Origin of the sequence: Xanthomarina sp. GH4-25, assembly GCF_045363175.1 — a bacterium.
GTDB lineage: Bacteria > Bacteroidota > Bacteroidia > Flavobacteriales > Flavobacteriaceae > Xanthomarina.
Genome location: NZ_JBJFLO010000006.1, coordinates 114,558 through 172,228, shown reverse-complemented (window position 1 = coordinate 172,228; position 57,671 = coordinate 114,558). Strand labels below are relative to the sequence as shown.

At 32.4% G+C, this 57,671-nt stretch carries 53 protein-coding genes and 1 tRNA gene (2 of these 54 cut by a window edge); 23 read left to right on the top strand and 31 right to left on the bottom strand.

Going from position 1 to position 57,671, the window contains the following annotated elements; genetic code table 11:
- On the bottom strand, positions 1–50 hold the 5' end (the start) of the coding sequence (locus ACI5KZ_RS10450) for an acetyl-CoA hydrolase/transferase family protein (RefSeq protein WP_109308588.1). The gene continues 1,222 nt to the left of window position 1, outside the view; the window shows 50 of its 1,272 coding nt (coding positions 1–50); its start codon is at positions 48–50; its stop codon lies off the left edge, out of view.
- 121 nt (positions 51–171) lie between these two features.
- On the opposite strand from ACI5KZ_RS10450, the gene map reads away from it, so the two are divergent.
- Together map and ACI5KZ_RS10440 are read left to right on the top strand one after the other, a co-directional pair.
- Positions 172–990 carry a type I methionyl aminopeptidase gene (map, locus tag ACI5KZ_RS10445; protein WP_109308587.1) on the top strand — a complete coding sequence of 273 codons (819 nt, stop codon included), beginning with the start codon at positions 172–174 and terminating at the stop codon, positions 988–990.
- A gap of 2 nt (positions 991–992) precedes the next feature.
- On the top strand, positions 993–1,757 hold the full coding sequence (locus ACI5KZ_RS10440) for a class I SAM-dependent methyltransferase (RefSeq protein ID WP_406847603.1): 765 nt from the start codon (positions 993–995) through the stop codon (positions 1,755–1,757).
- A 90-nt stretch (positions 1,758–1,847) separates the two neighbouring features.
- On the opposite strand, the gene ACI5KZ_RS10435 is transcribed toward ACI5KZ_RS10440, so the two are convergent.
- Both ACI5KZ_RS10435 and ACI5KZ_RS10430 read right to left on the bottom strand, forming a co-directional pair.
- Entirely contained in the window at positions 1,848–2,825 is a 978-nt protein-coding gene (locus ACI5KZ_RS10435) for an FAD:protein FMN transferase (RefSeq protein WP_406847602.1), read from the bottom strand.
- A complete protein-coding gene (locus ACI5KZ_RS10430) occupies positions 2,825–3,202 on the bottom strand; it encodes a Na(+)-translocating NADH-quinone reductase subunit F (protein WP_406847601.1) in 378 nt (125 codons plus the stop codon). Before ACI5KZ_RS10430 ends, ACI5KZ_RS10435 begins: the two co-directional genes overlap by 1 nt.
- 350 nt (positions 3,203–3,552) lie before the next feature.
- Here ACI5KZ_RS10430 and ACI5KZ_RS10425 point away from each other — a divergent pair, with 350 nt between their 5' ends.
- The 6 genes from ACI5KZ_RS10425 to ACI5KZ_RS10400 all read left to right on the top strand — a co-directional run bounded on the left by ACI5KZ_RS10425 (position 3,553) and on the right by ACI5KZ_RS10400 (position 9,505).
- Positions 3,553–3,744 carry a hypothetical protein gene (locus ACI5KZ_RS10425; RefSeq protein ID WP_109308578.1) on the top strand — a complete coding sequence of 64 codons (192 nt, stop codon included), beginning with the start codon at positions 3,553–3,555 and terminating at the stop codon, positions 3,742–3,744.
- A gap of 198 nt (positions 3,745–3,942) precedes the next feature.
- Positions 3,943–4,692 (top strand): DUF6090 family protein, encoded by a 750-nt coding sequence (locus ACI5KZ_RS10420; RefSeq protein ID WP_406847600.1) that lies wholly within the window; start codon positions 3,943–3,945, stop codon positions 4,690–4,692.
- 8 nt (positions 4,693–4,700) lie between these two features.
- A complete protein-coding gene (locus tag ACI5KZ_RS10415) occupies positions 4,701–5,825 on the top strand; it encodes a DUF6090 family protein (protein WP_406847599.1) in 1,125 nt (374 codons plus the stop codon).
- A 64-nt stretch (positions 5,826–5,889) separates the two neighbouring features.
- The gene (locus ACI5KZ_RS10410; RefSeq protein ID WP_406847598.1) at positions 5,890–6,912 is read left to right on the top strand and encodes a DUF6090 family protein; all 1,023 of its coding nucleotides are present in this window, start codon (positions 5,890–5,892) and stop codon (positions 6,910–6,912) included.
- 119 nt (positions 6,913–7,031) lie between these two features.
- Positions 7,032–8,729 (top strand): gamma-glutamyltransferase, encoded by a 1,698-nt coding sequence (gene ggt / locus ACI5KZ_RS10405; protein WP_406847597.1) that lies wholly within the window; start codon positions 7,032–7,034, stop codon positions 8,727–8,729.
- 59 nt (positions 8,730–8,788) lie between these two features.
- Positions 8,789–9,505 (top strand): DUF6090 family protein, encoded by a 717-nt coding sequence (locus tag ACI5KZ_RS10400; RefSeq protein WP_406847596.1) that lies wholly within the window; start codon positions 8,789–8,791, stop codon positions 9,503–9,505.
- A gap of 269 nt (positions 9,506–9,774) precedes the next feature.
- Here the strand turns inward: ACI5KZ_RS10400 and nqrF are convergent, their stop codons facing one another.
- The 6 genes from nqrF to ACI5KZ_RS10370 all read right to left on the bottom strand — a co-directional run bounded on the left by nqrF (position 9,775) and on the right by ACI5KZ_RS10370 (position 15,928).
- Positions 9,775–11,082, bottom strand: coding sequence for an NADH:ubiquinone reductase (Na(+)-transporting) subunit F (gene nqrF, locus ACI5KZ_RS10395; RefSeq protein ID WP_109308737.1), 1,308 nt, complete (start codon positions 11,080–11,082; stop codon positions 9,775–9,777).
- Between the two features lie 4 nt (positions 11,083–11,086).
- Positions 11,087–11,815 (bottom strand): NADH:ubiquinone reductase (Na(+)-transporting) subunit E, encoded by a 729-nt coding sequence (gene nqrE, locus ACI5KZ_RS10390; RefSeq protein ID WP_109308572.1) that lies wholly within the window; start codon positions 11,813–11,815, stop codon positions 11,087–11,089.
- Positions 11,816–11,889: 74 nt separating this feature from the next.
- The gene (locus ACI5KZ_RS10385) at positions 11,890–12,534 is read right to left on the bottom strand and encodes an NADH:ubiquinone reductase (Na(+)-transporting) subunit D (RefSeq protein ID WP_109308571.1); all 645 of its coding nucleotides are present in this window, start codon (positions 12,532–12,534) and stop codon (positions 11,890–11,892) included.
- A 3-nt stretch (positions 12,535–12,537) separates the two neighbouring features.
- The gene (locus ACI5KZ_RS10380; RefSeq protein ID WP_406847595.1) at positions 12,538–13,284 is read right to left on the bottom strand and encodes a Na(+)-translocating NADH-quinone reductase subunit C; all 747 of its coding nucleotides are present in this window, start codon (positions 13,282–13,284) and stop codon (positions 12,538–12,540) included.
- A gap of 2 nt (positions 13,285–13,286) precedes the next feature.
- Positions 13,287–14,486: an NADH:ubiquinone reductase (Na(+)-transporting) subunit B gene (locus tag ACI5KZ_RS10375; RefSeq protein ID WP_109308569.1), complete on the bottom strand. Its 1,200-nt coding sequence runs from the start codon at positions 14,484–14,486 to the stop codon at positions 13,287–13,289.
- Between the two features lie 86 nt (positions 14,487–14,572).
- Positions 14,573–15,928, bottom strand: coding sequence for a Na(+)-translocating NADH-quinone reductase subunit A (locus ACI5KZ_RS10370; RefSeq protein WP_406847594.1), 1,356 nt, complete (start codon positions 15,926–15,928; stop codon positions 14,573–14,575).
- Positions 15,929–16,122: 194 nt separating this feature from the next.
- Here ACI5KZ_RS10370 and ACI5KZ_RS10365 point away from each other — a divergent pair, with 194 nt between their 5' ends.
- Both ACI5KZ_RS10365 and apaG read left to right on the top strand, forming a co-directional pair.
- The gene (locus ACI5KZ_RS10365) at positions 16,123–17,373 is read left to right on the top strand and encodes a DUF5103 domain-containing protein (RefSeq protein ID WP_109308567.1); all 1,251 of its coding nucleotides are present in this window, start codon (positions 16,123–16,125) and stop codon (positions 17,371–17,373) included.
- Positions 17,374–17,470: 97 nt separating this feature from the next.
- A complete protein-coding gene (gene apaG / locus ACI5KZ_RS10360) occupies positions 17,471–17,857 on the top strand; it encodes a Co2+/Mg2+ efflux protein ApaG (RefSeq protein WP_109308566.1) in 387 nt (128 codons plus the stop codon).
- Positions 17,858–17,860: 3 nt separating this feature from the next.
- Here the strand turns inward: apaG and ACI5KZ_RS10355 are convergent, their stop codons facing one another.
- Complete coding sequence (locus ACI5KZ_RS10355; RefSeq protein WP_109308565.1) at positions 17,861–18,856, bottom strand: DUF6695 family protein; 996 nt, start codon at positions 18,854–18,856, stop codon at positions 17,861–17,863.
- On the bottom strand, positions 18,849–19,574 hold the full coding sequence (locus ACI5KZ_RS10350; RefSeq protein ID WP_406847593.1) for an NRDE family protein: 726 nt from the start codon (positions 19,572–19,574) through the stop codon (positions 18,849–18,851). The genes ACI5KZ_RS10355 and ACI5KZ_RS10350 overlap by 8 nt, the downstream gene beginning before the upstream one ends.
- Positions 19,575–19,720: 146 nt before the next feature.
- Between ACI5KZ_RS10350 and pruA the strand changes: the two genes are divergently transcribed.
- Entirely contained in the window at positions 19,721–21,346 is a 1,626-nt protein-coding gene (gene pruA / locus ACI5KZ_RS10345; protein ID WP_109308564.1) for an L-glutamate gamma-semialdehyde dehydrogenase, read from the top strand.
- A 155-nt stretch (positions 21,347–21,501) separates the two neighbouring features.
- Complete coding sequence (locus ACI5KZ_RS10340; protein ID WP_406847592.1) at positions 21,502–23,967, top strand: T9SS type A sorting domain-containing protein; 2,466 nt, start codon at positions 21,502–21,504, stop codon at positions 23,965–23,967.
- Positions 23,968–24,041: 74 nt separating this feature from the next.
- On the opposite strand, the gene rsmG is transcribed toward ACI5KZ_RS10340, so the two are convergent.
- The gene (gene rsmG, locus ACI5KZ_RS10335; RefSeq protein WP_406847591.1) at positions 24,042–24,671 is read right to left on the bottom strand and encodes a 16S rRNA (guanine(527)-N(7))-methyltransferase RsmG; all 630 of its coding nucleotides are present in this window, start codon (positions 24,669–24,671) and stop codon (positions 24,042–24,044) included.
- 236 nt (positions 24,672–24,907) lie between these two features.
- On the opposite strand from rsmG, the gene ACI5KZ_RS10330 reads away from it, so the two are divergent.
- Positions 24,908–26,002 (top strand): fatty acid desaturase family protein, encoded by a 1,095-nt coding sequence (locus ACI5KZ_RS10330; protein ID WP_406847590.1) that lies wholly within the window; start codon positions 24,908–24,910, stop codon positions 26,000–26,002.
- Between the two features lie 31 nt (positions 26,003–26,033).
- Entirely contained in the window at positions 26,034–27,221 is a 1,188-nt protein-coding gene (locus ACI5KZ_RS10325; RefSeq protein WP_406847589.1) for a pyridoxal phosphate-dependent aminotransferase, read from the top strand.
- A 55-nt stretch (positions 27,222–27,276) separates the two neighbouring features.
- Here the strand turns inward: ACI5KZ_RS10325 and ACI5KZ_RS10320 are convergent, their stop codons facing one another.
- From ACI5KZ_RS10320 to trkA, 3 genes are all read right to left on the bottom strand, one after another.
- A complete protein-coding gene (locus ACI5KZ_RS10320) occupies positions 27,277–27,540 on the bottom strand; it encodes a hypothetical protein (RefSeq protein ID WP_109308560.1) in 264 nt (87 codons plus the stop codon).
- Between the two features lie 193 nt (positions 27,541–27,733).
- Entirely contained in the window at positions 27,734–29,227 is a 1,494-nt protein-coding gene (locus ACI5KZ_RS10315; protein ID WP_109308559.1) for a TrkH family potassium uptake protein, read from the bottom strand.
- 9 nt (positions 29,228–29,236) lie between these two features.
- On the bottom strand, positions 29,237–30,586 hold the full coding sequence (gene trkA / locus ACI5KZ_RS10310; RefSeq protein WP_109308558.1) for a Trk system potassium transporter TrkA: 1,350 nt from the start codon (positions 30,584–30,586) through the stop codon (positions 29,237–29,239).
- 236 nt (positions 30,587–30,822) lie between these two features.
- Here trkA and ubiE point away from each other — a divergent pair, with 236 nt between their 5' ends.
- Both ubiE and ACI5KZ_RS10300 read left to right on the top strand, forming a co-directional pair.
- The gene (ubiE, locus tag ACI5KZ_RS10305; RefSeq protein WP_406847588.1) at positions 30,823–31,551 is read left to right on the top strand and encodes a bifunctional demethylmenaquinone methyltransferase/2-methoxy-6-polyprenyl-1,4-benzoquinol methylase UbiE; all 729 of its coding nucleotides are present in this window, start codon (positions 30,823–30,825) and stop codon (positions 31,549–31,551) included.
- A 1-nt stretch (position 31,552) separates the two neighbouring features.
- Positions 31,553–32,266 (top strand): porin family protein, encoded by a 714-nt coding sequence (locus ACI5KZ_RS10300; RefSeq protein ID WP_109308556.1) that lies wholly within the window; start codon positions 31,553–31,555, stop codon positions 32,264–32,266.
- A 37-nt stretch (positions 32,267–32,303) separates the two neighbouring features.
- Here ACI5KZ_RS10300 and ACI5KZ_RS10295 read toward each other — a convergent pair whose 3' ends face one another.
- Entirely contained in the window at positions 32,304–33,023 is a 720-nt protein-coding gene (locus ACI5KZ_RS10295; RefSeq protein WP_109308555.1) for an RNA methyltransferase, read from the bottom strand.
- 133 nt (positions 33,024–33,156) lie between these two features.
- On the opposite strand from ACI5KZ_RS10295, the gene ACI5KZ_RS10290 reads away from it, so the two are divergent.
- The 3 genes from ACI5KZ_RS10290 to accD all read left to right on the top strand — a co-directional run bounded on the left by ACI5KZ_RS10290 (position 33,157) and on the right by accD (position 37,783).
- The gene (locus tag ACI5KZ_RS10290) at positions 33,157–35,679 is read left to right on the top strand and encodes a BamA/TamA family outer membrane protein (RefSeq protein WP_109308554.1); all 2,523 of its coding nucleotides are present in this window, start codon (positions 33,157–33,159) and stop codon (positions 35,677–35,679) included.
- A gap of 51 nt (positions 35,680–35,730) precedes the next feature.
- Positions 35,731–36,798, top strand: coding sequence for a class II fructose-bisphosphate aldolase (fbaA, locus tag ACI5KZ_RS10285; RefSeq protein WP_406847587.1), 1,068 nt, complete (start codon positions 35,731–35,733; stop codon positions 36,796–36,798).
- 127 nt (positions 36,799–36,925) lie between these two features.
- Positions 36,926–37,783, top strand: a complete 858-nt coding sequence (gene accD, locus ACI5KZ_RS10280; protein WP_109308552.1) for an acetyl-CoA carboxylase, carboxyltransferase subunit beta — start codon at positions 36,926–36,928, stop codon at positions 37,781–37,783.
- Between the two features lie 65 nt (positions 37,784–37,848).
- Here the strand turns inward: accD and ACI5KZ_RS10275 are convergent, their stop codons facing one another.
- Positions 37,849–38,691, bottom strand: a complete 843-nt coding sequence (locus ACI5KZ_RS10275) for a hypothetical protein (protein ID WP_406847586.1) — start codon at positions 38,689–38,691, stop codon at positions 37,849–37,851.
- Positions 38,692–38,862: 171 nt separating this feature from the next.
- Here ACI5KZ_RS10275 and rpsO point away from each other — a divergent pair, with 171 nt between their 5' ends.
- Positions 38,863–39,132, top strand: a complete 270-nt coding sequence (gene rpsO, locus ACI5KZ_RS10270) for a 30S ribosomal protein S15 (protein WP_109308550.1) — start codon at positions 38,863–38,865, stop codon at positions 39,130–39,132.
- A 256-nt stretch (positions 39,133–39,388) separates the two neighbouring features.
- The gene (locus tag ACI5KZ_RS10265; RefSeq protein ID WP_406847585.1) at positions 39,389–41,632 is read left to right on the top strand and encodes a polyribonucleotide nucleotidyltransferase; all 2,244 of its coding nucleotides are present in this window, start codon (positions 39,389–39,391) and stop codon (positions 41,630–41,632) included.
- A gap of 73 nt (positions 41,633–41,705) precedes the next feature.
- On the opposite strand, the gene ACI5KZ_RS10260 is transcribed toward ACI5KZ_RS10265, so the two are convergent.
- Complete coding sequence (locus ACI5KZ_RS10260) at positions 41,706–42,101, bottom strand: hypothetical protein (protein WP_109308548.1); 396 nt, start codon at positions 42,099–42,101, stop codon at positions 41,706–41,708.
- A 166-nt stretch (positions 42,102–42,267) separates the two neighbouring features.
- Here ACI5KZ_RS10260 and ACI5KZ_RS10255 point away from each other — a divergent pair, with 166 nt between their 5' ends.
- Both ACI5KZ_RS10255 and rpe read left to right on the top strand, forming a co-directional pair.
- A complete protein-coding gene (locus tag ACI5KZ_RS10255; RefSeq protein ID WP_055442537.1) occupies positions 42,268–43,131 on the top strand; it encodes an RNA polymerase sigma factor RpoD/SigA in 864 nt (287 codons plus the stop codon).
- 144 nt (positions 43,132–43,275) lie between these two features.
- Positions 43,276–43,938: a ribulose-phosphate 3-epimerase gene (gene rpe / locus ACI5KZ_RS10250; protein WP_109308734.1), complete on the top strand. Its 663-nt coding sequence runs from the start codon at positions 43,276–43,278 to the stop codon at positions 43,936–43,938.
- Here the strand turns inward: rpe and ACI5KZ_RS10245 are convergent.
- The 13 genes from ACI5KZ_RS10245 to ACI5KZ_RS10185 all read right to left on the bottom strand — a co-directional run.
- Positions 43,935–44,870, bottom strand: coding sequence for a pyridoxal-phosphate dependent enzyme (locus tag ACI5KZ_RS10245; protein WP_406847584.1), 936 nt, complete (start codon positions 44,868–44,870; stop codon positions 43,935–43,937). The genes rpe and ACI5KZ_RS10245 overlap by 4 nt on opposite strands.
- 174 nt (positions 44,871–45,044) lie before the next feature.
- Complete coding sequence (locus tag ACI5KZ_RS10240; RefSeq protein WP_109308546.1) at positions 45,045–45,914, bottom strand: zinc-dependent peptidase; 870 nt, start codon at positions 45,912–45,914, stop codon at positions 45,045–45,047.
- A 212-nt stretch (positions 45,915–46,126) separates the two neighbouring features.
- A tRNA-Arg gene (locus tag ACI5KZ_RS10235) sits at positions 46,127–46,200 on the bottom strand.
- Between the two features lie 21 nt (positions 46,201–46,221).
- The gene (locus ACI5KZ_RS10230; protein WP_109308545.1) at positions 46,222–46,671 is read right to left on the bottom strand and encodes a GatB/YqeY domain-containing protein; all 450 of its coding nucleotides are present in this window, start codon (positions 46,669–46,671) and stop codon (positions 46,222–46,224) included.
- Between the two features lie 139 nt (positions 46,672–46,810).
- Positions 46,811–48,757 (bottom strand): cell division protein FtsZ, encoded by a 1,947-nt coding sequence (gene ftsZ / locus ACI5KZ_RS10225; RefSeq protein WP_109308544.1) that lies wholly within the window; start codon positions 48,755–48,757, stop codon positions 46,811–46,813.
- A gap of 86 nt (positions 48,758–48,843) precedes the next feature.
- Positions 48,844–50,163 (bottom strand): cell division protein FtsA, encoded by a 1,320-nt coding sequence (ftsA, locus tag ACI5KZ_RS10220; RefSeq protein WP_109308543.1) that lies wholly within the window; start codon positions 50,161–50,163, stop codon positions 48,844–48,846.
- A 3-nt stretch (positions 50,164–50,166) separates the two neighbouring features.
- Positions 50,167–50,859 carry a cell division protein FtsQ/DivIB gene (locus tag ACI5KZ_RS10215; RefSeq protein WP_406847583.1) on the bottom strand — a complete coding sequence of 231 codons (693 nt, stop codon included), beginning with the start codon at positions 50,857–50,859 and terminating at the stop codon, positions 50,167–50,169.
- A 16-nt stretch (positions 50,860–50,875) separates the two neighbouring features.
- Complete coding sequence (murC, locus tag ACI5KZ_RS10210) at positions 50,876–52,231, bottom strand: UDP-N-acetylmuramate--L-alanine ligase (RefSeq protein ID WP_406847582.1); 1,356 nt, start codon at positions 52,229–52,231, stop codon at positions 50,876–50,878.
- A 7-nt stretch (positions 52,232–52,238) separates the two neighbouring features.
- Positions 52,239–53,342: an undecaprenyldiphospho-muramoylpentapeptide beta-N-acetylglucosaminyltransferase gene (murG, locus tag ACI5KZ_RS10205; RefSeq protein WP_406847581.1), complete on the bottom strand. Its 1,104-nt coding sequence runs from the start codon at positions 53,340–53,342 to the stop codon at positions 52,239–52,241.
- Positions 53,343–53,359: 17 nt separating this feature from the next.
- On the bottom strand, positions 53,360–54,553 hold the full coding sequence (locus ACI5KZ_RS10200; RefSeq protein WP_109308539.1) for an FtsW/RodA/SpoVE family cell cycle protein: 1,194 nt from the start codon (positions 54,551–54,553) through the stop codon (positions 53,360–53,362).
- Between the two features lie 28 nt (positions 54,554–54,581).
- Positions 54,582–55,919, bottom strand: coding sequence for a UDP-N-acetylmuramoyl-L-alanine--D-glutamate ligase (gene murD / locus ACI5KZ_RS10195; RefSeq protein WP_109308538.1), 1,338 nt, complete (start codon positions 55,917–55,919; stop codon positions 54,582–54,584).
- A gap of 46 nt (positions 55,920–55,965) precedes the next feature.
- Positions 55,966–57,207 carry a phospho-N-acetylmuramoyl-pentapeptide-transferase gene (gene mraY / locus ACI5KZ_RS10190; RefSeq protein ID WP_109308537.1) on the bottom strand — a complete coding sequence of 414 codons (1,242 nt, stop codon included), beginning with the start codon at positions 57,205–57,207 and terminating at the stop codon, positions 55,966–55,968.
- A gap of 1 nt (position 57,208) precedes the next feature.
- Positions 57,209–57,671 carry the 3' end of a UDP-N-acetylmuramoyl-L-alanyl-D-glutamate--2,6-diaminopimelate ligase gene (locus ACI5KZ_RS10185; protein WP_406847580.1) on the bottom strand. It continues 1,001 nt past the right edge of the window, so only the last 463 of its 1,464 coding nucleotides appear in the window; its start codon lies off the right edge, out of view; its stop codon occupies positions 57,209–57,211.

Here is a 57,671-nt window from a genome sequence, read left to right as displayed (position 1 = left end):
TTAGACTTAATGATTTTTACTGCCTCTTCTGCACTAACCGATTTATACATAATGTTTCATTTAGACCACAAAATTATTGAATATACTCAAACAAAAACATGTCGAAAGTCATGTTTCATAAAAAAGATTCCCATTTTAATTTTATTTATCTTTGCACATATTTTTTTAAGAATGATTATAGTAAAAACAAGAGAAGAGATTGAATTAATGCGTGAAAGTGCCTTGGTAGTATCAAGAACATTAGGCATGCTTGCTAAAGAAGTAAAGCCTGGTGTAACCACGTTACAATTAGATAAATTAGCTGAAGAATATATTCGAGAACAAGGAGCCATTCCTGGTTTTTTAGGTTTATACGATTTTCCTAACACACTTTGTATGAGTCCGAATTCTCAAGTAGTACATGGGTTTCCAACAAACGAACCTTTAAAAGAAGGAGACATTATCTCCATTGATTGTGGTGCTATTAAAAATGATTTCTATGGCGATCATGCCTATACTTTTGCAGTAGGCGAAATTGCTCCTGAAACCCAAAAACTGTTAGACGTTACTAAAGAATCTCTTTATGTTGGAATTCGCGAATTTAAAATTGGTAATCGAGTTGGAGATGTTGGTTATGCTATTCAAAAATACTGCGAAGATCATGGTTATGGCGTTGTTAGGGAACTTGTTGGTCATGGTTTAGGAAAAAAAATGCATGAAGACCCTGAAATGCCAAACTATGGAAAACGTGGTCGAGGTAAAAAATTTATTGAAGGCATGGTTGTAGCAATAGAACCTATGATAAATATGGGAACGCATCGCATTAAGCAACATAGAGATGGTTGGACCATTACAACTCTTGATAATAAACCTAGTGCGCATTTTGAACACGATGTGGCTATTTTAGATGGTAAACCCGAACTACTATCTACATTTGCCTATATTTATGAAGCTTTGGGAATTGTTTCCAATGAAGAAGATGCGTTTAGACAGAAAGCGTTAGTGCTTTAAAAATGAAGCGACTTTTTAAAACAATTCTTAACGTTATTCCTAGACCTATATTAATTAGGTTAAGCTATCTTGTACGTCCTGTTTTAGCTCTCTATTTAAAAGGAAATACTTTTACAGATCCAATAGACGGTAAAAGTTTCAAATCTTTTCTACCTTATGGTTATGGCATACAACGAAATAATGTTTTATCACCTTCTACACTTAGTTTAGAGCGTCACAGATTATTGTGGCTGTATTTACAAAATGAAACTGACTTCTTTTCAGCAGAAAAAAGTGTACTGCATTTTGCACCAGAACAATGTTTTTTAAATCGCTTCAAAAAATTAAAAAACTTAGATTATACCACAACAGACTTATTATCTCCTATTGCTGATGTAAAGGCAGATATTTGCAACCTTCCATTTAAAGATAATAGTTATGATATTATTTTATGCAATCATGTTTTAGAACATATTCCTGATGATACTAAAGCTATGCAAGAATTATATCGAGTATTGAAACCTGGAGGATATGGCATATTTCAAATTCCACAGGATATATCACGAGAAAAAACGTTTGAAGACGATAGCATAACTGATAAAAAAGAACGTGCTGCCATTTTTGGGCAGTACGATCACGTACGTATTTATGGACGTGACTATTTTGATAAGTTAAGAAGTATTGGTTTTAAAGTAGATGAAGTTGATTACACCTCTACTCTTTCCGAAGAAGACATTACTAAATACTGTTTAGCTAAAGGTGAAATAATTCCTGTGGTTTATAAATAGCTATATTATAACGTGGAGCTTAGCGACATGGAAATCTTTAAGAAAGTTACAGATTGCCACAGCAAATTAAAAATTTGTTAGTAATAACAACTAATTCTCTGGAAACCCATTTAAAGTCAATGTTTCAAATTCGTTTTGATCATTTTCAAAAATTAAAAACACCTTTAATTCTGGATGTATTTTTAAAAATTCTTTGACCTCCTCAAGTCCCATAGCTTTAAAAGCGGTTGCATAAGCATCAGCAGTCATACAATCTTTTGCTATAACAGATATACTCAACAAATTTGTTTTGCTTGGATAGCCAGTTTTGGCATCAATAATATGTGAATACCTATTCCCTAAACTATCGGTTTTAAATTTTCGATAGGTTCCAGAAGTTGCCATAGCTTCGTCGTGAATAGATATGGCTTTTAAAATAGATTGTGTGCCATCAAAATGTGGTTCCTCAACGCCTACTTTCCAGGCAGACTGTCTTTCAATATTTTTCCCTCTAGCTCTAATTTCGCCACCAATTTCAACTAAATAATTATGACTGTTTACACTTTCTAAAAACAAGCCAATTACATCCACACCATAGCCTTTAGCAATGGCATTAAAATCTATATATGTTCTAGGGTATTGCTTTTCAATTTTTAAATGATTTCGATTTACTTTATCAAGCCCAACACCAAGCATCAAACTATCAATTTTTAAGCTATCTAAACGTGCAATTTTTCCTTCTGGACCAAAATCCCAAGCATTTACAACAGCACCAATGGTTGGATCGAAAACACCTTGAGTTTGTTTGTAGATTTCTTTTGATGCATCAAAAACATGAGCAAAATGGGCATCGATATCAAACGCTTCATTACTATTTATTTTGGAGATGTCTGAATTGGCTTGATAGGTTGACATGGATTTATTAATAACATAAAACAAGCTATCAAATTGCTTTTGGTAATTAGTATCAGAATCGTAAATCACAGAATAACTAGTTCCAAAAACTTCACCATTCAACTTTGTGTTTTTAGGCTCTTGTTTGCAAGAGAACAAACATGAAATAAATAAAATTATTAATACTCTTATCATTAATTTAAATTAGTTTCAATGACCTGAATGCCATTGTATTCAATTAAATATTCTTCGTTTAAATAAATAGGTAAATCTTCGCCTTCGGGATTCCCAAGACCAACTCCTGCATATAGTACTTTAGCATCTTTTTCTGTAGCATGTTTCTTAAAAGACTCCATCCAAACAATATCATAATTGTTTGGGTTTTCGGGAAGTATGACTGCTCTAACAATAACAAAAAAATATTGACTTTTTTTATCGATACATACAAATTGTGGATGCTTCTTCAACTTGCTATTGATAGCAATAAATTCAAAACCCCGTTGTTCTAAATCTTTCCCAACATGATTCATTGCTAAATTGTGAAGTTCTTGTTCTGTAAGTGCTTTGCTCATGGTGCAAAATTAATATTATTTATTTGTCTGTACTAGAATTAAAAAATGTTTAACTTTAAATGCTAAACCAACCAAAGCTATCAATACATTTTCACCTTCTTACAACCCTTGTAAGTGAATGATAAAATTTTTTAGAAAAATTCGTCAACACCTTTTGGCGGAAAATAAATTTAGTAAATACCTTTTGTATGCGGCTGGAGAAATCCTTCTTGTAATGGTAGGCATTCTTTTAGCACTACAAGTAAGCAATTGGAATACTGCCAAACAACATAGAAGTATTGAACGAAATTATCTAAAAAATTTATTGAATTAATAGATACAGATTTAAATAGTAAATAAACATATAAACCATGGGAATATTTTGGGACTTATTACAACAAGATGAATTAGAAAAGCAAAAAAATCAGGCTGATAGCGTCGAAGATCGTGTAAAACATTTAGAAGAAGAATTAGCCAACACAAAAGTCTTACTTAAAAAAACATTAATTGCCTTAGAAACACATTTAGTAAAAGATATTGATGGCGATGGGAAAGCAGGTTAAATATTAAACTACTTAATAAGAACAGTAATTATTATAAAAAACAAAACATATGGATACTAAAACCATCATCTATATAATAGCATTTGCTCTTATTTTACGCATCGTATTTCGGTTAATTTCTAGATATAGAAAAGATCAAAAAAAATACAGAGGAAAGCAATGATTAAATTCTTTAGAAAAATCCGTCAAAACCTTCTAATGGAAAATAAAACAGGAAAATACTTTAAGTACGCCATTGGAGAAATTGTATTGGTAATGATAGGTATTTTACTTGCACTTCAAGTAAATAATTGGAATGAGAATAGAAAAGAACAAAAAAAGGAACAAGTCTATATTGAAAGATTGCAAGAAAACATTACTTCTGATTTAATACAACTTGACTTAAACATCGCTTTTTACACTAAAGTTTTCGACTATGGAAATTTAGCACTTGCCTATGCTGAAGGAGATGATGTAAAACCAAAGAGTCAATGGGAAATTTTAGTTTCCTTTTTTCATGCAAGTCAAATTTGGCCTTTTATAGCTACTACATCAACATATGAAGAATTAAAAAGTTCGGGAGAACTCTCACTTATTCAAAGCGTAGATTTAAGAAATAACCTCTCTTATTATCATGGAGGTGGTCTTCAAAGATACAACCATACAGTTGGCATTAAGCCTCCATATCGCAAAATGGTACGTGGACTCATTCCAACAAAAGTTCAAAATTATATGTGGGAACATTGTCATGTAACAGAAGGTGACACACAAATTCTTAAAGATTGTGAACCTTTTATTAATGAAATAGAAAGTAAGCTCATCTTAGATCATTTAACAAGCAACTCCGTTTTATTAGAAGAACTTCGGTATTATATGTCAGGAATTAAAGTTGGGTTGACAACTATAATTGAACAACGTAAACTGTGCCAACTTATACTAGATGAAATTAATAAAATTCAAAACAAATAATTATTTGTATGATCAAATTCTTTAGAAAAATACGCTACAACCTCATGGAACAAAACAAAACAGGCAAATACGTTAAATACGCTATTGGTGAAATTATTCTCGTGGTCATTGGGATTCTAATTGCTTTACAAATTAATAATTGGAATGAAGCTAGAAAAAGTGAAGACATTAGAAACAACTATTACAAGCAAGTTTTACAAGATTTAGCCAAGGACTATAAGACTATTAATAACCAAATTAAAACGCTTAATTCTAATATAGCACTGTATAATGAATTTGTAGCTGCCTTTCCAAATCAAAAAAACCCAGAAGCAATTGTTATGAGCGCAGCTAAACTTAATTATACATTTGCCTATCTACAATTCAATTCAAATACTATTGAAACGCTACAAACCACAGGAGACATTAAATTACTACCCTCGGAAATCAGAAATAAATTGATTGATTTAAAAAATATGCAAAACAATACTATAGCCCAAGCCTATGGTAATAATGATAATTTTATAAAGGAGTTTTTAAGCGCAATAAAACTAGGATACTCCCCCAATACGTTATTACTAAAAGGTGCAAGCCCACAATCAAATCAACTTTACACAGATTTAAAAGTTGCCAATAACTTCTCTGAAATCGCTCTAATTCTCAATGCAGCGTATGGCTTGAAAGATTTTACAGAGCGTGACCAATTAAAAGGATTTCAAGCCATAATCGAAAACATTAACACGTTATTCACGCTAATTAATAAAGAGTTAGGCAATCCGTACGAGAATATTGAAACTGTTATTAAACGTCTCAAAAAACTGGAAACGCTTTTAGAAGAAGGCAAGAGCATTGATGAAATTATTGTTGTGGCTAAAAACCAAGACAGAGGAGCACCAGAATATGATATTTCTGAAAATTACATCAACGCATTGGGTTATTTTGTTATGAATACCATGAAGCAAAATAATGAAGCCTTAAAGCTTTTTAAACTAAATATAGATTTATATCCAGAAGCTTTTAATACATATGATAGTTATGGCGAGTGCTTATTACTTATAGGAGACAAGGAAAATGCCATAAAGGCATACCAAAAATCTTTAGAGTTAAATCCTAGTAATGAATCTGCAATAAAAGCACTTTCAGAATTGAAATAAAAACAGATACCAAGACAAATAATAAATGATTAAATTCTTTCGAAAAATCCGTCAAAACCTTCTTATGGAAAACAAAACATCCAAATATTTCAAATATGCCATTGGAGAAATCATATTAGTAGTTATTGGAATTCTTATTGCGCTTCAAATAAATAATTGGAATGAAAAACGCTTAAACGAAAACAAAATTTTATCCATTTTAAAAGAAATTCAAAACGACTTAAAAGAAGACATTCTTAAATCTAAAGAACTGTTTGCTTATTATAAAGAACGTGACTCCATCATACAATTAGCAATTAACAACAAGCTCACAAGAGAAAATTATTTGAGCGACAAAAAGTATTATTATATTAACGTTGCAATGAATGCCTTTCATCTTAAAATCCATAGTAACGGCTATCAAAATTTTTCTAATAACTTGGATAACGTTCCAAAAAAATATCAAGAAGTTATATCTACTCTCAACGAAATTTACACCTATAACAAATACGAAATAGATAAATTTGACACCAGAATAGATAAAATTACAGACCGTTTAATAGACAATCTTGGAGCAACAAAAACTTGGTTTTACAATGTTAGCCAAGATAAAATAAGTAATGAGGCCATCCACTATTTCTTAAATGATTCGCTTTATAAAAATGCACTTCATATATACAGTAATGCGGCTTTTAACCTAACAAATCACGTTAGTCAATTTAACCAAAATGCTATTAAAGCTTATCGAACAATTGCTGAACTTACTGGAAACCCAAAAGAACTGCCAGATTTTATTCCACATCATTTAATAGATGTTACACCTCAACAATTTAAAGAGCTTTCTGGCAATTACACACTAGTTAAACTCAAATTTTCAACTGGAGATATTCTTGAATTAACTGAACCTTATATAATGAAAGTAGATGAACAACGTTTAGAATTTAGCTATATAGAGACCAATGAAACTTTTAATTTATACTTCAAAAATAACACAACACTTTATGCTGATAATTTAGAAGCCTTTATTTTAAAAGATGATAACAATCGTGTAATTGGTTTAAATGTGAAATTCTTTAACGATGAATTTGAATTTATAAAAACAGAGTAATCTCGTTTCATTTTATAAGATTATAAAATCAATTACCGAACAATGATCAAACTCTCTAGAAATACAAGTTATTAATTTAATAAAAATATGACATTTAACTGTTAACAAATCCAACTACAATGAAAACAACTATAAAACCTCATTTCACACTATTATTTGGCCTCTTTCTTGTCGTCAATTCATCCATTTCATTTGCACAATCCTATGCCAAAAACGGCATGGTGGTTACTGCAAGTAAAATAGCTTCTCAAACAGGAGTTGATATCTTAAAACAAGGAGGCAATGCTGTTGATGCAAGTATTGCAACGGCATTTACTTTGGCTGTTACGCATCCAACAGCTGGAAATATAGGTGGTGGTGGCTTTATAGTTTTTATGAATTCTGAAGGAAAAACAACAACCATAGACTTTAGAGAGAAAGCACCTTTAGCTGCTACAGAAACCATGTTTTTAGATAAAAACGGCAAAATTAAAGACGACAGTAATCATAAAGGTTTATTAGCCGTAGGTGTTCCTGGCACAGTTGCTGGCTTGTATTTAGCACATCAGAAATATGGGAAATTGCCCTGGAAGGACTTAGTACAACCTGCTATTAAATTAGCCGAAAACGGATTTGAATTCAATTGGACTTTGTATGGTGAAGCATTATATTTTAGAAGTAAAGCAGATGAATTCCCTTTTATGACAACCTATTTTAATAACGAAAAGGGGGAAATATCTCAACCAGGAGACATATGGAAGCAACCTGCTTTAGCCAATACTTTAAAACAAATTAGAGACCATGGACGAGATGGATTCTATAAAGGTGAAGTCGCAAAGAAAATTGAAGATTACATGGCTGCTAATGGAGGTGTTATTACAAGAGAGGATTTAGCTAAGTATGATGCTATAGAGCGTGAACCCATAAAAGGTACTTACAAAGGTTATGATATTTATGGTATGCCTCCACCAAGTTCTGGAGGTGTAGCACTTATTGAAATGATGAACCTTATGGAATTAGTTGATTGGAATAATATTGAATTTAATTCAACCGAATATGTTCACATACTTGCTGAAGCCATGCGTAGAACTTTTGCAGATAGAGCTGAATTTTTAGGTGATCCAGATTTTAATCTCGATATGCCATTAGATAGATTAACATCTAAAGAACATGCTAAAAATAGGTTTGAAAATATAAATTTGGCAAAAGCTTCAGTTAGCGACTCTACTAAATTTGGACAAATTTACGATGGCAAAAACACCACCCATCTTTCGGTAATCGATAAAGACGGAAATGCTGTTTCACTTACTTACACATTAGAAAATTGGTATGGTGTTAAAATGGGTTCCAAAGATCTTGGCTTTATATTTAATAATGAAATGGGAGACTTTAATCCAATTCCTGGTTTTACAGACTCAGGCTGGTTAATTGGTACAAAACCTAATTTAATAGCTCCAGAAAAACGTATGCTTTCCAGTATGACTCCTACTATTGTTGCAAAAGATAGCAAACCATATTTAATTATTGGAAGTCCTGGAGGACGAACCATTATCAATACGGTTTTTCAAACCACTCTAAATGTTTTAGAATTTAATATGCCTATTGATAAAGCTATTGAAGTTATGAAAATTCATCATCAATGGTTACCAGATGTTCTTACTTATGAAGTTGATTTAATGTCTCCAGATACAAGAAAGGCATTAGAAGCTATGGGACATTCATTAAAAGCAACAAGCTATTTAGGCGCCTTAATGGGAATTACAATAAATCCAGAAAACAATATAATTACTGGAGCTTCGGATTCTTCTCGTCCAGAAGGTGGAGCCATTGGGTATTAAAATAAAATTAATAACAATTTCTAATGATTAAATTTTTTAGAAAAATACGATACAACCTAATGCAAAAAGGGAAAACAGGCAAGTATCTTAAATACGCCATAGGCGAAATTATTCTTGTAGTGATTGGAATTTTGATTGCGCTTCAAGTTAATGATTGGAATGAAAACAGAAAGGCATTTCATAGAAAAAATGCCTTACTTAAATCTTTACAATCGGAGTTTAAACTTAACTTATTACAACTAGATTCTGTACTTTACTATGACAATTTAGCTGTTAAAAATTCATTAAAATTATTACATCTTGATGCATCAAAAATAAAAAATTGGCATAGAGACTCATTGAGAATATTAATTCAAAACTCAAGTTGGACTTGGACTTTTGACCCCTTAAACGGTGCCTTAAGATCTGGTGTGTCTTCTGGAGATATTAATTTAATCCATAATGATAGTTTAAAAATATTAATTTACAATTGGCAAGACGTTGTAGCTGATGCTAAAGAAAATGAAAATCGTGCACATAATACTAGGTGGAATGAGAAAGTATTAGAAAAACACATTAGAAATGTAGATTATAGAAGTGCTGACAGAGCAGAATTAGGAAAAAGTAAATTTCAATCGGATTATAAAAGTCTTATACAAGACCCTCTTTTTGAAGATTATATCTCTAACAGATATGCTCGAATTAGAGAAGCTGTTTTAGAACTAAACCAAGTAAGAGCACAAAATGTAACAATACTTAAATTGATTAATCTAGAAATTAATGTTGATAAACAATAATCAATTTCATTATAAAAATATACAATCTCTTTTGAACATATAATAAACAACTTGTTATTCCGACATAGCTATTCTACTGTCGCTCAAGATAAGCTATAAGCAACGAAGAATCTCATTATGGGATAACTTGACAAAATAGAAATAACAAAACATCTAACTAAAGTATGTTAAAATAAAAACCCAACACTTTCGTGTTGGGTTTATTTTTGTATTATATATTCTTCGCACAAGCTCAGAATGATATTTATAATATAAATAGTGATTATCGCCTAGCCACCAAAGTCATCAAATCGAATATGCTCATCTGGAATGCCAAAATCTTCACCCATTTTCTGAACAGCCTGGTTCATTAATGGTGGTCCACAGAAATACAATTCGATATCCTCTGGAGTTTCATGATGATTTAAATAGTTTTCAATTACACAGTTATGAATAAACCCTACAAACCCATCTCCTGGAGCATCAATATTTTCTTTAACTTTCCAGTTGTCTTCTGGCATTGGCTCAGATAATGCTAAATAGAACTTAAAGTTAGGGAAGTCTCTCTCTAATTCAGCAAAGTGTTCTAAGTAGAATAACTCGCGTTTCGAACGTCCACCATACCAATACGTTACTTTCCTACCTGTTTTTAAGGTTTTGAATAAGTGGTATAAATGCGAACGCATAGGTGCCATTCCTGCTCCACCTCCAACATAAAGCATCTCGCTTTCAGACTCATTGATAAAGAACTCACCATAAGGACCGGAAATAGTTACTTTGTCTCCTGGTTTTTGGTTAAATATATATGAAGATGCAATCCCAGGATTGACATCCATCCATCCACCTTTAGCACGATCGAAAGGAGGAGTTGCAATACGAACGTTTAACATAATTTCTCGTCCTTCGGCAGGATAAGAAGCCATGGAATAAGCTCTTTCAACAGTCTCAGTGTTTTTCATTACTAATGGCCAAAGTTTAAATTTATCCCATTCAGCTTGAAATTTATCTGGAGTTTCGTGTTCTTCAGGATGGGCAGTAATATCCATATCTTGAAACTTAATCTCGCAAGGAGGAATTTCAATTTGAATATAACCACCAGCTTTATAACCCATATCTTCAGGGATTTCAACTACAAATTCCTTAATAAATGAGGCTACGTTATAATTACGAACTACGGTTGCTTCCCATTTTTTAATCCCGAAAACTTCTTCTGGAATGGTAATTTCCATGTCTTGTTTCACTTTTACCTGACAAGACAAACGTGCTCCATGTTGTAATTCTTTACGTGTAAAATGAGGGGTTTCAGTAGGAAGTGCTTCGCCTCCACCTGAAAGCACATGACATTCACATTGAATACATGTTCCACCACCACCACAAGCCGATGGTAAGAATATTTTTTGAGACCCTAATGTAGATAACAAACTATCTCCAGAGCCAACCTCAATTTCTCTTTCACCATTTATTAAGATCTTTACGGGACCTGAAGGTGATAATTTTTGTTTTACAACCAATAATAATGTAACTAATAACAATGTAATTATTAAGAAAGCGATTACGGTTATTATGATTGTTCCTAATGTACTTGCTGCTAATACTATCATGCTATTCAATTACTTTTAGTGTGTTATCAGCTAATGCTTCTGTTTTATTTTCTTCTTGTTCAACAACAGGCTTTACAACGGCTGTTTTCACTTCAGTTTCTACTTCTTCGTCACCTCCAGTTAGCATGCCTCCAAAGCTCATAAAACCAATAGCCATTAAACCTGTAATTATAAATGTGATTCCTAATCCTCTTAATGGAGCTGGCACATTTGAGTATCTAATTTTTTCACGAATCGCTGCAATTGCAAGAATTGCTAAAAACCATCCAATTCCAGAACCAATACCGTAAGTTGTTGCTAATCCTAAAGTAGCTATCTCTCTTGATTGCATAAATAATGAACCACCTAAGATGGCACAGTTTACAGCAATTAATGGTAAGAAAATACCTAGAGAGTTATATAATGAAGGAGAAAATTTCTCAACAATTATCTCTACTAATTGCACCATAGTAGCGATGGTAGCAATAAACATAATAAACGAAAGGAAGCTTAAATCGTAATCTGCATATTCTGCACCTAACCATTTTAAAGCTCCTGGTTGTAATAAATATTGATCTAGTAACCAGTTTAATGGTACTGTAATAGCTAATACAAAGATAACTGCTGCTCCTAATCCAACTGCAGTAGCTACTTTTTTGGATACAGCAAGGTAAGAACACATTCCCAGGAATACTGAAAATACCATGTTATCTATAAATATTGATTTGAAAAATAATTCTATATGTTCCATTTTTTTCTAGTGTTCAGTATTCAGTGTTCAGTGTTCAGTAACTACTTACTGCGACTGCCAACTGATTACTAATTTTAGTCTTCTATTAATGCTTTGTTTTTACTACGTTGTACCCAAATAATAATTCCCACAACTATTAACGCCATTGGAGGCATAATCATAAATCCGTTATTTTCGTAACCAGTTGCATATAAGCCTGTTTTTGCAATTGGATCTCCTAAAACTGGAATTCCAAATAATGTTCCAGAACCTAATAGTTCTCTAAAGAATCCAACAATAATCAAAATTACACCATATCCTAAAGCATTTCCAATACCATCAAGAAAAGCACGCCAAGGACCATTTCCTAAAGCAAATGCTTCAAAACGTCCCATAATGATACAGTTGGTAATTATTAAACCTACAAACACAGATAAGGTTTTACTTAATTCGTATGCAAAAGCTTTTAATACTAAATCTACAATAATTACTAAAGTAGCCACTACGATTAGTTGCACGATAATTCTAATTTTAGACGGAATAATATTTCGCATTAAAGAAATAACAACGTTACCGACTCCAAGTACGAATATTACTGAAATTGCCATTACTAGAGAAGCTTGAAGTTCTGCAGTAATTGCTAAAGCAGAACAGATACCAAGTACTTGAATAGTAATTGGATTATCATCTGCTAAAGGATCTAATATTAGTTTGGCATCTTTTTTAGATAAAAGTCCCATAAATTATTTGTTTTTTAAGTTTTCAAAATAAGGCACATACAATTTTAACTCGCTTCTAAGCATGGCAGAAACACCATCTCCAGTTATTGTTGCTCCAGCTATTGCATCAACCTCGTTATCTGTTTTATCTATGTTTAAAGGGTCTGCATTACCTTTTGCAACTGCTATTCCTTTAAATTTTCCATTATGCTTTAAATCTTCACCAATAAAATCGTCCATAAAGAAACGTTTATTGATGTTAGCTCCTAGACCAGCCGTTTCCCCTTTATGGTCGAAAAAAGCACCTTGTATAACCATGTTTTCATCCATAGCTATGTAAGCCCATATTGCATCCCAAAGACCTTTTCCTCTAATTGGAGCAATATAATAAGTAAGCCCTTCTTTTTCACCTATAAATAACGGTAACCTTCTTTCTTTACCTGCTTTTGCATTGGTTTGTTCTTTCTTAACATCAATTAAATAAGCCTCGTTATCTTCAGTAACATTATCACCTTGAATAACTATTTGCTTTTTAATGTATTCTGAAAATAATTTTGGAGCTTCTTTAGTTGAAACAAAAATAGCATTGCTATCATCGTTTTCATTGATTCCCATAGCATACAAAATGTTTTGTTGCTTTTCTAATTCTCTATTAGTTGTAATCCTATCTTTTAGTGATGAGGATGCATAAGCTAATAATGAACCAACAACCAATACCATACCTATGGCAAAAATGATGGTGTATGAATTTTTATCTGTTCTCTTTTCCATTATTATGCGTTTTTAACTTTAAGACGTTTCATTCTTTGTTTCACATTACCTTGAACCACATAATGATCGATTGTAGGTGCAAATACGTTCATTAACAATATAGCTAACATAACACCTTCTGGATATGCAGGGTTGAATACACGAATCATGATGGATAAAAACCCAATTAAGAATCCATAAATCCATTTCCCTTTATTTGTTTGTGAACCTGTTACAGGATCTGTAGCCATAAAGACGGTTCCAAATGCAAAACCTCCAATTAATAAATGCTCCCAAAATGGTGTACTCATTAATCCATAAAATTTGCTTCCTTCTGAAATAATATCTGCATTAACAAGTCCATTAAATATTAAGCCCATTATTAAAGCTCCAACAACAGAGGATAACATGATTCTCCAACTTCCTATTTTTGTGAATATTAAGAACAAACCTCCTAATAGTATCAATAACGTGGAAGTTTCTCCAACCGAACCAGGTATAAAACCGTAGAACATGTCTGATATTGAATAGACAACTTCTTTCCCTTGAGCTAAAGAACCTAGTATTGTTTCACCAGAGATGGCGTCCAGTTTTTCTCCTGCTGCAATTAATTGATCTCTTTCTACTGCTCCATGCACCCATACTTTATCTCCTGACATCCAAGTTGGATATGCAAAGAATAGAAAGGCACGTATGGTTAAAGCAGGATTTAAGATATTCATTCCTGTTCCTCCAAAAACTTCTTTTCCAATAACAACACCAAAGGCAATTGCAACAGCAAGCATCCAAAGTGGTGTATCGATTGGTACAATAAGAGGCACTAACATTCCAGTAACTAAGTATCCTTCTTCAACTTCATGTTTGTTTATAACAGCGAATAAAAATTCGATGGCTAAACCTACACCATAAGAAACGATTACTAGAGGTAATATTTTTATCAATCCAACGTAGAAGGCATCCCAGGACAAAAATTCTACTGGTGTACCGAAGGCTGCAAAATGCTGATAACCAGCATTAAACATCCCAAAGATTAAACATGGTACCATAGCCATAATAACTATGTTCATGGTACGTTTTAAATCGTCTGCTACTTTAATATGAGTTCCATTATGTGTGGTCTCATTTGGTAAGTATAAAAAAGTATGAAGTGCGTTAAACGCAGGAGCCATTTTGGTTCCTTTATACTTTTCTTTTAAATTATGTAATGTGCTTTTTAAACCCATGGTTCTTTTTTTAATATTTTCATTTCTTCTAAAAAGAAAAAAATGAATAACATGTTATTTTTCATTTCTCTTCACAAAATGAATAATTATCCAATTTCTTTAATCATTACGTCTAATCCTTTTCTAATAATTTCTTGATGAGGTTGCTTAGACACACAAACAAATTCTGTTAAAGCAAAATCTTCTGGTGCAACTTCGTACATTCCTAAAGCTTCCATTTCATCTAAATCGCTATACATACAAGCTTTTAATATTTGCAATGGATAAATATCTAAAGGAAAAACTTCTTCGTAATTACCAGTTAAAACAAAAGCTCTATGTTCACCATTTGTATTGGTATTTAAATCGAATTTTTTATTTGGTGTTAACCATGAAAATGTAAGCGCTCTTGATTGTGATATTTTATTAAAAACTGGTTTGTTCCAACCAAAAAACTCATAATCATCTCCTTCAGGGATAACGGTAATTACATTGCTATAATAATCTAAATTACCATCAGGTTTTACTTGTTTTCCTGATAAGACGTTTCCAGAAATAATACGGTCGTTACCATCTTTTTCAACGCCATTATCATAAACCATCGTCGCAATCTCACTACCAATTTTGGTTCTAAAATATCTTGGTTTCTTAATTGAAGATCCAACTAAAGCAACAATACGCTCTGCATTGAATTTTCCAGTTAATAATAATTCACCAATAATAACAAGGTCTTGGGCATTTATAGTCCAAACTACTTCTCCTTTATTTACTGGGTCAATTTTATTAATCTGTGTTCCTACATTCCCAGAAGGGTGTGGTCCAGAAACCTTATGTAAAGTTACACCTGTTAATCCAGAAAAAGGGGAGTTCCCGTTTTTTGCAACAGACACATGCACTTTACCTTCTGTTAATTTTCCTAATGCTGTAATTGCAGCTTGAAGTTCTGCTTCTTTACCTTTTAAAGTATAGTCTAAATCTGCAGCTAATGGTGCACTTGCATAACCTGAAATAAAAATCGCTTTAGGAGATTTATTTGGGTTTGCAATAACATCATAAGGACGTTGTTTTACAAATGGCCAACATCCAGTTGCTAACAAATGAGCTTTAACGCTATCTGCATTTGCAGAATTAACATCAAATTCCCCATGATCTTGGAACGATTGTACTTTATCAGCTTGAATTTTTATAGCTAATATTCTTCTTTTTTCTCCACGAGGAATATCTAATATTTCACCAGAAACTGGTGAAACAAATTTTACAGCTTCATTAGATTTATCGTAAAAAACAGGTTCACCTGCTTTTACTTTAGCTCCAACTTTCACTAATAGTTTTGGAATTACTCCATGGAAGTCCTCAGGTCTCAAAGTGCAGAAGTTGCTAATTATAGCGTTTTCTGTTGCTTTTTCAGCTTCACCCTTAAGTTTAATGTCCAGACCTTTTTTAATCTTAATGTCGTTTGACATATTTATAAATCTATTTGTTAATAGTAAATGTGATTAATAATTTTTAATCGACTTAAAAATCGGTGCAAATTTACTAAATTCTATATGAATTTATACTAGAGTTTTATGAAGTTTGTTATTTATATCTATTCTAAATAGTTTAAATTAGTTAGGCACAAAAATTGTTTATCTTTACCCAACTAATGAGACTCAAAATGACACAAAGCATTAAACAATCTATTTTATTACTCTTACTCCCTTTTTTAATTTATGGTCAAGCCGAAGAAGTAATTCCACCCGACTATATTAAAACGGTAATCTTTAGTGGAAAAACTCCAGAAAGTCAATTACCAATTTTAAAGCTAGGAGACAGAATTGTCTTAGAATTTGATGCTTTAAATGGGAGTGAAGATGATTTTTATTATAAAATTGCTCATTTTGATTTCGACTGGAAACCATCCAATCTTAGTAAAGCTGAGTTTATGATTGGATACGATAACAACCGGATTAGACATTATGAAAACTCGTTTAATACCTATCAAATATATTCACATTATAATCTTACCATACCAAACGATAGAACTCGAGGTTTAAAAAAATCCGGTAATTATATGCTTGAAATCTATAATGACTATGACGAATTAGTGTTTTCAAGAAAATTCATGATTCACGAAAACCAAGCAGATGTAGGGGTTATAGTTAGAAGATCTAGAGATGTTAAATATTACGATGAGAAACACACCATAGACCTCAATATATCTTCTTCAAGTATTTTATTTAATAATCCTACAGAAACAGTTAAGACCCTAATTATTCAAAATAACAATTTAAATACTGCTATTTCAAATCTAAAACCACAATACACATTAGGAAACGAATTAATCTATAAATACATTAGTGAATCTAGTTTTTGGGCTGGGAATGAATATTTAAATTTCGAAAATAAAGATATTCGTGGAGCCAATGTTGCCATACAGTATATAGATTTAGAAGACCTGTACAACAACTTTTTGTTTACAGATATAGTTAGAGCTAACAGACCTTACACATTTAATCCAGACATTAATGGGAATTTTGTAATTACAGCTTTAGATACAGAAAAACCTTGGATTGAAGCAGATTATGCATGGATACATTTTTCTTTATTACCAAATGAATCTATAATGAATAAAAACATTTATGTCTATGGTAATTTTAATAATTATGAATTAACAGAAACTAATAAAATGCATTTTAATAGTGATCGTGGTGTATACGAAGCACAAATTTTATTAAAACAAGGGTTTTATAGCTATAAGTATGTTTTAGTAGACGAAAAGAACCACCTGGACGAGGGGGCTATTAGTGGTAATTTTCACGAAACTGACAATAATTATAAAGTGTTGGTTTACTATAGAGATTTAGGTGCTAGATATGATAGACTTATTGGAATTGGAGAGGCTAATTCCATAAATATTATGAATTAGAGCCTGTTTTAAGTAACAATCATCTTAATATTTGTTTTATTAACACAATTATTTTATAATTTTGCTATATTACAATGCATTGAAACCTTATTAGTAAATGATTCAACAAGTAACAAAAGGGATTAAAATTTCGGTAGAAACTTCTTTCGAAGGCACATTTTATAAAAATTATAAAATACAATTCGCTTTTGAATATAAAATAACTATTGAAAACCAAAGTAAAGACTCTGTACAACTTCATGCTAGAGAATGGACTATTTTAGATGCCTTAAACAATGTTGAAGTTGTAACAGGTGAAGGTGTTATAGGTAAAAAACCTGTATTAGAACCTGGCGAATCCCATACTTATTCTTCTGGCTGTTTGTTAACCTCTCCTTTTGGAGCCATGTATGGACATTACAACATGATAAATTTTACAACTTCTAAAAAGTTTAATGTTGCCATACCTGCTTTTAAATTAAGCGCACCATTTGCCCTTAATTAATATTTATTCTAAGATTCTATTAAATTTAAATATGTCATCCTCTTGTTTAATATAAAGAGTCTTACAATTAGAATGATGCAAAAATTCAAAGTCTTTATTATATTTAAATGACTTATTTTCCACTTTAAAAATGGTTTCAACATCTACTTGTCCAAAAGCTGAAATACGCCTAAAAACAAATTCTTGTTTTATTTGAGACTCGCGTAATTCAAACCAAGCTCCTGCTCCTATTCCAGGTAACCATTGAGCAAATTCTTTAACATGATCAAAAGGCTTGGGATACAAGTTTCCTTCTAAATTAGGCACATGCTGCCTTAATGTATCTAAAAAACAAGCTCGATTAATTCTATTAACCGAAACTTTATTATTTATAAACTTTCCTGTCTCACTTAATTGATACACTTTCTTATTTGAAGCTGAAATAACCACATTACCAATAGTACTTGGTGTGAACCACTTAGAACGACGCAATCTTTTTACAATGGAGCTATTGGTAACTGAAGCAATTAATACTTCTGTAACAAAACGAGCACAATTACTAGCTTCATTTTTAAAAACAGCATATCTAACAAACTGTTTTTCCTGCATGTTAGTAATATAATTTTTAGCCAATCTATAATCTACTAAGTTACAAACCGAAGCATACATGGTTCCTTTGCCATGAGTCAGTTTAGGATTGGTAGCTAAGTATTCTAAAATCTCATGTAAATTTACAATCGCCGCTTCTTTAATTTTTGCAACCAAATGAAACTCTAATTCGGAATCAGTAACTTTACTTCTAACACGTCCATTTGGTTGAGATGTAATATATCGACCAAAATCATAATATTCCAAAACTCCCGTTTCTTTATCTATTAAAACCAAGGCAGCATGTCCAGCTCTAACATAGTTTTTTTTCCCAATTCCTAAATAATGTAAATACCTTAAATACCATTCATCTGAAATCCTAACAACCGTTTCTGGATATGCCAATGTGATAATAATTCCTGAATTAATCATGGCTGGTTTTTTCTGAAGTAAAAGTGGTAGAAGACATTTTATTTTTCTGAAGATTTAAAAATCGCATTTCTAAATTACCCCCTTGTTTTTCAACCTGTGTAATACTAGTGGTTTTTACAAATCCTCTATTCATTATAACCCCAAAATCTTGATTTCCAGTTCCAGCAGTGTTATGAAAATCCCAAATAGACTCTGAATTAAGCACATACTGATTTCTAAATGCTTCAAACCAATCCACCCGAGCTTGCTTCATGTTTTTTGAATACAAAGTTGACGAAGACCATATGTTAGGTTCTAAAGGCAATTTTTTAATATGCTTTGCAACGCCATCCCAAACCAACTCATAAAAATGCAACTCTTCCTGCCAATCAACTAATACAATAGTAAACGGCTCAATTCCTAACAGGTTATAACTTTCTATTAATTCTAAAAAATTAGAAGCAATCAACAAATCTTTCACTACAACACCTCGGCTAAGCCTATAATTATCTTGTCTTTTATATGCTGCGAAACCACCATTCAGCAAACAAATCAATCTGTTTCTTTTACTTAAACCAATCCAAGTCCCTCCAGCTAACACGTCTTTAGGGTATAAAAGACCCACACCTCTTTCTAAGTAAAAATCAGGCTCAAGAGTTTCTCTATTTGGTGCTTCATCTCTATTTGAAGTAAGCAGGAAATCAGTCTTTCCTAATGGTATTAAAGTTACTGTACACATAAATAACATAGTCCGTTAATGCGATAGCAACTTACAAAAAATAACTAGAATTTAACGTCTCTTTAGGATTGTAAAAAATTATAAATCGGCAAAATTATTGTACCTTTGCACCTGAATTTTTTACAAATTACAAAACAAATACAATCATGGGAAAAGGATTTTTTAATGTACCAGTTGCTGTTAACGAACCTGTTAACAGTTTTGCTCCAGGATCTCCGGAAAGAGAAGCTGTATTAAAAGCTTATAAAGAAATGTATAACAGTCAAGTTGATGTACCAATGTATATTAATGGAAAAGACGTTACTACTGGAAACACTAGAACGATGTCTCCTCCACACGATCATAAACATATTGTTGGAACGTATCATCTAGCGGAAAAATCTCATGTAGAAGAAGCCATTGCTACAGCTTTAGAAGCAAGAAAATCTTGGTCGCAAATGCCATGGGAACAACGTGCTGGTATCTTTTTAAAGGCTGCCGAATTAATTGCAGGTCCTTACAGAGCAAAAATTAATGCTGCCACCATGATTGCACAATCTAAAACAGTACATCAAGCAGAAATTGATGCTGCTTGTGAGTTGATAGACTTCCTGCGTTTTAATGTTCAGTTTATGACAGACATATACATGGAACAACCAGAGAGCACAAGCGATGCATGGAACAGAGTAGAATACAGACCACTTGAAGGTTTCACCTATGCTGTAACGCCTTTTAACTTTACTGCTATTGCTGGAAATTTACCTTCTTGTATGGCACTAATGGGTAATGTTGTTGTTTGGAAACCAAGTAACAATCAAATTTATTCAGCTAAAGTTATCATGGATGTCTTTAAAGAAGCTGGTGTACCAAATGGTGTTATTAATGTTGTTTTTGGAAATCCAGGAATGATTACAGATACTGTTATGGCAAACCCACACTTCTCTGGATTACATTACACAGGATCGACTCCTGTTTTCCAGAATTTATGGAAACAAATTGGAAACAATATTGAAAACTATAAAACCTACCCAAGAATTGTAGGTGAAACTGGAGGAAAAGATTTTATTATTGCTCATAAATCAGCTAATGCGAAACAAGTTGCTACAGCAATTTCTAGAGGCGCTTTTGAATTCCAAGGACAGAAATGTAGTGCTGCATCTAGAGCTTATATCCCTAACAACATATGGGAAGACGTAAAAAAATACGTGATTGCAGATGTTAAGTCTTTCAAAATGGGATCTCCAGAAGATTTGAGCAACTTTGTTACTGCTGTTATTAACGAAGGCTCTTTCGATAAATTAGCTAAATATATTGACGAAGCTAAAGCAGCTACTGATGCTGAAGTTATTGCTGGAGGAGGTTACGACAAATCTAAAGGTTACTTTATAGAACCAACTGTTATTGTGACTACTAACCCTAAATACGATACCATGTGTACCGAATTATTCGGTCCTGTTATCACTATTTATGTGTATGATGAAAATAAATTTTCTGAAACTTTAAAACTGGTTGATGAAACTAGTGAATATGCATTAACTGGTGCTGTTTTATCTACTTGTCGTTATGCAATTATAGAGGCAACCGAAGCGTTACAAAATAGTGCTGGAAACTTCTACATAAACGACAAACCAACAGGAGCTGTTGTAGGACAACAACCATTTGGTGGAGCAAGAGCATCTGGAACTAACGATAAAGCCGGTTCTGCTCAAAACTTAATGCGTTGGGTTTCTCCAAGAATGATTAAGGAAACATTTGTTACTCCTGTAGATTACAGATATCCTTTCTTAGGTTAAAATTATATGAATTTAAAAACTCCCAAACTCATTGTTTGGGAGTTTTTTTTTGCTCTTTTAGCTCATCGGTTTTATATTTTCATTAAATTGGAAGAATAAATTGAACTTATTGTATAAACAAGTCTTTTTATTTGCTATTAATCAATCCAATTCCAATGAAAAAAATTACCCTTTTATTTGTATTCATTTCTACTTTTTCATTTGCACAAAAAATGCAAACATTAGATTATTCAAAACTTGATAAGTCTGATATGAAAACAGATCTATTTATTAAAAACGCCTCACCATTCTCACCAATAGGAAAAAACTACTCACAAAATGGCATGTACACGTTTATTCAAGCTTATAAAGAACTATCTAACAGCGACGAGTTAAATAGGTTTTCTGCCGTAAAACAATTGCAAAATTTCACAAAAACGGTTTCATATGCAGAAACAATAAAAATTGGTTTACTACATGCTGAATATGAATCTTTAAACAAACAAGTTTTAAACGAAGGTAAAATTAGAATTGAAGACCTTACCGTTTTACGAAATACTTCTGAATACATTTTCACAGAAAACACTTCAACGATTATTGCTCCTTTAAGCATTACTAAAAAGGGGTTGAAAACCAATTTTGAACTGGAATCTGATTTTTATTTTAACAATACACAACAAAACATTATTGAAGTTAAAGCAGATTTTGATGATGGCAGAGGTTTTCAAACACTAAATTTCAACGCTCCAATCCAAGTAAATTATATTAGTGGTGGCAATAAACACATCCAATTTCAAATTCAATTTTCAGATGGAAGTAATATAAGTAGAACATCAAATCTTAAAATACAATCTAACAATTCTGATATTCATGCTGCAAATAATCAACGTATTGTTAATGAAGTTATCTCAACAGATGTTCCAGATTTAAGTGTTTATAGCGGAACCGTAAGCACAGCTGGGATGGCAGAATACGAAGTGTTTTTAGGAGCAGACAATGTTTTAGATAAACCTATTTTTCTTATCGACGGTTTCGACCCAGCAGATTCAAGAAACACGACAGACATCTATGATTTATTAAACTATGTAGTAAGTCCCGGAGATACTCTGAACCTTGGAACTAGAATTCGAAATGAAGAAAATTTTGATATTGTAATTATCAATCATCCTCAATATTTTATTTTATCTAATGGCTCTTTTCAATCTATGGCTAATTCTACCGATGTAAATAACGATGGCGTGATTGACACTGCAGATTATGCTGGAAGCACTTTAATTGATGGTGGCTCAGATTATATTGAACGAAACGCAATGTCTACAGTAGAGGTTATAAATCTTATCAATTCTCAAAAAATTGGCTCAGAACAAAATGTTGTTATTGGCCCAAGTATGGGAGGTCTAATTTCTCGTTATGCATTAAACTTTATGGAAAACCAAAACCAAGACCATGAAACTAGGCTTTGGATGTCTTTCGACTCGCCACATTTAGGGGCAAATGTCCCAATTGGTTTTCAACATTTATTTAATTATTTAGGTTATGGATTAGATACACCATTGGGCGATTATAGCATTGAAGCAATAAGACCTGTTGTTGAAGGCATGTTAAAATCTGGAGCAGCTAGACAAATGCTACTTGACCAATATGAAGCGCATTTAGCAAGTGGAAACAACCTAGACTTCGATCCAACAAAACTTCTACCTGAAGCTCATCCATTTAATCCCATTTTCTATAATAGAATGAATGCTTTAACAACTTCTGGCTACCCAGAAGACACACGAAATGTCTCATTGATAAATGGTAGTGGTATTGGTGCAGCATATCTAAATAAAAATAATACTCCTGTAACAGCTGGACAGCAAGTTTTAGATGTATTTATTGAAAACGTTGCAGTTTTAACTGATGCTTATTTAGACGCTTGGTTAACGCCTAAAAGCAATACAACTGCAAAAATTAGTGAAGTATGGATAGACATTGTTTTTATCTGTTTTTGCGACATAGAAACGGATGAAAGTGCTAGAGGCCCTGCATATTCAGACGGCATAGATGCTGCACCTGGGGGGTTATTCGACATAGGAGCATTAGCAGCCGACTTTGGAGGCGACCCAACAATCGATGCGTTTTTTGCTGGCTTAAGCACCAATTACTTTAATTTTATTCCTGCTGTTAGCGCTATGGCATTGGTTAATGGAGGAGCATCAGATTGGTATCAAGATATAAATTTAGGAGCAGGAGACACACCGTGGGACGCTACAACAACCACCAACCCAAATACACCTTTTGTAAACTGGTATATTCCAGACAATAATGAAAGTCATGTTACCCTAACACCAAACAATGTTACATTTGCTTGGGAAGAAATTGTAAACACCAATACTTTAACTGTTTCAAATAATACTTTTGTTGAAGACGATATTAAACTAAAGCAAAACCCAATTACAAATAGTCTGACTTTAATTAGTACAACAGATTATCAAGATGCCAGTATTTCTATTGTAGATATGACAGGAAAGCTTGTTTACAAACAGAATACAGATCTTAGCAGCAGAACAACTCTACCAATACATTTAGCCTCTGGCATGTATGTCTTGAATGTAGATACCCAAACTAATTTGAATTTAAAAACAAAACTGATTATAAAATAAAAGAACTACGATTAAAAAAGTAAAGCCTTTCAAATACTGGAAGGCTTTACTTTTTAATCTATTTATTTTAAGGATTACCCTCTAAACTTCATAGGCAAATGCACCACTTTTTTTGTTTCGAAAAAGTCTTCCTGAAAGAAGTCTGTAATGTTATAAATAGTCGCTGTTTTATAATTCTGAAGCTCTTCACTTAAATCGCCACCTTTTAAGTATATAATACCATTCTTTAACTCATGATTCTGTTTTTTGGCAATTTTCCCTTTTACCCAGTGCACAAAAGTTGGCATAGCAGCAACAGCTCTACTTACAATAAAATCGTAGTTCCCCTTTATTTCTTCAACACGTTTATTGGTAGTTTTTACATTTTCTAAACCGAGACCTTCAACTACCTCATCTACTACTTTTAGTTTTTTTGCAATACTATCTACCAAATGAAAAGAACATTCAGGGAACAAAATAGCTAAAGGAATTCCAGGAAATCCACCTCCTGTACCTACATCCATAATTTTAGATCCTGGCTTAAAGTTTATAACTTTAGCAATGGCTAAAGAATGCAACACATGTCTTAAATATAATTCATCTATATCCTTTCGAGACACCACATTTATTTTCAAATTCCAGTCTTGATACAACCCTTCTAGTTTGGTAAATTTATCAATTTGATCGTCGGTAAGGTTAGGAAAATACTTAAGTATTAGTTGCATGAATATGTAATTTTGCACAAAAATAGCTAAATTATTGTGCATTTTTATGAAAACTTTATTAAGATACACATCATTATTATTTATCTTTGGCACCATATATGATACTCGATTTATAACGTTGTATGATAATAAACTTCCTCAAGAAAACTCTTGAGGCATTATTTAGGTTAGCGATTTAATTTCGTGAAAAACCTTGGAGCAATTTTAAATCTCGATTATTGAGTAAAAATAATAGCATGACAAAACAAACATTAACTTTCTCTAGAACAGACTCTGCAAAATTTTTCAGGACACTAAACAAACGTGTTAACAACTATTTCAAAGAAAATAATATTAAAAAAACAGGTAACTGGAAACTATATATAAAAGCTATAGTTATGTTTACCTTATTACTTGGCCCTTTAGTTTTATTACTTACTGTAGATTTACCAACTTGGTTGCAAATTATATCTATGATGGTGATTGGAATTGGAATGGCTGGAGTTGGCATGAATGTGATGCATGATGCAAACCATGGTTCTTTTTCTAGTAAAAAATGGGTCAATAGATTAATGGGAAGTAGCATCCATATTCTTGCTGGAAATGATTATAATTGGAAAGTACAACACAATGTTTTACACCATACATATACAAACATTCAAGGACATGACGAAGACATTGATGCTGGAAGAATCATCCGTTTTTCGAAACATTCTAAATGGTTGAAAATTCATCAATTTCAAAAATACTATGCCTTTTTGTTATACGGATTACTAACTGTTAATTGGGCAATTACTACAGATTTCAAACAAACCTATGTGTATTTAAAAAGGAAATTATCTTATGGAGATTTTCCGAAACCAGCTACGCAATGGACCAAATTAATAATTGGTAAAATAGTTTATTATTCTATCTGGGTAGTTTTACCGTTGGCTTTAGGCTATGCTTGGTGGCAAGTTTTAATTGGCTTTCTAATCATGCATTATACAGCTGGAATTATCCTAAGTGTTATTTTTCAATTAGCGCACGTGATGCCTAATACAGAAATGCCATTACCCGATGAAAATGGAAACATGAAAAACACTTGGGCAATTCATCAATTATTTACTACATCTAATTTTTCGCCTAAAAGTTGGTTGGTAGAATTCTATACAGGAGGCTTAAACAGACAAGTAGAGCATCATTTATTTTCAAACATAAGTCATGTGCATTATAAAAATATAGCAAAAATTGTTAAAGAGACTGCACATGAATTTAGCTTGCCATACAATGAGTACAATTCTATTTGGACAGCCATTGCTGAACATTATCAACAATTAAAAGTATTAGGAAAAAAGCCTGCAATGGCCTAAACTAATTTGCACTATTAAACAACTAACCAACATGAGCCTACTTTCAGAGAGAGTTTTAAACATGTCAACGTCTGCTACTTTAGCTATGGCAGCAAAGACTAGAGAACTTAAAGCACAAGGAAAAGACATTATTGGGTTAAGTCTTGGCGAGCCAGATTTTAACACACCAGATTATATTAAAAATGCGGCTATTCAAGCCATCAACGAAAATTATAATTCCTATTCTCCTGTAGATGGATATGTAGAATTAAAAGAAGCCATTATTACCAAGTTTAAACGCGATAATAATTTAAATTACAGCTTACCTCAAATTGTTGTTTCTACAGGTGCAAAACAAGCATTAGCAAATGTGGCTTCTGTATTAATAAATAAAGGTGACGAAGTTATATTGCCTTGCCCTTATTGGGTAAGTTATGCTGATATTGTTGAACTTTTTGAAGGTGTTCCAGTAGAAGTAAAAACATCTATTGACAACGATTTCAAAATGACTCCAGAACAACTGGAAGCTGCTATTACTCCAAAGACAAAAATGATTTGGTACAGCTCTCCTTGTAATCCAAGTGGATCTTTGTATAGTACCGAAGAGTTACGTGCTTTGGCTGATGTACTTCAAAAGTATCCAGATATCTACGTGGTTTCAGATGAAATTTACGAACACATCAATTTCACAACCGAGGGTCACGCAAGCATGGCTCAATTTGATGATATGTTCGATAGAACTGTTACAGTAAATGGCGTTTCGAAAGCTTTTGCTATGACAGGTTGGAGAATTGGGTATATTGGAGCTCCAGAAGTTATTGCTCGTGCTTGCAATAAAATGCAAGGCCAAATTACAAGTGGTGCCAATTGTATTGCACAGCGTGCAACTATTACAGCTTTAAATGAACCTCCTACACGTGTTAAATTCATGATTGACGAATTTAAAATCCGTAGAGACTTGGTATTAAATTTACTTTCAGAAGTTGAAGGTTTTCAAACCAACACTCCAGAAGGTGCTTTTTATGTGTTTCCAAACATCTCTTATTACTTCGGGAAAACCTTAAAAGGAAAAACCATTAATAATGCAACCGATTTTTCATTATATCTTTTAGAAGAAGCGCTAGTTGCAACCGTTACCGGTGAAGCTTTTGGAAATCCAGATTGTATTCGCATCAGTTATGCTGCAAGTCAAGAACAAATTATTGAAGCTATAAAGCGCATTAAAGAAGCTGTTAGTTAGTAGTCAATAACACTTCATAAAAACACAAATCCACTATTTCTAGTGGATTTTTTTATTAAAAAAAGTACATAATCACACGCAATAATAAGCACATAAAAACACTAAATATAACGGTTGTTTTTAATAGCATTTGTTTTCTTTCTTTTTGAAGTCTTAACCTTATTCTTATTAAATCTTCTTGAGTTGAAGTATTATTAAATTCAAGTTTTTCACCAGAATAACTTCCATTAATAACACGTCGATCTTTCCTTTTAGTCAACATACTTTTATTATTTCTTAAAGTATGTATCATTTGCATCATTGATCCTTCTCCACCCATAATAATAGTTTTTAAAATGAAACGAGTAAAATAGTACAACAAATCAAATCATGTTTACGATGTTGATTCTATAACATATAAAAGATAGTTTGTATTGAGGTCACACTCAAAGAACATCAGTTTTCGATCTATAAAAGCGCTTTATATATAAGTAGTAAATACTTACAAAATGTTACAACTAAATGAGGAATAATTAACGATTACGCCAAAAGAAAGGCGTTAATAAAATAAGAACCGTAAATAATTCTAAACGTCCTATAAGCATTAAAAAAGAAGCCCATAATTTACCAAGAGGTGGCAATGCGGCATAGTTGTTTACGGGACCAAAATTACCAAGAGCTGGACCAACATTTCCTAAACTTGACGCTGAAAGTCCAATAGACGACATAAAATCTATATTAAACATAGAGAACACTAATGCACCAACAATAAAGGAAAGCATATAAAGTATAAAGAAAGCAAGGATATTAAAAACAATATCTCCAGTTACTGCTTTGTTATTATATCTAACAGGTAAAATAGCATTTGGATGCAAGGCTCTTTTAAATTCTAAAAAACCGTTTTTAATAAGTATCAAATGCCTAACGACCTTAACACTACCGGAGGTACTACCTGCAGAACCACCTAAAAACATGAGTCCAAAAAAGAACACCATTAAAAAGGGTGTCCACAAGGTGTAATCTGCTGTTACAAAACCAGTGGTTGTTACTATGGAAAGTACTTGAAACAAGGCATGTCTAAAAGAACTTTCTGCTTCACCCCAAACCATAGGATGATAGATGGACGATTCAGATAGATCTGCTTTAAAATAAATAATTAGTGAAGCTATAACAGTAAAAATTACAATAAATTTAAAGTATAGTTTTAGCTCTTCATCTTTTATTATTTTTTGAACTTTTCCTTTAAAGGCAAAATAACTTAACACAAAATTAGTTCCTGCCAAGAACATAAAGACAATAATAATATACTGAATAACAGGTTGCCCATTCCAATAAGCAACACTGGCATTTTTAGTTGAAAAACCTCCAGTGGATAACGTACACATAGAATGATTTATGGCATCGAAAAAAGACATCCCTGCAACTTTTAGCAGGATGGTTTCTGCAACAGTATATCCAAAATAAATAAGCCACAAACGCTTTGCAGTATCAGTAATTCTTGGATGTAATTTATCTGCACTTGGGCCTGGTGCTTCAGCTGCAAACATTTGCATTCCTCCAATACCAAGTAATGGTAAAATGGCTATGGCTAAAACAATAATTCCCATACCACCAATCCAATGGGTTAAACTTCTCCAAAATAAAACGCCCTCTGGAACAATTTCAATATCATTTAAAATAGTGGCTCCCGTAGTTGTATAACCAGACATGGTTTCAAAAAAAGCATCTGTAAAACTTGTTATACTCCCAGTTAATAAATAAGGAATGGTACCAGACAACGCCATAACAATCCACCCAAAGGCTACAACAATATAACCTTCACGTTTATTCATTTCTTTGTTGTGGTCTTTGGTATTGTACATGGCTGTAAGACCTAACAATATAGTTAATCCTCCAGAAATAAAAAGTTTGGAAGTTACGCCGTCTTTATAAATGAAACTTATTAAAGAGGACAACAACATAAAACCACCATTAAATAATAAAAGCAGTCCTAAAAAATGAAATATTATTTTATAGTTGAGTTTCACAGATTTTTATTATAGGAATAATTTTTCTACTTGTTTAATAGACCTAGGCAAACAACAAACAACTACTTTATCTGCAACACCAATTTTAAAATCTCCAAGTGCTGTATGTCCTTTTCCGTTTCTAATAACACCTCCAATAATTGCTGATCTTGGAAAATCGACATCTTTAATTAATCTGTTACAAATTTTTGATGTGGGCTTTACTTGAAACTCTAATAACTCGGCATTCATGTTATTAAGCTTTGTCATAGCAATAACTTCACCTTTTCTAATATATCTAAAGATATTATTAGCTGCTAATAGTTTTTTATTAATTAGAGTATCTATTCCTATGGAATGAGATAATTCAAAATAATCCATATTTTCAACCAATGCAATGGTCTTTCTAACACCTTTGGATTTAGCTACCAGACAAGACATGATATTGGTTTCAGAATTTCCTGTTACGGCAATAAAGGCATCCATATCCTTGAGGCTTTCTTCATCGAGCAAATCGACATTCCTACCATCTCCATTAATTACAAGTACATCGGATAGCTCATCGGCTAAGTCGAATGCTCTATCTCTATCTTTTTCGATAAGTTTGACATTGGAATAAAATTTACTTAAATCTCTAGCTGTTTTATATCCAATTTTACTTCCACCCAGAATCATGACATTTCTAATTTCAGTATTGATTTTCCCCGTAAGTGTACAAAGTTCTTGACCACCACCTTCAGAGGTAATAAAAACGACATTATCTCCTTCCTTAAATTGTGTATCTCCTCTTGGAATAATCGTGTATTGTGTTCCAAAGCGTTGAATAGCTATTGGTACAAAATGAATTTCTGGAAATATTTTAGCAGCTTCCTGAACCGTTTTCCCAACAAATGCAGCAGTTCTAGACAAGCTTAATCCAACCATTGTTAAAGCACCACCTTCAAACTCATAACTATCATTAAAAGCCGATTGATTTAAAAGCAATTCAATTTCTGATGCAGCTAAAGCTTCAGGTGAAATTAACTCGTCTATTCCTAGTTTGGTGAAATCTATTTCTTCTTTATGATTAATTAATTCGGTATTCGAAATTCTAGCTATGGTTCTTTTAGATCCAAGCTGTTTTGCTAAAACACAAACGGTTATGTTTGTAGTTTCAGAAGAGGTAACTGCTATTAATAGATCGCTAGATTCAATTCTAGCGTCTTTTAAAACTGAAATAGATGTTGCATCGCCTTTAATTACTTTGATGTCTAAATGATTGTCTGCATACGTAAGACTCTCTTTATTGGTATCTATTAAGGTAATTTCTTGAGATTCGTAAGACAATAATTTTGCTAAATGAAATCCAACTTCACCAGCTCCAGCAATAATTATTTTCATGTGTTTTCAAATAATAAAGTAGGGCAAATATACTGCAAAATAGATAGATTAATAAAATTTCAAGACATATAATTCCATGATTTCAAGATACTAAATAGCATTTTGCTTGAATATTTTTCAGTAAAAATTCATTATTTTTAAAAAAAGGATATGTATTAGCCACTAATGTCTATTTTGAGTTTCTTTGAGTATTTTAAATTAAAAATAAATATGTAGGTTTGTGCAAAAATATCACATTGACAAAAGTTAAGCCATATAAAGACAGTGATCTAGGAAAAAAGGAGCAAGTAACAAAAATGTTTGATGCTATTTCTAAAGAATATGATGGATTAAATCGCGTTATTTCTTTTGGAATAGATATTAAATGGCGAAAAAAAGTTATTAAAATTGTTGCAAGTTCTCAACCTGAAATGGTGTTAGATATTGCTACTGGAACTGGTGACATGGCTATAAACTTAGCCGAAACTAGCGCTAAAAAAATTATAGGTTTAGACATTAGTGAAGGCATGCTAAATGTTGGAAAACAGAAAATTTTAAAAAAAGGACTTGAGAATAAAATTGAAATGGTTGTTGGCGACTCAGAAAATTTACCATTTGAAAATAATACTTTCGATGCTATTACTGTTGGTTTTGGAGTAAGAAACTTTGAATCTTTAGAAAAAGGTCTTGCTGAAATTTATCGGGTATTAAAACCAAAGGGAGTTTTTGTTATTTTAGAAACTTCTGTTCCAACCAAAACCCCTTTTAAACAAGGTTATAATTTATATACTAAAAGCATTATGCCTATTATAGGAAAACTATTTTCCAAAGATCAAAGTGCATATAGATATTTAAGCGATTCTGCCTCTGTTTTTCCTTATGGCGAAGCTTTAAACAATATTTTACGAGAAATTGGGTTTATAAATGTTACAAACAAACCTCAAACATTTGGGGTTGCAACCATTTATACATCATCAAAAAAATAATATGAAAAAACTTTTTTTTCTAATCACTTTCTTTTGCATCTTCCAATCAGTATCTGCTCAACTGTTTTCTAAAGAAAAAGTTTTAAACGATGAGAATGCTGATAAAGCGTTATTGAGTTACGGTTATTTTATTGGATTTAATAGCTACGATTTTAATTTCGATTATTTTAAAGACAAACCAGATATACAAGTTGCAAAAACAACAGGGTTTAATGTTGGTTTAGTAGGAAACTTACGTATTAACGATTACGTAGACTTAAGGCTTGAACCAGGGTTATGTATTACCACTAGAACTTTAGAGTATGATGAAAAATATTTTAATGGCATAGAACACACCCCAGCAGATCTAGAAAGAGAAGTAAAATCGACTTACATTCATGTGCCTTTGTTATTAAAATTTTCAACAAAGCGATTAAATAATTTTAAACCTTTTATAGTTGGTGGCCTATCTACTGCTTTAAACTTATCTAGTAATCAAGACAACCCAGACGATAATAGTGCTGGGAAGTTTAGGACTAAGAAAAATATGTATTTCTACGAAATAGGTTTTGGTATCGATTTTTACTTATATTATTTTAAATTCACGCCTTCGATTCGTGGTGTATTTGCTATAAACGACGAGCTTGTTAGAGATGCAGATCCAAACAGTCCTTGGACTGGAAACATTGCGACTATGAAAACACGTGGTGTGTTTATTAACTTCACGTTTCAATAGCACCTTTTGTTAGATAGAATCCATTAACGAATAACAACTAACTTCTTCTAAATTCACTAAGTAATATAGCTGTTGCTGTTGCAACATTTAAGCTTTCGGTTGCTTGAAGGTTTCCAAAACGAGGAATAGTTATTTTTTCAGAAACCAAATTCTCGATATCTTTAGAAATACCATTAGCTTCATTACCAAAAATTAGAATCCCTTTTTCAGGGAGCTGCTTTTTGTAAACAGTTTCTCCATCCATAAACGTTCCAAAAGAGGTCATTTTTGAGTTTATTATAAAAGTCTGTAAGTTTAAATAAGTAATATTCACTCTTGTTATGGAACCCATTGTTGCTTGAATTACTTTTGGGTTATAACAGTCTACTGTTTCTAGATTACAAACCAAATCTTTAATTCCAAACCAATCGCAGAGTCTTATAATCGTTCCTAAATTTCCTGGATCTCGAACATCATCCAAAGCAACTATTAATTGATTATCTTCTATCTGTTGCTGTTCTGGTATTTTAAAAATTGCTAATGCAGTATTTGGCGTTCTAAGAAAGCTAATTTTTTTTAATTCTGCTTCTGAAATAAGGGTTTCAAGATTGGCATCAATTTTGAATGATTTTACTGTGAAAATATGATGCAATTTAAAATTAGAAGCCATTAATTCGTTAATAACTTTAACACCTTCAGCAACAAAAAAACCATGTTGAAGTCTATATTTTTTCTGTTTTAAACTGCTTATTAATTTTATTTGATTTTTAGATAACATTCAAACTTATTTAAATATATTTTTCAATGGAAATAGTGTATTTTTGAGTTTAAATGACGTTTTTAATAAACATGAATCATTTATTACTTTTAAAAACAACAACCTTTTTATTACTAGTTAATTTTATTTGTATTTGAAACTACATTCCTCAAAAATAGTATTAATTATTGTATTTACAGGTTTTTTATATTCTTGTAATTCTGTAAAAAGGGTTCCTGAAAATGAGCATCTGCTTACCGAAAACACTATTTATGTTAATGATAAGAAAAACAATACAGAACGCATAAACAATCTTCTGTTTCAGCAACGTAATAAAAAGATTATTAATATTCCATTAAGACTATACATTTACAATTCGGCAAGACCTAACATTGATTCAATTATCAATACCAATATTGATTCAAAACCTAATAAAAGAAAAAAATTAGAAAATTTTCTTTCTAAAAAACAATTAGACAAATATATTGAAGCCAGAATAGGCTTTAATAATTGGTTAAAGAAAACTGGCGAAGCTCCTGTAATTGTTAAAGACATAAAAACTCAAAAATCTGAAAAACAACTAGAGGCCTATTATTTTAACAATGGATGGTTTAATGTTGAAGCTACTTCCAAAACAACTAAACTAGATAATAAAACGGCAACAATTGATTACTATGTAAAAACTGGAGACCCCTATATAATAGACTCTCTAACTACCAAAATTTCTTCTCCAGTTGTAGATTCTATATATCAGCTAACTAAAGATAAATCTTATATAAAAAAGGATCAGCAATACAGAACCCAGACCTTTAATTTAGAAAAAAGTCGAATCACATCGACTTTAAGGAATTCTGGAGTCTATCATTTCAGTCAAGACTATATCTATTTTGAAATGGATACAGTTAATACAAACAAAAAAGTACAAGTAGAATTACAAATATTAGACCGTGCTATTAGAACTCAAAATACTGTTTTGAGAGAACCTTTTAATATTTATAAAATAAAGGAGGTTAATATTGTTACAGATTATTCTTACGAGAAAAAAGATTCTAATTATTCAGATTCATTAATTTTTAAAAATTACAATTTATACAGTATTGGTAAAATGCGTTTTAAACCAAAAGCCATTACTGATGCTATCTTTATAACACCAAATGATGTTTTTAAAGACAAAGACAGATCTAACACATTCAGACATATAAACAATCTACAAACGTTTAAACATCCAAGTATCGATTATGTAGAAAATCCAGACACTACCTTAACTGCTAATATTTTATTAACTCCTTTAAAAAAGTTTGGATTGAATTTTAGTGCTGAAGTTTCACAAAGCAACATTCAATCTATTGGATTAGCATTCAACCCAAGTATTTTGATGAGGAATGTATTTAAAAGAGCAGAAACTTTAGAACTTTCTGCTTTTGGTTCTATTGGAGCGTCAAAAGATGGTGGAGATGAAAGCGACCCGTTCTTCGATATTAATGAACTTGGAGTTGATTTAAAATTAACCATTCCAAGATTATTATTTCCAATTAATACAGAAAGGATTATTCCTAAAACCATGTTTCCAAGCACAAGAATATCTGTATCTACTTCTAGTCAGACAAATGTAGGATTAGATAAACAAACTGTTTCTGGCGTGTTCAATTATAAATGGTTCGCTTCAAACTTAGTAACTAACAGGTTAGATTTGTTTAACATTCAATATGTTAGAAACTTAAATCCAGACAATTATTTTGGAGTTTACGGAAACTCTTACAATGAATTAAACGACATCTCTAAAGACATAGATTATAATAACGGAAACGATTTAACATATCCAAATGAAACAGATATGTTTATCAACGATGTGCTATCAGGAAACACAACTTTACAACCTGGGGATCCAGAATACGACGATGTGTATTCTATTAACGAACGAAAAATCAGACTTACAGAAAACAACCTCATATTTGCTACAAACTTTAACTATACTAGAGATAACAGGGAAAACCTTTACGATGAAACTTTTTCAATCTTTAGATTTAAAGTCGAATTAGCAGGGAATCTATTTTCTGCCATCTCAAAAATTGGAAACCTTAAGAAAAACGATGCTGGTCAATACGAAATGTTTAATGTAGCCTATTCACAATATGTAAAAACTGAATTTGATTATATTAAACACTGGGATTTAAGCAAAAAAAACGTTTTAGCTATAAGAAGCTTTTTAGGGATAGCTATTCCATACGGAAATTCAACTAATATTCCATTCTCAAAAAGTTTCTTTGCTGGCGGTACTAACGATAATCGTGCCTGGACTGCCTATAGTCTTGGCCCTGGAAGTTTAGACAGTAACGACGAATTTAATGAAGCCAATCTAAAACTTGCTTTTAATATTGAACATCGCTTTAACATCTTCGAAAAATTTAATGGCGCCCTTTTTATCGATACAGGAAATATCTGGAATGTTTTTGATGATGTGACCGACCCTAAAGCAACCTTCACGAATTTTGCATCGTTAAAAGATATAGCTATTGGCTCTGGTTTTGGTTTAAGGTACGATTTTGGATTTGCTGTTTTTCGTTTCGATATAGGCTTTAAAACCTACGATCCTTCTTATCCGGAAAACAACAGATGGTTTAACGATTACAATTTTTCAAACGCTGTTTATAACATAGGTATCAATTACCCTTTCTAAGCTATTTAATTTTCTTATTTTTGTCTTTTCAAACTTTATAATTATACAATTATGGCTCATAATATTAAACCTGGAGTTGCAACAGGTCAAGAAGTTCAAAATATTTTTAAACTAGCTAAAGAAAAAAACTTTGCGCTACCTGCAGTAAACGTTGTAGGGTCAAGTAGCATTAATGGCGTTTTAGAAACTGCTAGAGATTTAAATGCACCTGTAATTATTCAGTTTTCTAATGGTGGAGGTGTTTTTAATGCCGGTAAAGGATTAAGCAACGATAACCAGAAAGCAGCTATTGCTGGCTGTGTAGCTGGAGCAAAACATGTTCATTTATTAGCAGATGCCTATGGAGTACCGGTTATTTTACACACAGACCATTGTGCTAAAAAATTATTACCATGGATTGATGGGTTATTAGATGCCAGTGAACAACATTTTAAGGAAACAGGAAAACCTTTATACAGTTCTCACATGATTGATTTAAGTGAAGAACCTATTGAAGAAAACATTGAAATTTGCAAACAATATCTTAGCAGAATGAGCAAAATGGGGATGACTTTGGAAATTGAATTGGGTATTACTGGTGGTGAAGAAGATGGCGTAGATAATACAGATGTGGATGACTCAAAATTGTACACACAACCAGAAGAAGTCGCTTATGCTTTCGAAGAACTAAGTAAAATAAGCAATCAATTCACCATTGCAGCAGCCTTTGGAAATGTGCATGGTGTATACAAGCCTGGAAATGTAAAACTAACACCTAAAATTCTTAAAAACTCTCAAGAATATGTGTCAAAGAAATTTGGGGTAACACACAATCATATCGACTTTGTGTTTCATGGTGGCTCAGGATCTACAGTTGAAGAAATTCGTGAAGCTATAGGTTATGGTGTTATTAAAATGAATATCGATACAGACATGCAATATGCCTTTACTTCTGGTGTTCGTGATTATATATTAGAAAAACAAGATTATTTGCAGTCGCAAATAGGAAATCCAGATGGCGACGATGTTCCAAATAAAAAATATTACGACCCAAGAGTTTGGTTACGTAAAGGCGAAATGACCTTTGTTGAACGCCTAAAAAAGGCTTTCGAAGATTTAAATAACGTCAATACTTTATAAAATTTATAAAAGAGAAAAGAGGGCAATTCAAATTAAACGTTTAATTTTGCCTTTCTAACTAACAATAGAACTAATGGTTTTTAGGAACTAAAAATCGTTAATCATAAATCTAAAATCGTTAATCGATATGTCTTGGTTTAAAAGAAAAGAAAAAGGAATTCAAACCACAACCGAACAGAAGAAGGACACTCCTAAAGGCTTGTGGTATAAATCTCCAACAGGAAAAATAGTAGATACCAAAGAATTAGAACAAAATTTTTATGTAAGTCCAGAAGATGGCTACCACGTAAGAATTGGAAGTAAAGAATATTTCGAAATTTTATTCGACGATAATAAGTTTAAAGAACTAGATGCCAAATTGGAATCTAAAGATCCTTTAAATTTCGAAGACACCAAAAAATACCCAGAACGCTTAAAAGCTGCTCAAGAAAAAACCAATTTAAAAGATGCCGTTCGTACTGCTGTTGGTAAATCTAAAGGAAAAGATTTAGTTGTTGCATGTATGGATTTTTCTTTTATTGGAGGCTCTATGGGTTCTGTTGTAGGTGAAAAAATAGCGCGTGCAGCAGATTATTCTTTAAAAAAGAAAATCCCATTCATGATTATTTCAAAATCTGGTGGAGCTAGAATGATGGAAGCCGTTTTATCTTTAATGCAACTGGCAAAAACTTCGGTTAAATTAGCTCAATTATCAGATGCAGGAATACCTTATATTTCTTTATGTACAGACCCAACAACAGGTGGAACAACTGCCTCCTTTGCTATGTTAGGAGATATTAATATAAGTGAGCCTGGAGCTTTAATTGGTTTTGCTGGACCTCGCGTTGTAAAAGACACAACTGGTCAGGATTTGCCAGAAGGTTTTCAAACTTCTGAGTTTTTATTAGAACATGGTTTCTTAGATTTTATTACACATAGAAAGCATCTTAAAAACAAGGTAAATCAATATATCGATTTGATTACCAATCAACCAATAAGAGAATAATTTCAACTATATAATAATAAAAAAAGCGACCATTAGGTCGCTTTTTTTTATATATGTTTCTTTTACTACAAAATAATATCAATGGTTGTCCCATCGGTTAATGTAAATGTCGCAAAATTATCGCAAGCTCCATTTCCATAATCTAAAGTACCACCAAAAAAGGTGCGTTCTACCTCGATAGATCCACTTACAAAATAGTAACAAGAAACTTCACGACGTAAGGGTAAAATAATCTCGTAATTATGAGTACTACCATTCATAAAGGTAGCGTTCCAGTAACCTGTAAACTCAAAAACACTATCCGTAAAAACTCCCGATCCAAAACCTTCCGTCCATTCTCTTATAATTTGTCCTTCTCTAGAAGCTTGTAAACCATTTGGCCAAACAACTGTTAAATCTACAGTATGTGTAAATTGTGGATTTCCGTTGTCATTAGCAAGTTCTTTTAAAATAGAATTATTACCTATAACCTGTTTATTATCAAACTTGTAATCATTTAAAACATAGCCTAGAAACACTTGTTCTTCTAAAGGATCTCGTTCGTAAGTAATAACAATTTGTCCTTCGTGTAAATGACCTCTCACCATACAACCTCCTTCAGCAAAGTCTACGGTCAGTTCTCGAAAATTTTGTTCCATAACCAAAGTCACAGTAACACAATTAGGGAAAGAATTTCTGGAGCTAATAACACCTCTGGCTTCAGCACTTTCTTGGTCTTCATATACTTCAATAATAAAATCTTCTAATGATGCAGACAAAGCGTCCATTTCTGAAGATTGAACCACTTCATTTAATTCCTGGTCTTGAGATACAGGATCTGGAGAATCATTTTCTGTACAAGCAGTAAACAAAAGCCCTAGAATTATTAGAGCAAACAATCCATTCGATTTCAATTTCAATGTTTTCATAATCAATTTTTTAAGGTTAAGATGCTATTAAAACGGAAAGAATAGAAAAAAATTACAATTAGATATAAAATAATATTTTCACAAAAGATTACAATTAATGAAAAAGTAGTATATTTGCAGCTCGAAAGAAAAGCTTTCGTGTACATAACAATCATTTACAATAATATTAGAATGTATTTAACAAAAGAATCTAAAGAGGAAATCTTTAAAAAACACGGTAAAGACGCAAAGGACACTGGTTCTGCTGAAGGACAAATTGCATTATTTACACACAGAATTGAGCACTTAACACAGCACTTAAAAAATAATCGTAAAGATTATAATACAGAGCGTTCATTAGTAATGTTAGTAGGTAAGAGAAGAAGCTTACTAGATTACTTAATTAAGAAAGATATCTTAAGATATCGTGCTATAGTTAAAGAATTAGGATTAAGAAAATAATCACATTTAAGAGGCTTCGCGCCTCTTTTTTGTTTTAAAATAACTAGTTACATGTCATTCGAGCGAAGTAACCAACCTGTGCTTAGCGCAGTCTAAATATGGTAATCTCTTATAATTAAAAAAGATTATCTCATCACTTTAAAGGATGATTCTCAATGACAAAAATAGAAGAAGCTATTCATAGTTTTTCATTGGTCACAACAACTACTACTACAACAACACAACGACCATTGTTTAATTTAGAATTAAAAAATTTATGATTCCAAAAGTTTTTAGAGAGGTCATTGACCTTGGTGATGGAAGAGAAATCTCCATTGAAACCGGAAAATTAGCAAAACAAGCTCATGGTAGTGTTGTTGTGCAATCAGGAAAATGTATGTTACTATGTACTGTTGTTTCCAATTACGAACAAAAAGACCTAAACTTTCTACCTTTAACGGTAGATTACAGAGAGAAGTTTGCTGCTGCAGGTAGATATCCTGGAGGCTTTTTCAAAAGAGAAGCAAGACCAAGTGATGGCGAAGTATTAACCATGCGTTTAGTGGATAGAGTATTACGTCCATTATTCCCAAAAGATTATCATTCTGAAACACAGGTGATGATTCAATTAATGTCTCACGATGAAAATGTGATGCCAGATGCTATGGCTGGATTAGCTGCTTCTGCTGCAATTCAATTATCAGATTTACCTTTTGAATGTCCAATCTCTGAAGCTAGAGTTGGTCGTATAAACGGTGAATTTATTATTAACCCAACACTTGCTCAATTAGCAGAATCTGATTTAGATATGATGATTGGTGCTTCTGCCGATTCAGTTATGATGGTAGAAGGTGAAATGGATGAGATTTCTGAAGAAGAAATGGCAGATGCTATTAAGTTTGCACACGAAGCTATTAAGGTTCAATGTGCTGCTCAAGTGAGATTAGCTGAAGCATTCGGAAAAAAAGACGTTCGTGAATACGAACCAGCAAGAGAAGATTCCGATTTAGAGAAAAAGGTGCATGATATGGCTTACGATAAAGTATATGCCATAGCAAAAGCTGGATCATCTAAACATGAAAGAAGCGCTGCATTCGAACAAATTAAAGAAGATATAAAAGCTACTTTTACAGAAGAAGAATTAGAAGATTACGGTGGATTAGTTTCAGATTATTACAGAAAAGCTGAAAAAGCAGCTATTCGCGACTTAACCTTAAATGAAGGGTTGCGTTTAGATGGTAGAAAGACTGACGAAATCAGACCAATTTGGTGTGAAGTAGATTACTTACCATCTACACATGGTTCTGCACTTTTTACACGTGGAGAAACACAAGCTTTAGCTACAGTAACTTTAGGAACTTCTAGAGACGCTAATCAAATAGATATGCCATCTCAAGAAGGTGAAGAGCGTTTCTATTTACATTATAACTTCCCTCCTTTTTGTACAGGTGAAGCAAGACCAATCCGTGGGACTTCTCGTAGAGAGGTAGGTCATGGTAACTTGGCGCAACGTGCTTTAAAAGGCATGGTACCAGATGAAAGTCCATATACAGTTCGTGTCGTATCTGAAGTATTAGAATCTAACGGTTCATCTTCAATGGCGACTGTTTGTGCTGGAACAATGGCATTAATGGATGCAGGAGTACAAATGACAAAACCAGTTTCTGGGATTGCGATGGGATTAATTTCTGATGCTGCATCTGGAAAGTATGCTGTATTATCTGATATTTTAGGTGATGAAGATCACTTAGGAGATATGGATTTTAAAGTGACTGGAACTGCTGATGGTATTACAGCTTGTCAAATGGATATTAAAGTAAAAGGATTAAGTTACGAGATTTTAGTGAATGCACTAAAACAAGCTCGTGATGGTCGTTTACATATCTTAACGAAGTTGACAGATACAATTGCTAAACCAAATGCAGACGTTAAAGAACATGCACCTACAATGGTAACAAGACGTATTCCTAACGATTTTATTGGTGCCTTAATTGGACCTGGTGGAAAAGTGATTCAGGAAATGCAAAAAGAAACTGATACAACGATTGTTATTAACGAAGATCCTGTTACTGAAGAAGGAATTGTTGAAATTTTAGGTGTTGGTAAAAAAGGTATCGAAGCTGTTATGGCAAAAATAGACGCTATATTATTTAAACCTGAAGTTGGTAGTGTATACGAAGTAAAAGTAATCAAAATGTTAGATTTTGGTGCTGTTGTTGAGTATACGGATGCTCCAGGAAACGAAGTGTTATTACACGTAAGCGAATTAGCTTGGGAACGTACAGAAAATGTATCTGATGTTGTAAACATGGGAGACGTTTTTGATGTGAAGTATTTTGGTATAGATTCTAGAACTAGAAAAGAGAAAGTATCTAGAAAAGCTATTTTACCAAAACCAGAAGGCTTTAAAGAAAGACCTCCTAGAGATAATTCTAGAGACAATAGAGGTTCTCGTGATAATCGTGGACGTGATAACAGACGTGACGATAGAAAACCTAGAGAAGATAAAAAAGAAGATTAATTCTTTATTTACTTATATTTTAAGAAGCCCATCAAAATAATTTGATGGGCTTTTCTAATTTTTAATTAAACGTTTATTGGGGAATATACTTTTTCATTGCTCCCTTTTGATTGTCATCTAAAATGGAACCCATCTCTTTTCGAAAACCTTGATCACTTAATAAAGTAGATTGAATTTTTTTAGTCATGTCTGAACTAGACCCAGAACTCAATGCTTTACTATTCCCCATGCTTCCAATCATTTTTTGGAACTTTTCACTTTTAAACTGGCTAACTACCAACCCAGAAACTTGTTCTTGTTGTTTTTCGTTTAAATTCAACTTTTCTGTAAAGCTTTTTACTTGATCAGCAACCAAGTTTTCAATCATTGAGTCACTTGAGGAAGCATCACTTTTAGACTGTGTCGATAAGTTTTGGGCTGAAACTTGCATCATTCCAAATGCAAATAATAAAAATATTAATTTTTTCATGTTCTTAATTATTGTTTTATAAAGGCTTAATATACTATAATTATGTAAAATTATATTCAAATATACTTTCAAAAAATTTATTTGTACCTTTCTGTAACAAAATTTACTATTTGTACGTATAATTATTACATTCGTATAACTTAACTTATTTATAGGCATTCATTAGATGAGACAACTTAAAATTACAAAGCAGGTTACTAATAGAGAAACCGCTTCGTTAGATAAATATCTTCAAGAAATTGGAAAAGTTGACTTAATTACAGCAGACGAGGAAGTAGAATTAGCACAACGTATTAAAGCAGGAGACCAACTTGCATTAGAAAAGTTGACAAAAGCTAACTTACGTTTCGTAGTTTCTGTAGCTAAGCAATATCAAAACCAAGGTTTAACCTTACCAGATTTAATTAATGAAGGAAATTTAGGACTTATTAAAGCAGCACAACGTTTCGATGAAACGCGTGGTTTTAAATTTATATCCTATGCCGTTTGGTGGATTAGACAATCCATTTTACAAGCGCTTGCAGAGCAATCGCGTATTGTGCGTTTGCCTCTAAACAAAATTGGTTCTATTAATAAAATTAATAAAACATTTGCCTTTTTAGAGCAAGCTCATGAGCGCCCACCAAGTGCTGAAGAAATTGCCAAAGAATTAGACATGACTATTAACGATGTTAAAGAGTCTATGAAAAATTCTGGTCGTCACGTAAGTATGGACGCACCTTTGGTTGAAGGTGAAGATTCTAATTTATATGATGTCTTAAATTCAGGCGAATCGCCAAATCCAGATAGAGATTTATTACATGAATCTTTACGTACCGAAATTGAAAGAGCCTTAGAAACATTAACACCTCGTGAAGCAGATGTCATCCGTTTATACTTCGGTTTAGGGAATCAACACCCTATGACTCTGGAAGAAATTGGAGAAACATTCGACCTAACAAGAGAACGTGTTAGACAAATTAAAGAAAAAGCTATTCGTAGATTAAAACACACGTCTAGAAGTAAAATATTAAAAACCTATTTAGGATAGTAATTTAAAATAATTACGACTAAATAACCGTAACAAACAGTTACAAAATAACTGTTCGTTTTTTGATTGATGAAAGAAGCCAGAGCTGATTACTCTGGCTTCATTTTTTTACCTATTTTTGTAAAAACAATACAAAACACTACAATGAACTCCAAATTAATTGCTCCTTCCATGCTAGCTGCCGATTTTGGCAATATGCAACGCGATGTAGAAATGGTTAACAACAGTGATGCCGATTGGTTTCATATAGATGTTATGGATGGACACTTTGTTCCAAACATTTCTTATGGCATGCCAGTAATTCAAGCCATTAAAAAACACGCAACAAAACCGTTGGATGTCCATTTAATGATTGAAAAACCAGAACGCTATATTGAAGAATTTGCGAAAGTAGGAGCAGATATTATTACGGTTCATTACGAATCTACAGTGCATTTACACAGAACACTCACACAAATTGAAGATGCTGGATGTAAAGCTGGTGTGGTTTTAAATTTAACAACTCCAGTTTCTGTTTTAGAAGATATTCTACCAAAGTGTTATATGGTGTTATTAATGTCTATTAACCCTGGGTTTGGTGGTCAGAAATTTGAAGACATCACTTATAACAGAATCAAGAAATTAAGACGAATGATTGACGAACAAGGACTAAGCACCAAGATTGAAATTGATGGTGGAGTAACAGATAAAAACATCAAACAATTAGTAGATGCTGGAGCAGATGTTTTTGTCGCTGGAAGTCATGTATTTAAAAGCAGCAATCAATTACAAACCATCAAAGAATTAAAGACGCTTGCTAATAGTTAAAAAGGAAGTTTAGATAAATCGATATTTCCACCTGAAAGAATCACACCTATTTTTTTATTTTTAAATTGTTCTTTTTCCTTTAATACTGCAGCAAGAGCTACAGCACTAGAGGGTTCTACTACTATTTTTAGGCGTTCATAAATTAATCGCATAGCAGCAATTATTTCAAGTTCTTGAACACGAATAATTCGTTCAACATGTTTTTGAATGATTGGGAAATTAATATCTCCTAATTGCGTTCTTAAACCATCTGCAATGGTATTAGCAGTCTTATTTGTTTCAATTTTACCACTAATTAAAGAACGATAAGCATCATCAGCTTCAAAAGGCTCTCCACCTATTACTTTACAGTTTTTTCCAAAATAATGAGCGGCTAAAGCTGTACCAGCAATTAAACCACCTCCTCCAACTGGCGTAAAAATATAATCTAAATCAGCAACATCTTCAAGTAATTCTAAACAAGCAGTACTGTTACCTATTATAACATCTAGATCATTTGACGGATGAATAAAGGTTGCTCCTGATTTTTGAGATATTTGCGAAGCAGCATTTTCTCTAGCTTCAAGAGTAGATTCACAATGAGTAACGACTCCTCCATAACCTATTACAGCATCCACTTTAACTTGTGGCGCAGAATTTGGCATTACAATATAAGCCTTAATTCCTAAGCTCTTTGCAGCTAAAGAAAGTGCTTGGGCAAAATTTCCAGAAGAATGTGTAACAACACCTTTACTTTTTTGCTCTTTGTTTAATTGTATGATGGCATTTGTTGCACCACGCATTTTAAAAGCTCCCATTTTCTGAAAATTCTCACACTTAAAAAACAAGTCTGCTCCAACAATGTCGTTTATTAAATGAGAAGTAAGCACAGGTGTTCTGTGAACAAAAGGCTTTATTTGTTGGTAACAATTAATAAGGGTTTGTTTATTCATAATATCTTAAAACTACAAGATACTTATTTTGGATTATAATTTTATTAATCTGTTTAACTACATTAAAAATTGAAAAATTCGTCTTTTTACAAGTTTTAGATTTCCATGATTTGGAAACTTTATAGCATTATTGAGCCTTACTACATTAAAATCAAAACAAAATTTAAAAACAAGCTAATACCCTTTAAAATTAAAATTCAGCATCTGTTTTACTAAGCTATAAACCTTTGGAAATCGGTAATTAAACTCCTTTGGCGATTCGATAAAAGTTTCTAAAATTACTGCAAGTAATTCAAAATCGTTAGTAAAAGCATAATCTCTAATGTATTCTGAACTCACTAATTTAGCCTTTAAATTCTCATCAACTAAAAGTATGTCTCTAAGTTTATTAAATGTATCTAGAAATATGACGGAATTAATATCGTTTTGATACATACTATTAAAATGAATGGCATGAGCCAATTCATGAATTGCTAGGTTTAATTTATCGTCTTCGATTCGAAACCCATCTTGAAAATTATCCCAAGAAAGTACTAAGGTTTTCAAATTAACATTATACTCTCCTTTATGATAATCTTCGCTAACGCTAGAATAATAATGAGTTGGGTACACAATAATATTTTTTATGGATTTAATAATAAAATCTCTAAATCCAAATGTTAACATAATAGCTGTTGCAGAAATTAAAACTCTTACTTCTTCTGTAATTAAAAAACCGTCTTTACCTATAAATTGTTTATTCTCAATAAAAGCTGCTACTCTGTGCCTGAAATAGGCTTTGTGTTTATTACTTAATCTGTTATAAAAAGTAAATTGTTGCTTTAATATACTCTCTTGACGTGTTTCTATTTTTTTTAAAAACGGGTGAAAATATATAAACATTGGACGTTTTGTAACAAACATATATCCCATTTCAATACCACCAAAAACGCTTACAATAATTTGACGTATCCATATAAAAACAATAATAAGTAAAAAGCCAACAAGGATGGTTAAAATTAAAGTTCCTATATAAAAATCTTCTGTTGGATTTATTAAAAGCATAGAGTTAAAATGTAAACATATAATTAAAGAAAAAAAAATTTAATAATAGCCAATATGGCATATACAAATTAATATCAACTTAAGTAAATAATAGTAATAGGAGTTACTTTGCTTTACTCAAGTCTTTTGAAAACAATGCTTTGAAAACAAAAAATCCTAAACTTACAAATTCAAGCGAACTTGATTTGACATTTAGGAATTTTGTTTATTTGTGACCTCGAGAGGATTCGAACCTCCAACCCTCAGAGCCGAAATCTGATATTCTATCCAGTTGAACTACGAGGCCAATTGTGACACAGGAATGTTGTTAAGCTAACTTTGCTCTAACAATATTAGAAATAGTTTTCCCATCTGCTTTTCCAGCTAATTCCTGACTCACTATTCCCATGACTTTCCCCATATCTTTCATCCCTTCTGCTCCTACACTTTCAATAGTCATAACAACTACTTTTTCTATTTCCGCTTCGGATAATGCTTCTGGTAAAAACTGATTGATAACCTCTGCTTCTGCTAATTCTGGAGCAGCTAAATCCTCACGTCCTTGTTCTATATAGATTGCTGCACTATCCTTTCGTTGTTTAACTTGCTTTTGAAGTATTTTCAGTTCTTGTTCTTCGGTTAAATCTTCTTTAGCACCACTTTCAGTTTGAGCTAATAATATAGCCGATTTAACAGCTCTAAGGGCTGTTAATGCTGTTTGATCTTTAGCTTTCATTGCTTCTTTTAAAGCTGCCATAACCTCTTGTTGTAAACTCATCTTATATTTTTTGAAAGCACGAAGATACTAAGAAAAAAGAATCTTCTTTTGTGAGAATTCTAAAAATTAGAAAACCTCAAAATTATCAATTTGATATCTTGAGGTTTTCACGAAGCTTAAATACTAAACTTAATTGTTTCTAATCTACATTATCGTGTAAAAAAGAGTTGTTACTTCTAAATTGTAAATCATCATTTTCATCTGTACTTACGCTTGTTCCAGACATACTTGAGTCGGATGAATGTTGTGTATTATCTAAATTAACTCCTTGACGTTTATAGGCTGGTGTTTTTTCTATATCGTCAATTTTAGAATTATTAAATTTATAATTAAAATCTTTCATTTTACGTCGTCGCTCTTCGGTACGTTCTTTAAGTATCTCTGAAATAGGACTGTTCATAGGATCAAATTCCTCTGTTGTTGGCTGAGTTGTTTCTTGATTAAGAACTTTCTTTTCGAAAACTATTTCTTCATCAAGCTCTTCAGAAATTTCTAAGGTTTGTTCCTGTTTTTTGCTTTTATTTATTCCTGATTCTATTTCAATATAATCATCAAGTGCATATCTTGTTTCTCCATGTTCGTTTGTTTCGGTTACAGGGATTAATTCTACATAATCGTTTACGGGAATTTTTTTAATATTTTCCTCTAAATCATGAACAACAAAGTCGTCGTCTTTATTTTCAATTGTTGATTCGCTTAATGGTAAATCGAAAGTTAAAGTGATTTGTTGTTTTTCTTCTTCAATTTCTATTGGCTCTTCCTTTTGGGTTTCAGATTGCACATCAGTTATAACAAAATCTTCTTCTTCAACAGTATCTAATACTTCATCATAAACAACGTTTATATTTCTTATTAATTCTGAAGTTGGAATTAAGTCGTTTTCATTTGACACCTTTTTTGGAGTATCAAGTTCTTCCAATTCATTAAGATCTAAGGTATGTTTAACTATTGGAGACTCCTTTTTTTCTTCTAACTCAATATTTGGAGTGATGATAGCTGGAGCTTGTTCTTTTTTTGTTAAATCCTGTTCAAAAGGTTTATCTTCCTCTAAAGCATGAATGACTTTTTTTGTTTCAGTATTAGAAATTTCGTCCTGTTGATCGATATTAAAACCCGTTGCAATAATTGTAACTGCAATAGATTCTTCTAAAGATTCATCTTCACCAACTCCCATAATAATGTTTGCGCCATGTCCAGCTTCGTTTTGAATATGATCGTTAATTTCACCTATCTCATCAATCGTTATTTCTTGTGAACCGGATACAATTAGCAGCAATACATTCTTGGCTCCAGTAATTTTATTATCGTTTAACAATGGTGAATCTAGTGCTTTGGAAATAGCATCGTGTGCTCTATTTTGACCAGAAGATGATGCAGAACCCATAATGGCAGTTCCACTATTACTTAACACGGTTTTAGCATCACGTAAATCGATGTTTTGTGTGTAGTGGTGTGTAATTACTTCGGCAATACCACGAGCAGCAGTAGATAAGACTTCATCTGCTTTAGAGAAACCAGCTTTAAATCCAAGGTTTCCATAAACTTCACGAAGTTTGTTGTTATTAATTACAACTAAAGAATCTACAACGTTACGTAAGTTTTCAATACCAATTTGGGCTTGTTCGTTACGCATTTTTCCTTCAAACTGAAATGGCATGGTTACAATTCCAACCGTTAGAATGTCTAAATCTTTTGCCATTTTAGCAATAATAGGTGCAGCTCCAGTTCCTGTTCCTCCACCCATTCCTGCAGTAATAAAGATCATTTTTGTATTGGTATCCAACATGCGTTGGATATCTTCAAAACTTTCTATTGCAGATTTCTCTCCAACATCTGGGTTTGCTCCTGCTCCTAACCCTTCGGTTAAGTTAAGACCTAATTGAATTTTGTTTGGGACACCACTATTTTGGAGGGCTTGTGCATCTGTATTACAGATAACAAAATCAACTCCTTTTATGCCTTGTTGAAACATGTGATTGATAGCGTTGCTACCTCCACCTCCAACACCAATAACTTTAATAACATTTGATTGATTTTTAGGGAGATCAAATGATATACTGCTTTCGAATTCTTTGTTGCTGCTCATGAATTTCGGGTTTTATTTATTCTATTACTTTTTGCGATATTTAAAAATATCTTTTGGATTAATTCTATGTTTCTTTGCTTTTTAGACTACTCTGCGTTATCTAAAAAATCTTTTACGCGTTCTGTTAATTTATCTAAGAAAGAGCGTCTTTCTGGTTTTTGTTTTATTTCTTGCTCTTGTTCTTCTTCAAACTCATTTATGGTTTCTTCAATAATTTCTTCTTCAACTTTTTCGGCTCTTTTGCGCTCTTGCCTTTTTAAACCGTCCATCACCAAACCAACTGCTGTTGCATATAATGGGCTGGTTACCTCATCGTCGCTATCTCCAGCTAAATGCTCGTTTGGATACCCAATTCTAGTATCCATTCCAGTTATATATTCTACCAGTTGCTTTAAGTGTTTAAGTTGTGCGCCACCTCCTGTTAAAACAATTCCAGCTATGAGCTTCTTTTTTTGCTCTTCGTGTCCATAATTTTTTATCTCTACATAAACTTGTTCAACAATTTCTACGACTCTTGCATGAATTATTTTAGACAGATTTTTAAGTGTTATTTCTTTTGGATCTCTACCTCTTAAACCTGGAATAGATACAATTTCATTTTCTTTATTTTCACCTGGCCAGGCTGAACCAAACTTTATTTTTAATAATTCTGCTTGTTTTTCTATAATTGAACAACCTTCCTTGATATCTTCAGTGATTACATTTCCTCCAAAAGGAATCACTGCTGTATGACGAATAATACCATCTTTAAAGACGGCCAAATCGGTTGTTCCTCCACCTATATCAATAAGTGCCACACCTGCTTCTTTCTCTTCTTGACTTAAAACAGCATTAGCAGATGCTAATGGTTCAAGCGTTATACCTTCCAAGTTGAGTCCTGCACTTTTTATACAACGACCAACATTTCTAATTGAAGATACTTGCCCAACTACCACATGAAAATTAGCTTCTAGCCTACCTCCATACATACCTATTGGTTCTTTAATTTCGGCTTGACCATCCACCTTGTATTCTTGAGGTAATACATGAATAATTTCTTCACCTGGAAGCATCACCAATTTATGTACTTGATTTATTAATCGCTCAATATCTTCTTCATCAATAACCAATTCTGAATTAGGTCTAGTTATATAATCGCTATGTTGTAAACTTCTTATATGCTGACCTGCTATACCAACTGTAACATCTTCAATTTTACATTCTGAAGCTGCTTCAGCTTCTTGAGCAGCTAACTGAATAGATTGAATAGTTTGTGTAATATTATTCACCACACCACGATGTACTCCAAGACTTTTAGATTTTCCTATGCCTAAAATCTCAACTTTACCATATTCATTTTTACGACCAATCATGGCCACAATTTTTGTGGTTCCTATGTCTAATCCTACTGCTATATTGTTTTCCATAGTTTATTTTTTAGTACACACAACCTGACTTTCAAACTGTAAATTAACATTCACGTAGTTATTAAGTGATTTATCTTTTAAAGCTTTGTTATAAAACGCTTTTAGATTCATGATTTTTTTATCTAAATTTTTCAAACTTCCTAACTGTATTGTAAAAGGACACTGTCTAAACTTTAAAAAAAACGTCTTTTTTTCTGTTTGTTGAATTTCAATAACATGTTTTTTTAAAAAGGTATCCTCTTCTACTTTTTGAGCTATTTTAAAAACATCTTCCAAGTTATTTTTTTCAATTTGTCCAGTTACAAGTGGCACTCGTGCAGTATAATTTGATGACAAAGGCATATAACTTCCCTGATCATCGATATAATATGATGCATTTGTACGTACTCTTGCTATAGGTTTTTTTTGTTCAATATCGGCCGTAAGTGTCCCATTTACTGATAAATACACTTGAGCCGACTTAACCATTTGATTAGAATTCAGGGCAGCTTCTAAATCATTCAAATCTAAAGTTTCTTTAGGCTTATTTTTAACACTCTCTTTATTTTGTATTAACAATTTACTAACATTCTCATGTGTCAAGTAAAGGTTGTTATCTCCTTTAAAATTTATTACTGGATCAGACACTTTTCTAAACGTATTTTTTGTTGAGGAAAAGGCATATAAAAACACTACTAAAATTAGCAGTATCACCATTTTTATGTAATTCCAATTAACTTGCAACGCTTAAGGCTTTTTTTATTTGTTTGACTTCTTCTCCTATATCTCCGGCTCCAATTGTTAAAACAATCTGGGCTTGACTTTCTTTTATTTTTTCAATAATCTCTTTTTTACCGATTAGCTGTTTATACTTATTATTGATTTTTTCTAACAACCATTTTGAGGAGATTCCTTCAATAGGCAATTCTCTCGCGGGATAAATATCTAATAGCAACAATTCATCAAATTGCGACAAGCTTTTGGCAAAATCGTCTGCAAAATCTCTTGTTCTACTAAATAAATGCGGCTGAAAAATAGCTAACACTTTTTTTCTAGGATACATTTCGCGAACCGCTTGGTGGACCGCATTGATTTCTTCTGGATGATGAGCATAATCGTCTATATAGACCAACTCATCTGTCTTAATATGATAAGAAAATCTACGTTTAACTCCCTTGTAGGATGCTAAAGCTTTGGCGAGCTGCTGGTGAGGGCAACCATACTCTACAGCCATCGCCAAGGCTATTAATGCATTCGACAGATTATGTCTACCAGGTAGGTTAAATTGTAAATTTTCAAGTGTTGTTTTTGGAGTTTTTACATCAAAAACATAGACACCATGTTCTATTTTTATATTGTGAACTGAATAATCTGATTGATCTTCAATTCCATAAGTAATTCCTTTAATTGGTAAGCCATTTTTAATAAACAGCTTGCCATTTGTCTTGACTCGTTTTGAAAAATCTTCAAACGATTTAATTAATTCAGACGCATCACCATAAATATCTAAATGATCAGCATCCATGGATGTGATGCAAGCTATATCTGGAGAAAGTGTTAAAAATGACCTATCAAATTCGTCTGCTTCTACTACTGAAACTTCTGTTCCATTCAAAATTAAATTTGAATTGTAGTTTTCGCTAATACCGCCAAGAAAAGCTGTAACAGGAACATCACATTTATTTAATAAATGCCCTAAAATGCTTGTTGTGGTTGTTTTTCCATGTGTACCTGCAACTGCCAAGCAAAAGGTGTTTTCGGTTATAATTCCTAAAACTTCTGATCGTTTTAAAAGTCTAAAGCTTGGTTGGTTTTTAAAATAAACCAATTCCATATTGTTTTTTGGTATGGCTGGCGTGTATATAACTAAAGTAGTATCGTAATTAAAAAATGCATCAGGGATGTTTGAAACAGAATCGCTAAAATGCACTTGAATTCCAAGTGATTCTAAGCTATCTGTAATGTCTGTTTGGGTTTTATCGTATCCAGCAACACGCAGTTTTTTTGCATGGAAATATCTGGCTAAGGCACTCATACCAATACCACCAATTCCAATAAAATAAACATTATCTATGTTGTCTAAATTCATTTACAATTTACTTTTTTAATAGTTTTTCAACTTCGTCTGCAATTTGTTTTGTTGCATTTACTAAGGCTAATTTTTTGATATTTTCACTTAACTCATTTTGTTTCTCTATAGAAAGTAATAATTGTGAAAAATTATTTTGAAAATCTACTTCTAAATCGGCTTCCTTAATTAACAACGCTGCTTTTTCATTAACAATTGCCATGGCATTTTTAGTTTGATGGTCTTCGGCCACATTTGGTGAAGGAATAAAAATAACCGGTTTCCCAACGATACATAATTCTGAAACAGAACTTGCTCCTGCTCTTGAAATAATAACATCTGAAGCTGCATACGCAAAATCCATGTTGTTTATAAAGGCGTGCACCTGTACATGTTTTGTATTGTTATAGATTTTGTATTTATCGAAATACAGCTTTCCACACTGCCATATAACTTGAATGTTCAGGCTTAGAATAAAATCTAATTCTTTTTCTATTAATTCATTTATACGCCTAGCTCCCAAACTTCCACCTAAAACAAAAAGTGTTTTTTTATCTTTTTCAAGCGCGAAAACATTTTGAGCTTCATCTCTTTTAGAATCTATATCTAGCAGGCCTTGTCTAACAGGGTTTCCTGTTTTAATTATCTTATCTTCAGGAAAGAATCGCTCTAAACCACTATAAGCCACACAAATTTTACTGGCTTTTTTTGAAAGCAACTTATTTGTAATTCCCGGATACGAATTTTGTTCTTGAATTAAACTAGGAATGCCTTTTGAGGTAGCAACCTGCAATAATGGTCCACTAGCAAAACCACCAGTTCCAATAACCACATCTGGATTAAATCTATTGATAATTTTTCTTGCTTTATACAAACTACTTATTAATTTAAAAGGGAAACTTAAATTTTTTAAGGTTAATTCTCTCTGAATTCCCGAAATCCAAAGCCCTTCAATCTCATAACCAGCCTGAGGCACTTTGTCCATTTCCATTCGATCTTTAGCGCCAACAAATAAAAATTTGGCATCAGGAAAACGTTGTTTCAATTCATTGGCTATAGCAATGGCTGGATAGATGTGACCACCTGTTCCACCTCCTGATAAAATAATTTTATATGTTTTTTTCTCTGACACTTTTCTTTTTTCTTTTTTTAAATAGCCTCTGAAAGGATTTCCAACGGATTATCTTCTCTATCTTCTTGTTCTTTAATTTCTTCTCTTTTTGCACTGACGCTAAGTACAATACCCAATGCCAGACAAGTCATCCATATGGAGGTTCCTCCACTACTTATTAATGGTAAAGTTTGTCCTGTTACCGGAAATAACTCTACAGCAACTGCCATGTTTATTAAGGCTTGAAATACTATTGGCAACCCAACTCCCAACACTAATAACTTACCAAAAATAGTATCTGCTTTTTGCGATACAATAACAATTCTAAATAACAACCACAGATAAAAAACCATTAACACAAAACCACCTATTAAACCATATTCTTCAACTATGATAGCATATATAAAATCTGATGAAGATTGTGGCAGAAAATTCTTTTGAATACTTTTTCCAGGTCCAACGCCTTGAATACCACCAGAAGCAATAGCTATTTTAGCTCTTTCAATTTGATAATCTGCTTCTGTATCTCCACCATCAGAAAAATTTTCAATTCTACTCATCCAGGTATCAATTCTATTTGGCATAGCATCTGGAAAAGCCTTCGCAATTAAAACAAATAGCATTAAGGCCAAAATTCCAGTTCCAATAATAATGGCTAAATATTTTATTGGATAACCACCTAAAAACACTAACATAAGCACCATTACAAACATAATAGCAGCTGTTGAAAAATTTGCAGGTAGAATAAGAACTAAAACCAAGAAAACTGGTACCCAAAGTGGCAGGATTGATTCTTTGAATGTAATATCTTCATCTTTAATCTTAGACATGTAACGAGCTACAAAAACCATTAAAACAACAAATGCAAACGTAGAAGTTTGGAAAGACATGTTTACCAAAGGAATCTGAATCCATCTGCTGGCATTTGCTCCATCAATCGTTGTGCCTTGTAACATAGTAATTACTAACAATACTAAAACAACAGGTATTAAAACAATAGACAACCCTCTGAAATAACGATATGGAATTTTATGCACACCAAACATTATAGTAAAGCCTAAAAACAAATGCATTAGATGCTTTAAAAAGAAGGAAAAGGTATTTCCACTTTCTGCTATATAAGCCAAATTACTAGCAGCACTATAAACTGGAAGGAATGAGAAAATAGCTAGCAATGCAGCAATTGCCCATATTAATCGATCTCCTTTTATGTTATTAAATATGCTTTTCACCCTTTTAGGATTTTAACTCCAAATATTCTTATAAATTTCTTACTGCATCCTTAAATTGTCTTCCTCTATCTTCATAGTTTTCAAACAAATCGAAACTTGCACAAGCTGGAGATAACAAGACATTATCGCCTGCTTCGGCTAATTTATACGCGATTTTTACTGCTTCACTCATAAATTGAGTTTCAATAATAACATCAACCATAGTGCTAAAGTTTTCTAATAACTTTTCGTTATCCACACCAAGACAAATAATCGCTTTCACTTTCTCATTTACAAAAGGATATAATTCTTTATAATTATTCCCTTTATCCTGACCACCCACTATCCAAACAGTAGGTGCATCCATACTTTCTAATGCATAGTATGTTGCATTGACATTGGTTGCTTTAGAGTCGTTTATATATTGTACTTTATTAATCTTTAGTACATTTTCTAACCTGTGTTCTACACCATGAAAATTTTCTAAACTCTCTCTAATAGTCTGTTTTCTTATTCTTAATAGTTGAGCTACTGTTGAAGCAGCCATGGCATTTTTAATATTGTGATTTCCTTGTAATGCTAAATCCTTTGTAGGCATGTCTATTCTGTTGTTATCTATTGTTATTATTATCTTTTCTTTATCTAAATACGCACCATTTTCTATTTTCTTTATAAGTGAAAATGGCAATAATGTGGATTGAACTGAATGTTTTTCTAACCAATCTAATATTACTGGATCATCTGCATCATATATGAGATAATCTTCCTTTGTTTGATTTTCAGCAATTCTAAATTTTGAAGCGATATAGTTTTCAAATTCATAATTATATCTATCCAAATGATCTGGTGTGATATTAGTAATGACAGCTATATGTGGCTTAAAATCGGCAATATCATCTAACTGAAAACTGCTAATCTCCAAGACATAGTTTGGGTAATTATTTTCTAAAACCTGTTTTGCAAAACTGTCCCCAATATTACCAGCCAAACCAACTTCTAATTCTTGTTTAAGAATATGATGTGTTAAAGATGCTGTTGTGGTTTTACCATTACTTCCAGTAATTCCAACAAGTGTAGCCTTGGTGAATTTTGAAGCAAATTCAATTTCTGAAACTACCTGAATTTCCTTTTCCCGAATTTGTTTTACCAAAGGTGCTTTATCAGGAATTCCTGGACTCTTCATCACTAAATCGGCGTTTAGAATCTTTGATTCTGTATGGGTTTCATTTTCCCATTCAATCTCATTATGTATAAGAACTTCTTTATATTTTTCTTTAATTATTCCTTTGTCCGAAACAAAGACTTCAAAACCTTCTGCTTTTGCTAAAAGTGCTGTTCCTACACCACTTTCTCCTCCTCCTAATATGACTAATCTTTGTTTTTTCATTCTTTTATATTTTGAGATGCTTCGACAAGCTCAGCATAACAAAACTCTATCTAATCTTCAATGTAACAATGGAAATAATAGCCAATAGGATTCCTACAATCCAAAACCTTGTCACTATTTTACTTTCATGGTATCCTGATTTTTGATAATGATGATGCAAAGGCGACATTTTAAAAATACGTCTGCCTTCACCATATTTCTTTTTGGTGTATTTAAACCAACTTACCTGCATGACTACTGATAAATTCTCTGCTAAAAAAATACCACACAACACAGGAATAAGCCATTCTTTTCTAACTGCAACAGCTATAACCGCTATAATACCGCCAATTGTTAAACTTCCTGTATCTCCCATAAACACTTGCGCTGGATAAGTATTGTACCACAAAAACCCTATTAAAGCTCCTACAAAAGCAGCTATATAAATGGTGATTTCCTCTACTCTTGGTATGTACATGATGTTGAGATAATCTGAAAAAATGATGTTACCCGAAACCCAAGCAAAGATCCCAAGCGTTAACACAATTATGGCTGAAGTTCCTGCTGCAAGTCCATCTATACCATCTGTTAAATTGGCCCCATTTGAAACGGCTGTAATAATGAAAATAACGATTGGAATGAAAATAATCCAAGCGTATTTAGCCCATTCCGGATTGACCCATGAAATAATTTCAGCATAATCGAATTCATTAGACTTTACAAAAGGTATAGTTGTCTTTGTTGAACGTTCTTCATCTTGAAATAATTTTGAAGACTCCACTTTAGGGTTTGCAGCTAATATTTCCTGTTGTTGTGCTATAGGCAACTTTTCTTTTAATGTAACATCTGGATGAAAATATAAAGTGGTTCCAACAATAATCCCTAAACCAACTTGACCTAGCACTTTGAACTTTCCTTTTAATCCTTCCTTATCTTTTTTGAATTTTTTAATATAATCATCGATAAAACCTATAGTACCCATCCAAAGGGTTGTAACAATAAGCAGAATCACATAAATATTTTCCAACCTAGCGAGTAACAACACTGGTATAAGTGTTGCAAGAATAATAATAATTCCTCCCATAGTTGGAGTTCCTGCTTTTTCTACTTGACCCTCCAAACCAAGGTCTCTAATGGTTTCTCCTACTTGCTGTTTTTGTAAATATTTAATAATGCGTTTTCCGAATATGGTAGATATTAACAACGACAAAATAATTGCCATAGCAGCTCTAAAGGTTATATAACCAAAGAGTCTTGCTCCAGGAATTTGGAAATGCGTGTCTAAATATTCGAATAGGTAATACAGCATATTATTTTTGTAATTGTTTTAAAAATTCTTGTACTATTTTAAAATCGTCAAAATCAAATCTTTCGCCTTTAATTTCTTGATATGTTTCATGACCCTTACCTGCTATTAGAATGATATCGTTTGGGCTTGCCATCTGACAGGCAGTTTTTATGGCTTGTTTTCTATCGGTTATCGAAACAATTTTTTTAAAATTTTGAGGTTCAATACCTTTTTCAATATCATCTATAATGGTTTCCGGAATTTCATTTCTAGGGTTATCACTAGTAATAATCACTTTAGTACTTAAAGCCGAAGCAATATGCCCCATCTTTGGACGTTTAGTTTTATCTCTATTGCCACCACAACCAAAAACAGTAATTAACTCTTCATTTTTAGTTCGAATACTATTAATGGTTTCCAATACATTTTTTAATGCATCTGGTGTATGCGCATAATCTACAATGGCCGTTATTTTTTCATCTGAT

Bases quoted from the DNA above. Each gene is read 5' to 3' on its own strand.
- map (WP_109308587.1), top strand. From the start codon at position 172: ATGATTATAGTAAAAACAAGAGAAGAGATTGAATTAATGCGTGAAAGT.
- ACI5KZ_RS10440 (WP_406847603.1), top strand. From the start codon at position 993: ATGAAGCGACTTTTTAAAACAATTCTTAACGTTATTCCTAGACCTATA.
- ACI5KZ_RS10435 (WP_406847602.1), bottom strand. From the start codon at position 2,825: ATGATAAGAGTATTAATAATTTTATTTATTTCATGTTTGTTCTCTTGC.
- ACI5KZ_RS10430 (WP_406847601.1), bottom strand. From the start codon at position 3,202: ATGAGCAAAGCACTTACAGAACAAGAACTTCACAATTTAGCAATGAAT.
- ACI5KZ_RS10425 (WP_109308578.1), top strand. From the start codon at position 3,553: ATGGGAATATTTTGGGACTTATTACAACAAGATGAATTAGAAAAGCAA.
- ACI5KZ_RS10420 (WP_406847600.1), top strand. From the start codon at position 3,943: ATGGAAAATAAAACAGGAAAATACTTTAAGTACGCCATTGGAGAAATT.
- ACI5KZ_RS10415 (WP_406847599.1), top strand. From the start codon at position 4,701: ATGATCAAATTCTTTAGAAAAATACGCTACAACCTCATGGAACAAAAC.
- ACI5KZ_RS10410 (WP_406847598.1), top strand. From the start codon at position 5,890: ATGGAAAACAAAACATCCAAATATTTCAAATATGCCATTGGAGAAATC.
- ggt (WP_406847597.1), top strand. From the start codon at position 7,032: ATGAAAACAACTATAAAACCTCATTTCACACTATTATTTGGCCTCTTT.
- ACI5KZ_RS10400 (WP_406847596.1), top strand. From the start codon at position 8,789: ATGCAAAAAGGGAAAACAGGCAAGTATCTTAAATACGCCATAGGCGAA.
- nqrE (WP_109308572.1), bottom strand. From the start codon at position 11,815: ATGGAACATATAGAATTATTTTTCAAATCAATATTTATAGATAACATG.
- ACI5KZ_RS10385 (WP_109308571.1), bottom strand. From the start codon at position 12,534: ATGGGACTTTTATCTAAAAAAGATGCCAAACTAATATTAGATCCTTTA.
- ACI5KZ_RS10380 (WP_406847595.1), bottom strand. From the start codon at position 13,284: ATGGAAAAGAGAACAGATAAAAATTCATACACCATCATTTTTGCCATA.
- ACI5KZ_RS10375 (WP_109308569.1), bottom strand. From the start codon at position 14,486: ATGGGTTTAAAAAGCACATTACATAATTTAAAAGAAAAGTATAAAGGA.
- ACI5KZ_RS10370 (WP_406847594.1), bottom strand. From the start codon at position 15,928: ATGTCAAACGACATTAAGATTAAAAAAGGTCTGGACATTAAACTTAAG.
- ACI5KZ_RS10365 (WP_109308567.1), top strand. From the start codon at position 16,123: ATGACACAAAGCATTAAACAATCTATTTTATTACTCTTACTCCCTTTT.
- apaG (WP_109308566.1), top strand. From the start codon at position 17,471: ATGATTCAACAAGTAACAAAAGGGATTAAAATTTCGGTAGAAACTTCT.
- ACI5KZ_RS10355 (WP_109308565.1), bottom strand. From the start codon at position 18,856: ATGATTAATTCAGGAATTATTATCACATTGGCATATCCAGAAACGGTT.
- ACI5KZ_RS10350 (WP_406847593.1), bottom strand. From the start codon at position 19,574: ATGTGTACAGTAACTTTAATACCATTAGGAAAGACTGATTTCCTGCTT.
- pruA (WP_109308564.1), top strand. From the start codon at position 19,721: ATGGGAAAAGGATTTTTTAATGTACCAGTTGCTGTTAACGAACCTGTT.
- ACI5KZ_RS10340 (WP_406847592.1), top strand. From the start codon at position 21,502: ATGAAAAAAATTACCCTTTTATTTGTATTCATTTCTACTTTTTCATTT.
- rsmG (WP_406847591.1), bottom strand. From the start codon at position 24,671: ATGCAACTAATACTTAAGTATTTTCCTAACCTTACCGACGATCAAATT.
- ACI5KZ_RS10330 (WP_406847590.1), top strand. From the start codon at position 24,908: ATGACAAAACAAACATTAACTTTCTCTAGAACAGACTCTGCAAAATTT.
- ACI5KZ_RS10325 (WP_406847589.1), top strand. From the start codon at position 26,034: ATGAGCCTACTTTCAGAGAGAGTTTTAAACATGTCAACGTCTGCTACT.
- ACI5KZ_RS10320 (WP_109308560.1), bottom strand. From the start codon at position 27,540: ATGGGTGGAGAAGGATCAATGATGCAAATGATACATACTTTAAGAAAT.
- trkA (WP_109308558.1), bottom strand. From the start codon at position 30,586: ATGAAAATAATTATTGCTGGAGCTGGTGAAGTTGGATTTCATTTAGCA.
- ACI5KZ_RS10300 (WP_109308556.1), top strand. From the start codon at position 31,553: ATGAAAAAACTTTTTTTTCTAATCACTTTCTTTTGCATCTTCCAATCA.
- ACI5KZ_RS10295 (WP_109308555.1), bottom strand. From the start codon at position 33,023: ATGTTATCTAAAAATCAAATAAAATTAATAAGCAGTTTAAAACAGAAA.
- fbaA (WP_406847587.1), top strand. From the start codon at position 35,731: ATGGCTCATAATATTAAACCTGGAGTTGCAACAGGTCAAGAAGTTCAA.
- accD (WP_109308552.1), top strand. From the start codon at position 36,926: ATGTCTTGGTTTAAAAGAAAAGAAAAAGGAATTCAAACCACAACCGAA.
- ACI5KZ_RS10275 (WP_406847586.1), bottom strand. From the start codon at position 38,691: ATGAAAACATTGAAATTGAAATCGAATGGATTGTTTGCTCTAATAATT.
- rpsO (WP_109308550.1), top strand. From the start codon at position 38,863: ATGTATTTAACAAAAGAATCTAAAGAGGAAATCTTTAAAAAACACGGT.
- ACI5KZ_RS10265 (WP_406847585.1), top strand. From the start codon at position 39,389: ATGATTCCAAAAGTTTTTAGAGAGGTCATTGACCTTGGTGATGGAAGA.
- ACI5KZ_RS10260 (WP_109308548.1), bottom strand. From the start codon at position 42,101: ATGAAAAAATTAATATTTTTATTATTTGCATTTGGAATGATGCAAGTT.
- ACI5KZ_RS10255 (WP_055442537.1), top strand. From the start codon at position 42,268: ATGAGACAACTTAAAATTACAAAGCAGGTTACTAATAGAGAAACCGCT.
- rpe (WP_109308734.1), top strand. From the start codon at position 43,276: ATGAACTCCAAATTAATTGCTCCTTCCATGCTAGCTGCCGATTTTGGC.
- ACI5KZ_RS10245 (WP_406847584.1), bottom strand. From the start codon at position 44,870: ATGAATAAACAAACCCTTATTAATTGTTACCAACAAATAAAGCCTTTT.
- ACI5KZ_RS10240 (WP_109308546.1), bottom strand. From the start codon at position 45,914: ATGCTTTTAATAAATCCAACAGAAGATTTTTATATAGGAACTTTAATT.
- ACI5KZ_RS10230 (WP_109308545.1), bottom strand. From the start codon at position 46,671: ATGAGTTTACAACAAGAGGTTATGGCAGCTTTAAAAGAAGCAATGAAA.
- ftsZ (WP_109308544.1), bottom strand. From the start codon at position 48,757: ATGAGCAGCAACAAAGAATTCGAAAGCAGTATATCATTTGATCTCCCT.
- ftsA (WP_109308543.1), bottom strand. From the start codon at position 50,163: ATGGAAAACAATATAGCAGTAGGATTAGACATAGGAACCACAAAAATT.
- ACI5KZ_RS10215 (WP_406847583.1), bottom strand. From the start codon at position 50,859: ATGGTGATACTGCTAATTTTAGTAGTGTTTTTATATGCCTTTTCCTCA.
- murC (WP_406847582.1), bottom strand. From the start codon at position 52,231: ATGAATTTAGACAACATAGATAATGTTTATTTTATTGGAATTGGTGGT.
- murD (WP_109308538.1), bottom strand. From the start codon at position 55,919: ATGAAAAAACAAAGATTAGTCATATTAGGAGGAGGAGAAAGTGGTGTA.
- mraY (WP_109308537.1), bottom strand. From the start codon at position 57,207: ATGCTGTATTACCTATTCGAATATTTAGACACGCATTTCCAAATTCCT.